Consider the following 54,322-nt stretch of genomic DNA (forward strand, 5'->3'; position numbering starts at 1 on the left):
CTGCAGTGAGGGCGGCATGCGGCCGGAGTCGGATATCGACAGCGCACTGGCCGATATTGCGCATATTCACCTGAAAGATGTTCGCCGCGTTCCCGGCGGATGGCGTTACACAGCCCTCGGCGAAGGCGAGATCGACAATCACGCTGTCATCCGGAAGCTGGCGGAAGCCGACGATGTGCCCTTGTGCATTGAATTGCCCTTGCGCCTGTACCGGCCGGCTTTCGCCGGTCCGGCTCGCGATGCGCAGGCGCCGCCGCTGCAAAGCCTTCGCTCGGCGATCCGGAAATCGCACGATTATGTGCTCGCCGGGCTGCGTTCAAGAACTGTCTGAAGAGGCTGCGGCCAGCTAAGCGCCGACCCGCTGGATCACGGTATCGCCCGGATAGGCCTGCCTGATTTATTTGAGATTGGTGATGCCGGGGGAGCGGCCGTGCGCCTGCTAGAAGCGGAAGTTAACTCCGCCTCTGACGAGCGAAAAATCGGCGCTGCCGCTGAAATCCCGAGGCTCGCCCAGATCCGCTTCCTCCAGATCGATCCAAAGATACTCGACCTTGACGGAGACGGAGTCGTCGAGCGCCCATTCGACGCCGCCACCTATCGTCCACCCGAATACGGTGTCGCTGCCGTCAAACCGGCCATTTTGTGGGGGAATGGGGCCGAGATCGATCTTGCCTTCGATTTCGGCAAAAGCCATGCCCGCGGTGATGTAGGGCAGGATCGTATCTATCGGCAGTCCGGCGCGCAGGCGTACCGTTCCGAACCAGGGAACATCGGTCGAGCATTCGTCCGGTACGCCGCATCCCCATTGGGGAGTGCCGTCAAACTCGCCAGCGATATCCGAGTAGGAGATGTCGGTCTCCAATCCGAGGAGAATGCTGTCGAGCTGCCAGTTGTAGCCAATCGCGGCGCCGCCGACGAAGCCGTCTATGGTCTCGTCATCCGACTGCCCCGGATCCGGGTCGGCGGTCGTCTGGCGCGTATCGCCCCAGCCGTAGCCTGCCGTGGCGCCGATATAAAAGCCGGTCCAGTCATGGACGGTGGGCGCTTCAATGTCGGCGGCGAAGGCATTTCCGACCATGAATACGGAAACGGTACCCGCGCTTAGCGCTTTCTTCAACATTGATCCCCCGCTCAAGCTCAACTCATAGGTGCGGCGGCCCCCGGATCCTGCATCCACCCACCGCGGCACCACTATATGCGGGATGCTGTTGCATGGCTTGGGCTGAAGCGAACTGAGGCTTTGGGCAGGGCGAAGCAAGCGCAGTCAGTCCCGCCTGCGGCGGGCGCGACTTTTCACATCGGTCGGTGTTTCGCCATAGGCGCGGCGGAAGGACTGGTTGAAGTAGGACAGGTCGCCAAATCCGCAATCGATGGCGATCGTGCCGATCGGCAGGCGTGCCGAGGCGGGGTCGCTCAGCCTTCGGTGGGCAAGGGCCAGGCGCGACCGAAGCAGGAAGGAGGAAAAGGTCAGGCCATCCCTGTCGAACAGCATCTGGACATAGCGTGGCGAGACCCCTTGGGCACGCGCCACATCCCTGACGGAGAAGGATGGCTCACCCAGATGCGCGAGCATGTGCTTCTTCATGGCGTCGAGCCGGGCAGCGGGGAGTCCGCGCCTGCCGGCCAATTCCATGGTGTCGCCGGTGGCCCCGAAAGCGAGAGCGATAAGATCGCAGACATGCAGGACCATGGCGTGCCGCAACGCGCTGCCGGCATTCTCGCAGATGCGCACCGACTCGGCATAGCTTTTCAGCAACCGCAAGACGTCGACCTCAGCGCAGACCGGGCGCATGAATGCGTCCTCCAGTCCCATGATCAGAGGCTTCAGCGTAGCGCGGGGCACCTTCACCGTAACATGGCGGATGGGCCGTGCGTGCTCGATCGTAGCTTTGTCCACACATGACATGAGCGTCGCCGCCCCCGTCTCGACGGTGATTTCCTTGCCCAGATGCTGGAAGTGAGTGGGGCTCATCGCCCAGGTGACGAGGCAATCATCATCGGTCTTGCCAAGATCGGGGCCTGCGCGGAAACGCTGAGCGATGGTGCCGCCCCACATGTAGCGATGGGGGGAATTGCCGCCCCACATCACGCTCGCACCCGGCAGCACATGCCACTCGACGTCCGCCCGGCATTCACGGGACAGCGGTGTGATGTCCAGAGTGGCGCAACGGCCGAACACTTCCCGATACACTGCGATCCGCTCCCGCTCGGGAAATTCCGCCGTTGAGAATCGGAACACCGATGATTTCGGCATCAGATGGCCCCCAACTTGGCAGATCCGGATGACTGTAAACATTCGCGGGGCGATTTGAAAAGCGCTCGTTTGCCGTGTGGTTCCGCGGGTGAAGGCCTCGGGGAGGGGCAGCCGATTGCAGCCGATGATATTGTTGCTCCTTCCGGGCGGTCGGCGCATCGAGCCGTAAGGGCGAGCGGCTTTGGACAAGTCCAATGCGCAAGGGCCATGGGTCTGGTTTACCCAAGGTTGACTGCCGGCCGGCAACCCGTCATCCTCCATCGGGTCTCGCGGGTGGGAAGCGGGGAGGACAAGGTGGGGAAATGCACGGGCGTTATCGCAGGTCTCGCGGCCATAATGGTTTCAGCCGCATCGGCTTTTGCGGCGGACGTGGAGCCCATGCCTGCGAGCTATGACTGGAGTGGCGCTTATATCGGCCTTCATGCGGGCTATCTGTGGGGGAAGGTCGATTATGATGAACCTGATTTCCCCGACTTCTCGCTGAACCGCAAGGATGACGCCTTCATTGGCGGCGTCTATCTGGGTTTCAACCATCAGATGGACAGCCTGGTTATCGGTGCCGAGGGCGACTTCGGCCTGGGCGGCGTCGATATCGACAACGAAGAAGATGATCCCGACAATACCTATTCCGCATTCGACAGCGACTGGAACGCGCATATCCGCGGCCGGCTGGGCCTCGCGATGGATCGACTATTGCTCTTTGTGGCGGGCGGTCTCGCCATTGCCGATCTCGAGATTGACGATACCGATGACGGCTTTGGTGATGTGAGGAACACGCATCTGGGCTGGACGATCGGCGGTGGAGCAGAATTTGCGATCAGCGAAAACCTGCTCGTGCGCGCCGAGTATCTTTATGATGATTACGGCCGCGAGGGCGGCGAGATCCAAGGGCCCAATGCCGCCTCGGATTACGATGTCGATGCGGATCTGAGCGCTTCGACCGTCCGCGTCGGCATCTCCTACATTTTCTCCGCTGAATGAGATATAGGTACCCGGCCCCTGCCGCAGGGCCGGGTTTCACCCACCCTTCCGCTGCACCATCACCTTGCCGTCGAAGGCGAAGACCAGCTCGCCATTCTGGTTGAAGCCTTGGCTGTGCTTGGTGGCGAGGCCCCAGCGCGGGCGGGAGGCCATCTCGCGCTTGGCGGTGATCTCCATCCAATAGGTGACGGTGTCGCCCGGATAAACCGGCTTGATCCATTTGAGATTGGTGATGCCGGGGGAGGGGCCGTGCTCGGGCAAGGTGTCGCCCCTGGCGATGCGCGCCTTGCGGGCATTGTCGTCGGCCTCGACATAGCAGCGCATCCAGGCGGAGGCCGTGTGCCAGCCCGAAGCGGCAAGCCGGCCGAAATGGCTCTCCGCCGCCGCCTCATCGCTCACGTGGAAGGATTGCGGGTCATAGGCGCGCGCGAAGCGCAACACCGCCTCGCGGGTGAAATGATAGGAGCCGAGCTTCCACTTCTGCCCGACATGCGCCTCATCGTAGAACAGTCCCATCATGGCCGGCGCACCTTGATGAGATTGATGCCGGTCATGTCGATCTTGGTCTCGCCCTCGCTCGACTGCGCTTCCCAGCGCATCGTCACCAGTCCCATTTCCGGGCGGCTCTTCGACTGGCGCTTGGCGAGGACGGTCATGCGGCCGCGCAACGTCTCGCCAGCATAGACGGGCTTGAGCCACTTGACCTCATCGAGGCCGGGCGAGCCCATGCCGGCGGTCCTGCCCAGATAGCCATCGACCATCAGGCGCATCAGGATGCCGCAACTATGCCAGCCCGAGGCGGAAAGCCCGCCAAGGACGGATGACTTCGCCCTGTCCTCGTCGAGATGGAAGAACTGCGGATCGAATTCGCGAGCGAAGGATTTGATCTCCTCCGCCGACACGCTATAGGCGCCAAGGTCCCAGCTCTCCCCGACGGTGAAGTCCTCATAATGGAGAAGATCGGACATTTCTCTGGCGTCTCCTTCTCTCATGCGCATCGGATTATCCGAAAAGTCTGCAACTTTTCGGTCCGATGCTAGTTCGCGAAGCGGAAATGCAGCACATCGCCGTCCTGCACGATATATTCCTTGCCCTCGAGCCTGAGCTTGCCGGCATCGCGCGCACCCGTCTCGCCATTGAGGCCGACATAATCATCATAGGCGATGGTCTCGGAACGGATGAAGCCTTTCTCGAAATCGGTATGGATGACGCCCGCCGCCTGCGGCGCCCTGGTGCCCTTGGTGATGGTCCAGGCGCGCGCCTCCTTGGGGCCGACGGTGAAATAAGTCACCAGATGAAGGAGCTCATAGCCCGCCCGGATCACCCGGTTGAGGCCGGGCTCGGCGAGGCCGATCGTGTCGAGATAGTCCTTCTGCTCGCTCAAGGGGAGGACCGCGATCTCGCTTTCGATCTTGGCCGACACGACCACGGCTTCGGCGCCCTCTTCCTTGGCGCGCTGCATGACCTTGGCAGAATACCCATTGCCCTTGTCGGCGGACGCCTCTTCGACGTTGCAGACATAGAGCACCGGCTTCGAGCTCAGGAGCCCCAGCATCTGGAAGCTCTTCTCCTCCTCGGGCGTCCTCTCGACGAGGCGGGCCGGCTTGCCCTCCTGCAGGAGCACAAGTGCGCGCTTGACGAGGTCATATTGCTCCCTGGCTTCCTTGTCGCCGCCGCGCAGCTTCTTCTCCAGATTGACGGACCGCTTCTCAAGGCTGTCGAGATCGGCCAGCATCAGTTCGGTCTCGATCGTCTCGATATCGCGGATCGGGTCGACGCCACCCTCGACATGGGTGACATCGCCATCCTCGAAGCAGCGCACCACATGGGCGATGGCGTCGACCTCGCGGATATTGGCGAGAAACTGGTTGCCGAGGCCTTCGCCCTTGGAGGCGCCGCGCACCAGCCCGGCGATGTCGACGAAGGTCAGGCGCGTCGGGATGGTTTGCGCGCTTCCGGCGATCGCCGCCAGCTTGTCGAGGCGCTCATCGGGAACGCCGACATCGCCGACATTGGGCTCGATGGTGCAGAAGGGATAGTTCGCCGCCTGCGCCGCCGCCGTCTGGGTGAGGGCGTTGAACAGGGTCGATTTGCCGACATTGGGCAGGCCGACAATGCCGCATTTGAAACCCATCAGTCCGTCTCCTTCTTTGCCGGCTTGGTTTTTTCGGGCTCGGGGTTGAGGGCCAGATGCACCCGGTTCTGGAATGTCAGAAAGTCGCGCGCCGTGAGGAGGGCGGCATTTTCGGCAACCGTCTCGATCAGCGGGTCGAGCCACTGACGATCGGCCTTGCTGAAATCACCCAGCACATGGACGCGCGCCGTGCCTTTCTCGTCGAGCTTGCCGACGCCCAGGCGAACCCGGTGATAGTCGTTGCCGATATGGGCGTCGATCGAGCGGATGCCGTTGTTGCCGGCACTGCCGCCGCCGGTCTTCACTCTGACCTTGGCGGGCGGCAGGTCGATCTCGTCATGCAGCACGATGATGTCGTCGGGAGTGAGGTTGTAGAATCGCATGGCCTCGCCGACGGCGCGGCCCGACTCGTTCATATAGGTCTGCGGCTTGAGGGCGAGCACGCGCTCGCCGCCAAGATTGCCTTCCGACGTCTCGCCCTGGAAGCGCTTGCGCCACGCGCCAAAGCCATGGCGGCGGACGATCTCGTCCACCGCCATGAAGCCGATATTGTGCCGGTTGCTGGCATATTTGGACCCGGGATTGCCGAGCCCGACCAGAAGAAGCATCGAGCCCTCCTAATTCCTCCCGCTTCGCTGGAAACGGGAAGACCAGGCTTACTTCTTCTTGTCGCCGCCCTTGGCGGCGGGCGCCGGCGCAGCCGCGGCCTTGGCATCCTTGCCCGCCGCGGGTGCAGCACCCGGAGCAGCAGCAGGAGCCTTCTGGGCGGTTGCCGGAACTTCCGCAGACGGTGTTTCGGCAGCGGCGGCAGCAGCTTCCTCTTCTTCCTTGATGCCGGCAGCGGAGGCGATGGTCGCGATGGTGAAATCCCTTTCGCGAATGGCGTGCGTCACATTCTCCGGCAGCTTCACGGCCGATGCGTGAATCGACTGGCCGATCTCGAGGCCGGTGAGGTCGATGAGAATTTCGTCCGGAATGAAGTCGGCCGGGCAATAAAGGTCGATCTCGTGGCGCACGATGTTCAGCACGCCGCCCTTCTTGAGGCCGGGCGAGTCGGCGTGGTTCCTGAAGTGAACCGGAACCTCGACATGGATGCGGGCATTCTTGCCGAGGCGCAGGAAGTCCACATGGCTGATGAAGTCGCGCACCGGCTCGAACTGGATGTCGCGCGGGATGGCGCGCACCACCGTGCCATCGACCTCAAGGTCGACGAGGGTCGACATGAAGCGGCCGGTGTTCACATGCGGCTGCAATTCATTATAGGCGAAGGAGATGTTCTGGGGCTCCTTCTTGTCGCCATAGACGACGCCGGGGATGAGACCTTGGCGGCGCACTGCCCGGGCGGCCCCCTTGCCAGCCCCGCCACGCGCCGTGGCCTTAAGCTTGATGATCTTGGACATTATCAACTCCGATTGGGATATGGATTGCGCGAACCTTCCTCCAGGGGTGACCGGCGTCCGCGCGCGGGCGGATATACAGATTTAGGCCCCTGGACGCAACCCGGGACGGCGTCGCGCTGCTGCGAAGCGGGCAAATTCCGGCTCTCGCCTGTTGCTTCGCGGGTTCAGGGCTGGCTTTCCCTGGTCTGCCAACTCTCTAAGCTATTGTAATTGCTTGTAGATAGCAAAGAGCGTGGGTCGCCCATCGTCAAAATAGGCGAATTCTCCCTGTATTTCACTTTTGGGCCAAATCGGCCATGCGGGCGAGTGTGATCCGTCGTCAGTCGAACAGGCTCGACACCGACTCTTCGCGCGATGTGCGTCCGATCGCCTCGCCGATCAGAGGCGCGATCGAAATCACTCTGATATTGCGGGCGACCTTCACGGCTTCCGTCGGCTGGATCGAGTCGGTGATCACCAGCGACTTGAGCTTGGAGGAGGTAATACGTGCGACCGCGCCACCCGAGAGCACGCCATGGGTGATATAGGCGGTAACGTCCTTCGCCCCCTGGGCGAGGAGCGCATCGGCGGCGTTGCACAAAGTGCCGCCTGAATCGACGATGTCGTCGATGAGGATGCAGGAATGGCCTTTGACATCGCCGATGATGTTCATGACTTCCGATTCACCCGGGCGGTCGCGGCGCTTGTCGACGATGGCAAGCGGCGTGCCGAGGCGCTTGGCGAGCGCCCTGGCGCGCACCACGCCGCCGACATCGGGGGAGACGACGACGGTGTTGCGAATGTCGTAATGATCCTTGATGTCGCGCACCAGGACGGGGCCGGCGAAGAGGTTGTCGGTCGGGATGTCGAAGAAGCCCTGGATCTGGCCGGCATGAAGATCGAGGGTCAGCACGCGATCGGCGCCGGCGTGGGTGATCAGATTGGCGACGAGCTTGGCCGAGATCGGGGTGCGCGGACTGGATTTGCGGTCCTGGCGGGCATAGCCGAAATAGGGGATGACGGCGGTGATGCGGTGGGCGGAAGAGCGGCGCAGCGCATCGATGATGATGAGCAGCTCCATGAGATGGTCATTGGCCGGGAAGGATGTCGACTGGACGACGAACACGTCCTGGCCGCGTACATTCTCCTGGATCTCGACGAAGATCTCCATGTCGGCGAAGCGCTTCACCACCGCCTTCGCCTGCGGCAGGTTGAGATAAGAGGAAATGGCCTCGGCAAGCGGCCGATTGCTGTTTCCGCTGATGATTTTCATGAAGGGCCGGCCCTCTCCGTCTGACCTGTCGCGGGCTCTATATCAACAGCGCGCGCGGTGCGCAAAGGGCAGGGCGTGTATTTTCCTTAACATCCACAGATGGATGATTTTGCCCCGGAGGGCGGGAAGATCCGGAAAATCAACGGTATTTCTTCACCAGGTCGTAAATGCCGGTAACGGCTGCCTGTGCGGCAAAGAGCGCATTCTCGCCCCAGCCGCCCTCGAGCGAGCCCGGCGGCACCTTGTTCGCCTGCTTCACCGTGCCGAGGGTCCGCCCGTCGGGCGTCTTTATCGTCCAGTCAAGCGCCACATTCTGGCTCTTGCCCTGCTTGGGGCCGAGCTTAACCCGGCCGGAAATGGTCAGCGCATCGTCGCGCGGCTTCATCAGAACCGGCCAGCCGGCGTCCTTGAGGGTCTGGCGCATGGCCTTCGTCAGATCGTCATTGCCGCTGCCCGGCGCGCCGCTGACGGGCAGCACCACCACGGCGCTGATCCGCTTGCGTCCGGAAGGATCGGGCCTGGCAGTCTTCGCCGCGGCGATCGCCTGGTCGTCGGCCGGTGCGGCGTCGACGGGCTCGGCCTCGGCGGCGGCAAGCGCCGTCTTCTGGCCGGCCGGGACTTGCGGCGATGCCTTGCCCACGGTCGGCATGCCCTGCGGGCCGTACATGGTCTCAAAGTCGATGTCCTTGTCGGCATCGGGGCCGGCGCGGGCATAGGTCTCGAGCGGCGGCGGCATGCCGCCGACCTCGGTCGCATAGCCGAGCTGCGACAGGCGGCTCGACAGGCTTTCGGCCGTATAGGCGGCCACCCGCTGCAGCACAGCGGGTGTTACCTGGAGCCAGGGATCGCCGGTCGCGGTTCCGGGCGCCACTTCCTCGGCCGAGATCGTGTGCAGGACCGTGCCCTTCGGATCGGTCAGCGTCCAGCTGTAGCCGAGCCTGACCGCCGCCGGATCGGGGATGATGGTGAAATTGCCCCTGAGCGACATGGTCGTGCTGTCGAGCCTGGTATCGATGATCGCCATGTCGCGCTTGCCGGCGGCGACGGCGAGCGCATCCTTGAGGGCGGGCAGCTTGGCGGAAGGCAGGCCCGCGACCTCGACCAGTTCGATGGGCGGAACAGTCTTGCCGCTGGGGCCCGGGGTTCCATCGGTGGATTTGGCGAAAGGCAGCGATCCGCCGCTGCTGCAGGCGGCAAGCACGACGAGGCAAAGCGCCAGGAGGGCCAAGCTTGCCGCTTGCCGCAGTGCTGAAAGGCTTGTGGTGCGAGCATCGCCCATGATGTCAACGCAGGATCATACCCAGCGGGTATTTTGACAAGGGCTCAGCTTTAGCATGTCCAACGATATAAGTCCTGCCCAGGCTGAATGCCCGGCCATTGTCGCTGTCCATCAAGATCATGTGCAGGAAGAAAACCTGGTTCCGCGCCAGGGGCGCCGGATTGCCGGTGAAGAACATCGGATAGTCCATCCAGCTGGGCGTGAACTTGGCGCCCAGCGAATAGCCGCAGGCATTGTAGCGATGCGCCTTCATGCCATGCTCGTCCATGATGCGGGCATGGGCGTCGAACACATCGCCCGCCACATTGCCGGGACGCAGGACGGCCTCGCAGGCCTTGAGCGCCGCGCGGCAGGCCTCGTCCATCTTCTCATGTGCCTTGCCGGGCTTGCCGATGACGATCGTGCGCATCAGCGCCGCATGATAGTGGCGAAAGGCGCCGGCGAATTCGAGGGTCAGCTGATCATTCTTCGCCAGCTTGCGGCGGCCGGATTTATAGCGGCTGAGCAGCGCGTCGCGGCCCGAGCCGATGATGAACTCGTTGGCCGGGTAGTCGCCGCCCGCGGCGAAGATTGCCGCCTGCTGGGCTGCCAGGATGCGGCCCTCATCGGCGCCGGCGCGCGTCTCCTCGATCCCGGCCGCGAGAGCGAGATCGGCGAGCCGGCCCGCCTTGCGGACATATTTCAGCTCGGCTTCGGATTTCACCACGCGGATGCGATCGACGAGACCCGTGGCTTCGCTCAGCGTGCAGAAGCCCGAAAGCGCATCGTCCACAGCCCTGCCGTTGAAATGGGTAAGGCCGTAGGAATTGGTCTCGATGCCGAGTCGCTTTCCTTTGGCGCCCAGGCTCGCCAGCATGTCGCGCAACTGCCTGGCGGGTTCGGCACCCGCCGCGTCGGTCCAGATGCGGATGTCCTCGATGATCGATGTGTGCTGCGCCTGGCGCAGATCGGGCGCGCGGGTGAGAAGGCTGAGCTTGCCGTCGGCGCCGAGATAAAGGCACTGGAAGAAGCAGAAGCCGAAAGTGTCATAGCCGGTGAGGTAATACATGCTCTCCTGCTGGAACATCAGCAGACCGTCGAGCCCATCGGCGATGAGCGCGCGGCGCACCCTGGCGATGCGCGCTTTGTATTCGCTTCTGTCGAAATGCAAGGCCATGACGAGCTATACCGGCCGCAGGACGATGGCGGAAATCTGGCGGCCATAGTCCTTTTCGTTGCGGTGGGTGGCGCGGCGGTAGCTGTAGAACCGGGCCTCGTCCGAATAGGTGCACAGGCCAAGATCGACCACGCGGCCCACGCCTTCAGCCGTCATGCGCCGCCGCAAATAGCCCGGCAGATCGAACATGTGATGGCCCGAGCGCGAAGAGGGCGTGAAGAAATCGGCATTGCCGGCATTTTCCTTGATGAAGGGGGCGGCGAATTCCGGGCCGACCTCATAGGCTGCTTGCGAGATGGTCGGTCCGATGACGGCGGTGATCGCCTTGCGGCGCGCGCCCTTCTGCTCCATCGCGGCAATGGTGGCATCGCTCACCCCGGCAAGGGCACCTTTCCAGCCGGCATGGGCGGCGCCGATCACGCCGGCGTCCTCATCGGCAAAGAGAAGGGGGGCGCAGTCGGCGGTGAGCACCGCAATGGCAAGGCCGGGCGTCGTCGTGACGATGGCATCGCCCTTGGGCGGTGCCAGCGGATCCCAGGGCGCCTCGGCAAAGATGACATCGGGACTGTGCCATTGCCACACGGTGAGCAGGCGCTCGCCCGGGACGCCAAGATGATGACCGGCCGTTGCGCGGTTACGGGCAACGGTCGGCTTGTCGTCGCCCGATCCATAGCCGCAATTGAGCGAAGCGAAGAGACCGCCTGAATGACCGCCCTGGCGGGTGAAGAAGGCGTGGCGCAGCGCTGGAGCGGATTTGAGTTCAGGAGCTTCGATCATGGCGAACCAAAAGGATAGGGCGTGGGCAGTCCCGGCGATAGGGCCGCCATGACCTTGAACAGGTTACCCATTTGATTTTCTCCGGCAAGCCGTTCGGTGGCGCGGGCAATGATCTTGCGTTCCGGCAGCCTGGCCTTCCTGGCAAGACTGTCGGCGCGGGCCTCGAGCCCCATGGCATGGAGATAGTGCCGTTGGGTGACGGGACCGAACGTCACGGCGCCGCCGTCGCGGAAAGCCTGGCCAAGCCTTTCAAAGTCGACATGCGAGGTGAGATCCGCTTCGCCCGGACGATCGAGGATGCTGCAGAATTTGTGGCGGCGCACGGCCTGAAGGGTATCGCCTTGAGCCGAAGCCGGGTGGCCGTAATCGACGATGAGGGCGATGCCCGGCGAATGAGCGAGGCGTTCGCCGAGCGCCCTTGCGACAGCGGCGCGGATCGGCGCCAGTTCCAGAATGGTGCCTTCGACCGCCGGCGGCTCGGCCAGCGGAAAGGCGCTGCGGCCGATCACCAGGCGGTCACCGGCATTGAGCCCGATGCGCCGTTCCATCCAGCGGCCGTCATGGAACTCATACTGGCTGATGGGCAACGCGTCGAAGAACTCGTTGGCGATGATGATCGCGGGGCCTTCGGGAAGGCTCTCTATGCTCTCATGCCAGGTGACGGCGGGGCCGAGCTTCCCGGCCTGGAGCTTGCGCAAAGCGGGGCTCGTCTCGACGAGATGGATCTCGGCGGCCTCGCGAAAGCCCGGCATGACCTTGGTGGCGCGCAGGATATCGCTCATCAAGGTGCCGCGGCCGGGACCGAGCTCGACCAGCAGAAAGTGCCGCGGCGCGCCGAGCGCCTGGAAGGCGGCGGCGCACCAGACGCCGATGAGCTCACCGAAAATCTGCGAGATTTCGGGCGCGGTGATGAAGTCGCCGTCGGGCCCGAAGGGATCGCGCGACATGTAATAGCCATGGACCGGATGTCCGAGGCACAGCGCCATATAGCGGTCGATCGGCATCGGCCCGTCCTCGCGGATCATCGCGACGATGAGATCCTCGAGCGGTGTCGATTTTCTCATGTATGGCGCGACCTGAGCAGCAGCCAGATGCCGATCGCGACAAGGGGCAGGGACAGGATCATGCCCATGGTGATGAAGCCGAGGAAATAGCCGAGCTGGACATCAGGCTCGCGGAAGAACTCGACGATGATGCGCGACACGCCGTAGCCCAAAGCGAAGAGGCCGGAGGCGCGCCCCGGGTGAGCGAGCGCCTTGAAGCGATGGGTGGCGATGCGCACGATGAGGAAGAGCACGAAGCCCTCGAGGAAGGCCTCATAGAGCTGGCTCGGATGGCGCGGAACCTGTGCCGGGTCATTGGGAAAGATCATGGCCCAGGGAACATCGCCCGCCCGTCCATAGAGCTCGCCATTGATGAAATTGGCGAGCCGCCCGAGGCCGAGGCCCACCGGTGTCGCAGCGGCGCCGAGATCAAGCAGGCGATCGAGGGTCGCGCCATATCGCCTGCCATAGATGAGAAGCGCCACCACCACGCCGAGGAAGCCGCCATGGAAGGACATGCCGCCTTCCCACATGCGGAAGATGTCGAGCGGGTTCGTGAGGAAATGCAGGGGATTGTAGAAGAGCACATAGCCGATGCGGCCGCCGAGGATGACGCCGAGCGTGATCCAGATGAAGAGGTCGTCGACCTGCCTCGGCGTGAGCGTCGGCTGGCGGTCAGCCCACAAAGGAGGGGTGCCGACCAGTCGCTTGGCATACCAGATGGCGAAGACAAGACCGGCAATATAGGCCAGCGCATACCAGCGTACCGCGAAGGGGCCGATGGAAAAGGCCACAGGGTCAATATCGGGGAAGTCGATCATGGCGGCTGAACCTGACCGCCTAACCGCCGCCGGTCAAGCAAATGTCCTTGAATTGCATCGCTCCCATACCTAATTGTCAGGCCAGAAGGAGCGTGATCCATGACCACGACATCGTCCCGGTTCTTTGATGAACTCGCCAAGCTTGCCACCAATGCCGCGGGTGCCGCGCAAGGGGTGAGGCGCGAGATCGACACGCTGGTGAAGGCGCAGGTCGAGCGCGTGCTCAATGATGTGGGCGTCGTCAAGCGCGAGGACTTCGATGTCGTGCGCGAGATGGCCCAGAAGGCGCGCGAGGAAAACGACCGTCTGCTGGAGCGCATCGCGGTATTGGAAGCCAGGCTCGGCATCACGCCGCCCGCTGCGGAGCCGCGCAGCGAATCGCCCGGCGAAACCGCGACTCACTGACGCCTCCCCGATCTGTCCTGAAATTCCATGTGGAGGAATCACCTCCATGGTTAACGCGCAGCTTGAAGCGACTCAAAGGCTTGGGCACGGTTCGCGGAACTGACGAATTGATTCGTCCCGGGAACTGATAATGGCGGGTTTGCAATCGCTCTATAAGGATACGTCCAACCCGCTCGATCGCGTCGAGCAGATCGCGCATGGCCATGAGTGGTTCATCGACCGCTCGGCGGAAGACGAAGTCAACATGATCGTCGCCGCGGCCTGGGGCGATATGAGCATCTCCATCCACTGGCGCGAGGATTTCGAAAGCCTGCATATCGCGTCGAGCTATGATCTCAAGGTGCCGGCCAACCGGCGCGAGGAGATCGGCCGCCTCCTGACACTCATCAACGAGCAGCTCTATTTCGGCCATTTCGACATCTGGCGGCAGGACGGGTCGGTGCTCCTGCGCGACAGCCTCATCCTGTCGGGCGGGGCGCGGGCCACCGATGCGCAGTGCGAGACGCTCATCCGCATCGCGATCGAAACCTGCGAGCGCTATTTCCCGTCCTTGCAATTCGTCATCTGGGCCGGCAAGAGTGCCGAGGAAGCTCTGCAATCGAGCCTTCTCGACACCGTGGGCGAGGCATGACGATTTCTCTGAAAGGAACGCTGGTGCTGGTCGGCGCCGGCAAAATGGGCGGCGCCATGCTGGAAGGCTGGCTCAAGAGCGGCGTGAAAGCCAGCCAGGTGGTGGCGCTCGACCCTTCGCCGCCACCCGAAATCCTGGCGCTCCTGCAGAAGCACGCCATCCGGCACAATCCCGCCGTGGCGACGATCAAGGACGCCGAAGTCGTCCTCATCGCGGTCAAGCCGCAAGTGATGGAAGATGTCCTGCCCGGCATCGCCGGCCTCAAGGCCTCGCGGCCCCTGGTGCTCTCGGTCGCGGCCGGCAAGACGATCGCCTCCTTCGCCCGTCATTTCGGCGCGGATGCGGCGATCATCCGCACCATCCCCAATACGCCGGCGGCGATCGGCCGCGGCATCACCGCCATGGCGGCAAATGCCCATGCCTCGCCGGCCCAGATCGCGCTGGCGACCGCGCTCCTGTCGGCCATCGGCGAAGTGGTCACGGTTTCCGATGAGGCGCTGATCGATGCGGTCACCGCCGTTTCAGGCTCGGGGCCGGCCTATGTCTTCTACCTCACCGAATGCCTGGCAGAGGCCGGCGTCGCCCAGGGCCTGCCGCCCGACATCGCGATGCAGCTGGCGCGGGCGACGGTGGCCGGGGCGGGCGAGCTCATGCGGGTGACCGGCCAGCCGGCAGCGACCTTGCGCCAGAATGTGACCTCGCCCAAGGGCACCACTTATGCCGCGCTGCAGGTGCTGATGGCCGATGACGGGCTCGATCCCCTGATGAAGAAAGCCATCGATGCGGCAACCCGCCGCTCGCGCGAATTGGCAAGCTGACGAGCCTCCGCTAAGCTCATTGGATGACGACCGAGACGCGCGAGCGCTTCATCGAAGCCGCCTTTCGTCTGGCGGCCGAAAAACCATGGCCGGAGATCACCCTCGCCGCAATCGCCGAGTCCTCAGGGCTCAGTCTCGCCGAACTGGCGGAGCAGATCTCCGGCAAGCCGGATATTCTCGACGCCTTTGCGCGCAGCATGGATGCCAAGCTGCTTGCGTCCCTCAAGGACGATCCGGTGGAGGGCGATGCGCATGACCGGTTGTTCGACATCATGCTGCGGCGTTTCGAATTGCTGGCTCCCTACAAGCCGGCAATCGCCAATATCGCCAAGGCGCCGGCGGATGGGCCGGCTGAATGGCTGGCGCTGCTCAACTCGGCGTTGGTGACGCAGAACTGGCTGCTGGCCGCCGCCGATGTCCAGCTCGGCGGCGTCAAGGGCGATGTCGCCAGACTGGGCCTCGCCAAGATCCAGGCCGATATGCTGCGCATCTGGCTCAAGGACGACGATGCGGGCCTCGCCCGCACCATGGCGGCGCTCGATCGCAAGCTCAGGGACGGCGAAGCGCTGATGAAACGGCTTGAAACGCCGATCGCCCTGTGCTCTGGCTTTGCCCGCGTCTTCCGCAGCTTCCGGGAAGAGCGGACATCCAGCAAAGCACAGGCCCATGACACAGCCGACTGACAAGCCAGCCACCATCACCTTCGACGATTTCCTCAAAGTCGATGTCAGGGCCGGGACCATCATCGAGGCCGAGCCCTTTCCGGAAGCGCGCAAGCCCGCCTTCAAACTCAAGATCGATTTCGGGCCCGAGATCGGCATCAAGAAGTCTTCGGCCCAGATCACCAAGCATTATACGCTCGACGGCCTGGTGGGGCGGCAAGTGGCGGCGGTCGTCAATTTCCCGCCGCGCCAGATCGGCAAGTTCATGTCGGAAGTCCTGACGCTGGGATTTCCGGATGAGGAGGGCGAAGTGGTGCTGACCGCCATCGAGCGCAAAGTGCCCAATGGCGGCCGGCTTTTTTAGTTTTTGTTGCGCATGATCTTTCCGGAAAACCGGCGCCCACTTTTCCGGATCATGCTTTACGCGTTGACCAGCTTCAGGCCTTCATCGGTGTAGCGCTTGCCGGCAACGGCGTCCTTCGGAACAGCAGCGGCAATGTCGGCAAGCTCCTTCGCGGTGAGCGTCACGTCGACGGCGCCGGCATTGTCTTCGAGATGCCTGACCTTGCGCACGCCCGGGATCGGCACGATGAAATCGCCCTGGTGGAGGACCCAGGCGAGCACCAGCTGTGCTGTCGTCACGCCTTTCGTCCGCGCGATTTTCTCAAGCGTCTCGACCAGCGACAGATTGGCCTTGATCGTGTCGGCCTGGAAGCGCGGCTGGGTGCGGCGCCAGTCATTGTCGCCGAGCGCTTCGGCGTTGCGGATCGCACCCGTCAGGAAGCCGCGGCCCAGGGGGCTGTAGGGCACGAAGCCGATGCCGAGCTCGCGGCAGGTGGCCAGCACTTCGGCTTCCGGATCACGCGTCCATAGCGAATATTCGCTCTGGACCGCGGCAATCGGGTGAATCCGATGCGCCCGCCGGATCGTCGCGGCGCTCGCCTCCGACAAGCCCAGCGCCTTCACTTTCCCGGCCCGGACCAGCTCGGCCATGGCGCCCACCGTGTCCTCGATCGGTACCTTGGGATCGACGCGATGCTGGTAGTAGAGGTCGATCACATCGATCCCCAGCCGCTTCAGCGAGGCGTCGGCGACGTCCTTCACATGCGCGGGGCGGCTATCGACGCCCGTGATCAATGATGGTCCGCCGCGCCCGTTGTCAAAGGTGAAGCCGAATTTGGTCGCGATCACCACCTTGTCGCGCAACCCCTTCAACGCCTTGCCGACCAAAATCTCGTTGTCGAAGGGACCATAGACTTCCGCCGTGTCGAAGAAGGTGACGCCGAGATCTACGGCGCGGCGCAAGGTCTCGATCGATTTTGCCTCTTCCTGGCCGCCATAGGCAAAGGTCATGCCCATGCAGCCGAGTCCGATGGCGGAGACGGTGAGATCGGCGCCGAGTTTGCGTTGTTTCATGGTCTTCTCCTCTGTCTGGAAATTCGCGATTTATCTAGGAAGGCCGCCTTTGTTCGTTAAGTCGTGCAATATCGAACAAGCTGTTCTATCTAGTTCATCAATGAAGCGCAGTGATCTGGCCGGTCTCACCCTCTTTGCCGAAGTCGTCGCGCGCGGCGGCTTTCGCGGCGCGGCAAAGGCCATCGGCATATCCCCATCGGCGGTCAGCCACGGCATCGACAGCCTGGAGAAGCGCCTGGGCGTGCGGTTGCTCAACCGGACCACGCGCAGCATTGCGCCGACCGAAGCTGGCCTCAAGCTGCTGGCCCGGCTCGGGCCGGCCCTCAACGACATCGATGCGGCGCTCGCCGGCCTCGCTGAAAGCGGCGGCGAGCCGGCCGGCGTCCTGCGCCTGACGGCGGCACAATCCGTCACCCAGTTCCTGCTGATCCCGCATCTCGGTCAATTCAAGGAGCGCTATCCGGACGTCATCGTCGATCTTCACATCGATGACAGCCTCACCGATATCGTCGCGCGAAACTTCGACGCCGGCATCCGCCTGGGTGAAAGTCTCGAGCAGGATATGATCGCGGTGCGGATAGGGGGCGATCTCAGGGGCATTATTGTCGCGGCGCCGGACTATCTCGCTTCTGCCGGCGTTCCCCGTAGGCCGGAAGATCTACAGCGGCATAATTGTATCGGGCTGAGGTTTCCGGGCGGCAACATCTATCGATGGGAATTGGAGAAGGATGGCAACGTCGTCGAAGTGAGCGTCCGCGGCTCGCTGGTGCTGAACGACAGTGGCCTCACTGTCGAGGCGGCCAGGGCCGGGATCGGTCTCGCTTATGCATTCGAAGATCGGGTGAGGAAGGATCTCGCGGCCGGCAGTCTCGTCTGCGTACTCGATGAATGGTGCCCGTCCTATCCCGGCTTCTTTCTCTACTATCCCCGCCAGCGCCATATGCGTCCGGCACTGCGCGCCTTCATCGATTTCATCCGCCGCATCAATCCAGAAAGGTGATGCGCGGCCGATACTCGATCTCGCGCAGGAGCTTGCGGCGCATGGCCTCGGCGAAATCCTCATAGTCCTTGGCCGCCATCACGAAGCTTTCAGGCCCCGACTGGACATTGCGGCGATAGTAGTCGGCGAGATCGGCGACCTCGTTCTGGATGGCGAGACCGTTGACAATGACGCCGCGGGCGAGCGCCATGGCACGGGCCTGATCGACGAGCACGGTGAATTCGCGCGCCACCGATTCGCGCCCATCGCCCGAGACGTCAACCACTTCGCGTTCGCCCTTGATGCTGTTGGTATCGATCGATCGCAGGGCCGCGGCGATGCCTTCGCCGATCGCCGTCGATCCGGTCTGCCGGCGGGGATATGCCTCGACGCTCCTGGCGAAGCTTTCCGCATCAGCATCGCTTGTGATGACGAACCAGCCGGTCGTGTCCTTTGGCGCCTGCGGCTCGGCCCAGATCAGGAGATTGACGGCGATGCTCTTCTGCGGGCCGGAACGGATCGCCTTGCGGACCGCCGCATCACGGAATCCGCTGGCGATGCCGGCGAGCTGCAGCTGGTATTCCTGGTCGTTGACGCTGCCCGAGGCGTCGACCGCCAGTACAAGCTCGAGATCGACGGCAGTCTCGGCGGCTTGGCCGGCTGGCGCAAAGCCCATGGCAAGAATGAAGAAAGCCAGCAGGTGTCGCATCGAACCGAAGCCTATATCCAGCGCCGTGTCGGCGGCAGAGTTGAAAACTTCTCACCGGCCTGACGCTGCCGCGCCGTTGCAGGCATTCCGTGCATTCGCTAGAAACTTCTCGAATACGCCCGTCTTTTCAAGGAAATCCCATGCGCAGTCAGGCTCGTGTAGTCGTCATCGGCGGCGGTGTCGTCGGTGCGTCCGTACTCTATCACCTCACCAAGCGCGGCTGGAAGGATGTCGTCCTGGTGGAGCGGGACGAGCTCACTTCCGGGTCGACCTGGCATGCGGCGGGCGGCTTCCATACGCTCAACGGCGATCCCAATGTCGCGAAGCTGCAGGAATATACGATCAATCTCTACAAGGAGATCGAGCAGATCTCGGGTCAGGCGACCGGCATTCATCTGACCGGCGGCGTCATGCTCGTCTCCAATCGCGACCGCTGGGACTGGCTCAAGATGGCGCATGCGCGCAACCGCTATCTCGGCGTCCCGACCGAGCTCATTCCGGTCAAGGAGGCGAAGAAGCATTGGCCGCTGCTCGATGAGAAGCAGTTCATCGGCGCCATGTATCATCCGCTCGAGGGCCATCTCGATCCTTCCGGCACGACGCATGCCTATGCCAAGGCGGCGCGCGTGCAGGGTGCGGAAGTTATCCGCAAGAACCGCGTCACCGATACGGTGCAGCGCCAGGATGGAACGTGGGATGTCGTCACCGAGCAAGGCACGATCCATGCCGAGCATGTGGTCAATGCCGGCGGCCTGTGGGCGCGCGAGGTGGGGCGCTTTGTCGGCCTCGAATTGCCGATCCTCGCCATGGCGCATCAGTATCTCATCACCGAGGAAATTCCCGAGGTCGTCGCCTTCAACAAGGAGACCGGCCGCGAGATGCTGCATTGCATCGATTTCGATGGCGAGCTCTATATGCGCCAGGAGCGCACCGGCGCGCTGGTTGGCACCTATGAGCCCAATGGCAGGCCGTGGTCGCCGAAAGCAGCACCGTGGGATTTCTCGACCGAGCTGCTGCCGCCCGATCTCGACCACATCTCCGACAATCTCGAACGCGCCTTCCAGCACCATCCGGCGCTTGCCAAGGCCGGCATCAAGAATGTCATCCACGGGCCCTTCACTTTCGCGCCCGACGGCAATCCGCTGGTCGGGCCGATCCGCGGCCTTCACAATTACTGGGTCGCCTGCGGCGTGATGGCGGGCTTCAGCCAGGGCGGCGGTGTCGGCCTCGCTCTGTCCAACTGGATCGTCGACGGCGATCCAGGCTTCGACATCTGGGCCATGGATGTGGCGCGCTACGGCTCGTGGGCGAACATGTCCTATACGTCGAAGAAGGTCATCGAGAATTACGGGCGCCGTTTCCGCATCACCTTCCCGAATGAGGAGCTGCCGGCGGCGCGGCCGCTGCGCACGAGCGCCCTCTATGACCGGTTCAAGGCGATGGGCGCTTTCTTCGGCGTGGCCTATGGCCTCGAGCAGGCCTTGTGGTTCGCGCCCAAGGGCAAGAAGCCGCAGGAGAAGATCACCTTCCGGCGCTCAAATGCCTTTCCGATCATCGGCGATGAATGCCGCGCGGTGCGCAACGGCGTGGGGGTGATCGAGATCACCGGCTATGCCAAATACGAGATCACGGGAACGGGGGCCGAGAGCTGGCTGTCGCATCTCCTCACCAATCGCATGCCGGCCAAAGGACATCTGGCATTGACGCCGATGCTCAATGAAGCGGGCAAGCTCATCGGCGACTTCACCGTCGCCAAGGCGGACGACGAGCGCTTCTACATCTTCGGATCAGGCCCGGCCGAGAACTATCACATGCGCTGGTTCGAGGCGCATCTGCCGAAGGACGGTAGTGTCGCGGTGCGCCCGCTCGCTTTCGAGCTGGCCGGGCTTTCGATCGCCGGACCCAAATCGCGCGAGCTTCTGGCCAGGCTGACCGATGAAGATGTCTCCAATGCCGCCATGCCCTTCATGGCCTTCCGCGAAATGGATCTGGGAATCGTGCCGGCCAAGGTCGGCCGCGTCTCCTTCACCGGCGATCTGGGCTTCGAGATCTGGGTACGATCGGACTATCTCGCCGCCGCGCATGACATGATCGTCGAGGCGGGGCGCGATCTTGGCCTCGTCCATTTCGGCGGCCGGGCGTTGATGTCGCTCCGCCTTGAAAAATCCTGGGGCACCTGGGCGCGCGAATACCGTCCGATCTATGGGCCGCTGGAAGCGGGACTTGGCCGCTTCGTGTCTTTCAAGAAGAATGATTTCATCGGCCGTGACGGTGCCCTCAAGGAGAAGGAGGCGGGCGGCAAGCTCAGGCTCGTGACGTTCACGGTCGAGACCAGAGATGTCGATGTCATCGGCGATGAGCCGGTTTGGTACAAAAACAATGTCGTCGGCTGGGTCACCTCGGGTGGCTATGCCCATTTTGTCGGCCAGTCGGTGGCGCTCGGCTATGTGCCGAAGGAGATCGCCGAGGACGACCAGGGCTTCGAGATCGAGATCATCGGCAAGCGCTACAATGCGAAGCCGCAACGCCAGCCCTTGTTCGATCCCAAAGGCGAGCGCATGAGGGGCTGAGGATAGTTGCCAATGGCCGGCCTGATCACGCCTCTGATCATGTGCGGTGGGGCGGGCACGCGCCTGCAGCCCATTTCGCGCGAGAGCCTGCCGAAACAGTTCCTGCCGTTGTTCGCGGATCATTCGACATTCCAGGAGACCGCGCTGCGCTTGCGCGATCCTGACCTCTTCGCGACGCCGGTCATCATTACCCACCATAGCTGTCAGGGTCATGTGGAAAGGCAGCTGAAGGCCCTTCGGGCACCGGCAGAAATCATCCTTGAGCCGGAACGAAAGGGCTCGGGCCCTGCCATTCTGGCGGGCACCCTGCATATCGCCGCCACGCGTGGCGGCGATGCCATGGTGCTTGCGCTTGCCGCCGATCACGTCGTGCGCGATGGCGATGGCTTCCGAGGGACTTGCAGGGCGGCGCTCGATGCGGCGAGATCAGGGGCGATCGTCACATTCGGAATCGTGCCAGATCATGCGGCCACCGGCTATGGCTATATCGAGCCGGGCGAGGTGATGGCCGGCAATGCCCGGAGCGTGCGCCGGTTCATCGAGAAGCCGGATGCCGACAGCGCCGCGCGCCATATGCGTGACGGCCTGTTGTGGAACTCGGGCAATTTCCTGTTTCAGGCACCGAGCCTGATCGATGAGTATCGACGGTTCGATGGTGAAACCGTCGAGGCGGTGCACGCCGCCATGCAGGGAGCGGCCGTCCATTCCCATGTCGTGCGGCCTCAGGACAGTGCTTTCGCGCGGGCTGCCGGCCGGTCGATCGATTATGCCGTCATGGAGAAGACGGCACGTGCCGCGGTTGTGCCAGCTCTGCATGACTGGACGGATATCGGTTCCTGGCAAACGATCTATGCGTTGCTGCGCAGCGGACAAGGCGGCGGGCCGCATGCGCTGAGATGTATTTCGGTTCAGCCGGGCGAGGTGCTGGCCTTGCCGCGGCTTCGGCAGGCCGAATATTGGATCGTCGCATCCGGCGATGGTGTTGCGATGGTTGGCACCACATCGCATCCCGTGAAGGCCAATGAATTCGTCTATATCTCTCCCGGCAGCGACGGCCATATCGCGAACCGAGGCGAAGGCGAACTTGGGATCGTGGCGGTCTCAGCCGATATTCTGCTGCCCGAACCGGACTGATCAGCTGGGGGTTATCGTGCGGGTGGGTCGGCCCAGTTCCGCCCATTCGGCTGCCAGTAGCGCCGCAATGCCGAGGCCGGCGAATCCGGCGACCAGCGGAATCACCGTGCCGTCATAGAGCTGGCCGACCGGCGTGCCGGTGCCCACCGCGACCAGATTGGAGAGGGATCCCACCACCGCTGCCGCCACGCCGGCAATGTGGCCCATGGGCTCCATGGCAAGCGCGCTGTAATTGCTGAACTGCAGGCCGTTGCAGAAGAACAGCACGGTCATATAGGCCATGAAGGCCCAGAGCGGGGGATGGCCCCCGAGCAGGAAGGCGATGACCAGGAAGACGATCGACAGCAGGCATGAGGTGCGCAGGGCCCATTTTGACAGGTTGCGCATGCCGAAGCGGTTCACCAGCCGGGCATTGACAATGGCGGCAAGGCCGATGCCGGCAGCCAGTATGCCGAAATAGAGACCGAACAGCCTGCCGGTGCCATATTGCTCCTGGAAGATCTGCTGTGAGGTGCCGAGATAGCTGATGACGGCGCCGAAGATGAAGCCTGTCGCCAGGGTGTAGCCGAGGGTGGTGCGATGGGTGACCGCCTCCCGGGCCGAGAGCAGGATGCGGCGCAGCGACAAGGGTACCCGGTCGGGCGGCGCCAGTGTCTCGCTCTGGCGCATCGCCAGCCACAGGAAATCGACCATGCCCATGATCGCGAGACCGAAGAAAATGGCGCGCCAGTCGGCGACGAACAGGATGAGCTGGCCGATCGAGGGCGCCATGACCGGAACCAGGATCAGCACCGCCATCACGAAGGACATGATCCGCGCCATGGCGCGGCCACCATGAAGGTCGCGCACCATGGCCATGCCGACGATGCGCGGGCCCGCGGCGCCGAAGCCCTGCAAAGCGCGCGCCAGGATCATGGTGGTGAAGTCGGTGGTGACGGCGCAGATCAGCCCGCCGGCAATGAAGCAGCCGATGCCGGCATACATTGCCGGCTTCCGTCCGGTGCTGTCGGAAATGGGGCCATAGATGAACTGGCCGACGGTGAGCCCGGCGAAGAAGGCGGTAAGGACGAGCTGGCGGTCATTCGGGTCGCCGGCGCCGAGGTCGCGCGCGATGTCACCCAGCGCCGCCAGCATGCCGTCGATCGACATGGCGATGAGCGAGAAAGTGAGGGCCATCAGCGTGATGAATTCCACGCTGGAGCGTTGCGGTGCCGGTGTCGTCATCGGTGGCGATCAGCTCGGCGTGATGGCGAGAGCACGGCGGCCTCTTTCCGCCCATTCGGTGGCGAGGAGGGCGGCAAGGCCCATGCAGGCGAAGCCCGCGATCAACGGGATGACCGTGCCGTCATAGAGGCGCCCGATCGGGGTGCCGGCACTGACCGCAACAAGGCTCGACAGCGAACCGGTCACCGCCGCGGCAACGCCCGCAATATGGCCCATCGGCTCCATCGCCAGCGCATTGTAGTTGCCGAAGAGGAGGCCGTTGAAGAAGAACAGCACCGTCATGAAGGAGACGAAAGCCCAGAGCGGCGGATGCCCGTCCAGGAGATAGGCAACACCCAGGAAGCCCACGGACAGGAGGCAGGCCGACCACAGCGCCCATTTCGACAGATTGCGCATGCCGAAACGCATCACCAGCTTGGCATTGACGATAGAGGCGAGGCCGATGCCGGCCGCGAGAATGCCGAAGAACAGGGCGAAGAGCTTGCCGGTGCCGTACTGCTCCTGGAAAATCTGCTGCGATGTGCCGAGATAGCTGATGAAGGCGCCGAAGACGAAGCCGGTCGCCAGCGTATAGCCGAGCGTCACGCGGTTGCTCAGCGCCTCGCGGGTGGCGCGCAGGATATGGCCGAGCGAAAGGGGAACGCGGTCGGCAGGCTTCAGCGTCTCCTCCTGGCGTGTCGCCAGCCAGAGAAAGTCGATGATGCCGACGATCACCAGGCCGTAGAAGATGCCGCGCCAGCTGGCGAAGAGCAGCATGAGCTGGCCGATCGAGGGGGCGAGGATCGGCACCAGAATGAACACCGCCATGACGAAGGACATGATGCGCGCCATGGCGCGCCCGGCATAGAGATCGCGCACCATCGCCATGGCGACGATGCGCGGCCCGGCGGCGCCGAACCCTTGAAGCACGCGGCCCAGAATCAGGGTGGTGAAATCATGGGTGAGGGCGCAAATGAGGCCGCCGGCGATGAAGCAGATGATGCCGGCATACATTGCGGGCTTGCGGCCGGTGCTGTCGGAAATGGGCCCATAGATGAACTGGCCCAGCGTCAGCCCGCCGAAGAAAGCCGTCAGGACGAGCTGGCGGTCATTCGGGTCGCGGGCGCCGAGATCGTTGGCGATATCGCCCAGGGCCGGCAGCATCGAATCGATCGACATCGCTATCAGCGAGAAAGTGAGGGCGATGAGCGCGATGAACTCCGCGCTGGAGCGTTGCGGTCCAGTTGTTGTCATGACGGAACTTTCACGAAGGGGCGCACAATAGCGGCGGCGGGCCGTGCTGTCATCCCTGCCAGCCCTGCGCCGGAAGCTGGCTACGTAGCGAAATTCAGCATGAGCAGCCTGCGATTTCCCCCTGCGATGGCGGTCACCCCTTCGATATCGACACTGATATGGGCTTTCATGTTATGCCTTCAGCGGTTTGCGGCTAGGCCAGACGGACATGAAGATCGATACCAGCCACCGGAGCGTCAGCCTCGACCCGCGCGAGACCGGGTTCTTCAATAATCCTTATCCCGCTTATGAGCGCCTGCGCGAGGCGGTCCCCGTCTTCAAATGGGAAGACTATGGCTATTGGTGCTTCGCGCGCCATGACGATGTGGCGGCACTGCTGCGCGACCGCCGCTTCGGCCGCCAGATCCTGCATGTGATGTCGCGCGCCGAGCTGGGCTGGCCTGAAACACCTGAGCATCTGAGGCCGTTCTACGCGTTCGAGCAGCATTCGCTGCTCGAGACCGAGCCGCCGGTGCATACGAGGCTGCGCGGCCTCGTCAACCGGGCCTTCCTGTCGCGCACGGTCGAGCGGTTGCGGCCGCGCATCGCACAGTTGACGCATGAGCTGATCGATGGCTTCGCAACCAGGCGCGAGGTCGAGCTGCTCGAGCATCTCGCAACGCCCATTCCCATCACGGTCATCGCCGAGCTTCTGGGCGTGCCGGTTGAAACGGGACCGCAGCTTCTCGCCTGGTCGCATGACATGGTGGCGATGTACCAGGCGCGGCGCGATCCGGAGATCGAACGCAAGGCGGTCGAAGCGACCATTGCCTTCAGCGCCTTCATGCGGGGGTTCGTGCGGGAAAGGCGCAAGAGTCCGGGCGATGACCTGCTCTCCCAGCTGATCGCCGCCGAGGCGGAGGGAAAGTCGCTCTCCGAGGAGGAGCTCATCACCACGGCAGTCCTGCTCCTCAATGCCGGGCATGAAGCGAGCGTGCATGCCATCGGCAATGGGGTAAAGGCGCTCCTGGAAGAGCGGCAGGCGGGACCGGATCTCGGTGAAGGCCATATCGAGGAACTGCTGCGCTTCGATGCGCCGCTTCATCTCTTCACCCGCTATGCACTGGAAGATGTCGATTTTAACGGCCTCAGATTGAAGAAAGGCGAGACGGTCGGCCTGCTGCTCGGCGCCGCCAATCGTGACCCGGCGCGCTTTTCCGAGCCCGACCGGTTCGATCCGTTGCGGACGCCCAATCCGCATGTAAGCTTCGGCGCCGGCATCCATTTCTGCGTCGGTGCGCCGCTCGCCCGGCTGGAGCTCAATGTGGCGTTGCCGATCCTGTTCCAGCGCCTGCCGGGGCTGAAGCTGGCCCGACGGCCAGCCTACCGGGATGCCTATCATTTCCACGGACTGGAACGCCTCGACCTGATTTGGTAGCGCATCGGCCGTAAAAGTGCAGTGCGGTTTCAGGATAAGCCGATGCGCCATCGACAAGGTCGTTTCCGCGCCATGCCAAGGCGGAAATGCGCCGTCTCCGGGGCCCTGTTGAGCGTATCACCCGAGGAGGTGAGATGAATTCAACGGTGTGATGATGTCCGAAGCCCAGACCCTTCCTTCCTCAGGCGGCCGCCGCGCCCGCGGCGGCGCCGAGGCGCGCCGCGCCGCGCGCACTTCCGGCACGGCCAAGCAGCAGGGCTTCATCCGCCGCCAGGTTCCGCTCTATGAACCCTTCAGCGCCGAGCAGCTCGAGCTCATCGAGGCCAATGCCGAGACGGTGCTGCAGGAGATCGGCATCGATTTCCGCGACGACGCCGAGGCGCTGTCGATGTGGAAGGCGGCGGGGGCGGATGTGAGGGGCGATCGGGTGCGCTTCCCCAAGGGCCTGGTGCGCTCGCTCATCAAGACGGCGCCACGCGAGTTCGTGCAATATGCGCGGAACCCTGAGCGCTCCGTCACGGTCGGTGGCAACAACACGATCTTCGTGCCGGTCTATGGCCCGCCCTTCATCCGCAATCTCGATGAGGGCCGGCGCTATGCGACGATCGAGGATTTCCGCAATTTCGTGAAGCTCGCTTACATGTCGCCGTCGCTGCATCATTCCGGCGGCACCGTGTGCGAGCCGGTCGACATCCCGGTGGCCAAGCGCCATCTCGACATGGTCTACAGCCATATCCGCTATTCCGACAAACCTTTCATGGGCTCGGTCACGGCGCCCGAGCGTGCCGAAGATTCCGTGACGATGGCAAAGATGGTGTTCGGCGATGAATTCGTCGACCAGAATTGCGTGCTGATCAATCTCATCAACGCCAATTCGCCACTCGTCTTCGACGGCACGATGGTGGGGGCGCTCAAGGTCTATGCACGCGCCAACCAGGCCACTGTCGTGTCGCCCTTCATTCTGTCGGGCGCCATGTCGGCGGTGACGGTGGTCGGCACGCTCACCCAGATCCTCGCCGAAGCCTCGGTCGGCATGGCCTTCGCGCAGCTCTGCCGTCCTGGAGCACCCGTCGTGTTCGGCACTTTCGCGAGCTCGATCTCGATGCAGTCGGGCGCACCCACTTTCGGCACGCCGGAACCGGCGCATGTGCTGTTCGGCGCGGCCCAGCTGGCGCGCCGGTTGGGCGTGCCCTTCCGCTCAGGCGGCGGCCTGTGCGCTTCCAAGGTCACCGACGCGCAGGCCGCGCATGAGACCGCCAACACGCTGTGGCCGGCGCTGATGGGCGGGGTCAATTTCATGCTGCATGCGGCGGGCTGGCTCGAAGGCGGGCTCGTCAGCTCCTATGAGAAATTCATCATCGACGCCGACCAGCTCACCATGTTCCAGCGCTTCGCCGAAGGCGTCGACTTCTCCGAGAACGGGCAGGGGCTGTCGGCCATCCGCGAAGTGGGGCCGGGGTCGCATTTCCTCGGCTGCGCCCATACCCAGGCCAATTTCGAGACGGCCTTCTGGCGCTCGCTCGTCGCCGACAACAATTCCTTCGAGCAGTGGCGCGATGATGGCGAGAAGGATGCGACGAAGCGCGCAAACGAGACGTGGAAGCGAATGCTCCGCGACTATGAGGCGCCGGTTCTCGATCCGGGCCTTGATGAAGCACTTCAGGCCTTCATGACGAAACGCAAGGAAGTGCTGCCCGACAGCGTGGCGTGAGGCTTCACGTCCGGCTCAATCGTCTATCACACCAAATCTTCTGGGGCCCGGCAGGCCTTCCCTGTTCGCGCGGGCGACCCAAGTGCATTCAGAATGCATTGCGTTTTCGATGAACTGTAATTCTTCCGGCGTGAATTGTTTCCGCCATTTGACGCCATGGGCTTTCGTCGCAGCCCGCATCTTCTGATACCAGTTGCTGCTGTTGATGGCATCCTGATTATCCGAGGCCTTTGATGAGCTCATGGTGCAAATCCCAAGGGTATCTGGTACAGTGGATCATATCACCTGTCATCTTGGGCCGCCATAGGACGGGGGAGGCTCCTAAATCAGCCTTCTGTAGTCGCCTTCGGCGCCCTGGCATCCGACCAGGCGTAGAAACCGACACCCAAAACGATCAGCGTCGTGCCGATGGCGTCCACGAAAGTGAAGGCCTCGCCGAGGAAGATCACCGCCAGGATGATGGTAACCAGCGGCGAGAGGGTCGAGATCATCGAGGAGGCCTGGGGCGTGATGCGGCCAAGGCCGGCATTGATGAAGAAGGCGGGAAGCACGGTGGCGAAGAAGGCACAGCCCGCCACCAGCATCAGATAGTGCGAGGAGACCGCTGGACCGACGCCGTGCGAGGTAATGGCATAGTGGACGAGGCTCGCGACGCCCGCCGAGGACATGGCGATGGCGGTGAAGAGCGTGCTGCCCATGGCCGAGATCAGGTTTTTGGCGAGCAACTGATAGAGCGCGAAAGCGAGCGCGGCGCCCAGCACCAGGATCGTGCCGATGACGGCGTTCCAGCCATCGACCGACACGCCGCTTGAGAAGATGAGCGCGAGACCGGAATAGGTGATGCCGGCGCCGATCAGCCCGCGCAGAGTGATGCGGCCCTTGAAGAACAGCCAGCCCAGCAGCATCACGAAGACCGGATAGGTGAAGAGCACCAGTCGCTCGAGCTGGGCGGTGATGAAGACGAGACCGGCGAAATCGAGATAGGCGGCGACATAATAGCCGATGAAGCCGTTGAGGCAGGCAAGCGCCACCACACGCCGGCTCGGATAAGGCCGGCCGGCCCGACGGTGCAGATAGAGCGCATAGAGGCCGACGGCGAGGAAGAAGGGCAGCGACATCATCATGCGCAGAGCGAGCATGAGGGCGGCATCCGACTTCTCGAGATAAGCGAGCTTGATGAAGATGGCCTTGGAAGAGAAGAGGGCGGCGCCCATGGCCGTGAAAGCATAGCCGAGCCACGGCAGCGGGGCTGCCGTGACCGGCGCGCTCTCGGTGGTGGTCTCGCTCATGGTGACCGCTTACACGGAAATGCGAGGCCGGGCTGTAGAAGGATGGGCATGACAGCCGCGCCATTCCTGCAAGGCTTTGCGGCTGGCTCACCCCATTCAGCACTTCGCACCACCTTCCCCGCAAGGGGAAGGAGATTTTTAGTGCCCCTCGAAAGATACCAGTGTGTGGATCTTGACACCCTTGTCGCGCAGAAGCTTGCTGCCGCCGATATCGGGAAGGTCGATGACGAAGGCCGCCGCCACCACTTCGCCGCCCGATTTGCGGATGAGATCGATGGCGGCATTGGCGGTGCCGCCGGTGGCGACGAGATCGTCGATCAGGAGAATGCGGTCGCCCCTGCTTACCGCATCGGCATGGATCTCGATCGTGTCGACGCCATATTCGAGCGCGTAGTCCTGGCCGATCACCTTGTAGGGCAGCTTGCCCTTCTTGCGAATGGGCACGAAGCCGCGGCCCAGCACATGGGCGACCGCGCCGCCTAAAATGAAGCCACGGGCTTCGATGCCGGCAACATAGTCGATCTCAGCCTTGAGGAACGGCCAGGCCAGCTCATCGACGGCGGCGCGGAAGGCATGCAGATTGGCGAGGAGGGTGGTGATGTCGCGGAACAGGATGCCCTTCTTCGGATAGTCGGGGATCGTCCTGATATAGCGCTTGATGTCGAAGCCGTTGCGCAGATCCATATTCTCCCTCCTCAGGGCCATTTTACTTCGGGCGGCAGCGACGACAGGATGGACTCGACATTGCCGCCGGTCTTGAGGCCGAAGATCGTGCCGCGGTCATGCAGCAGGTTGAACTCCACATAGCGGCCACGGCGAATGAGCTGCTCCTCGCGGTCGGCTTCGGTCCAGGCTTCGTTCATATTGGCGCGCACGATCGGAGGATAGGCGGCGCGAAAAGCCTTGCCTACCTCCTGCACGAAAGCGAAATCCGCCGCCCAGTCGCCGGAATCGAGATAATCGAAGAAGATGCCGCCAATGCCGCGCGGCTCCTGGCGGTGCGGCAGGAAGAAATAGTCATCGCACCATTTCTTGTATTTCGCGTAGTCGGCGACCGCATGCGCATCGCAAGCCCGCTTCATGGCCGCGTGGAAGGCGATGCTGTCGGCATGATCCTGGCTGCGCCGGCGGTCGAGCACCGGGGTCAGGTCGGCGCCGCCACCGAACCAGGACTTCGACGTTACCACCATGCGCGTGTTCATGTGCACGGTGGGCACGAAGGGACTACGCGGATGGGCGATGAGCGAGATGCCCGAAGCCCAGAAGCGCGGATCCTCCTCCGCACCCGGTATCTGCTTGCGGAACTCAGGCGAAAACTCGCCATGTACCGTGGAGCAATGGATGCCGGCCTTCTCGAACAGGCGGCCATGGATCATCGACATGACGCCTCCGCCGCCGGCAGCCCCCGTGTGATCCTGGCGTGTCCAGTCCTTGCGGATGAAGCGGCCAGCCGGATCGGTTCCGCCGATCTCGTCTTCCAGTTGCTCGAATTGGGCGCAGAGCTGATCGCGCAGCTCTTCGAACCAGGCGCGCGCCACTGTCCGGCGCTGCTCGGGGGATAGGGTCATGGGCCGATTCTGGCGAAGCCTGGCCCGAATGACAAAGCGTTTTCTCGACACACCCCAGCTTTGGGCCAACTTCAGGGGAAAGCCTTGAGCTGGCGCAAGGCTTCACCGGTGATCATGGCGCAAGCGAGCGCCACATTGAGGGAGCGCAGGCCCTCCCGCATGGGGATCAGGAGGCGGGCGTCGGCGGCGTCATGAACCTCATCCGGCACGCCCGAGCTCTCGCGGCCCATGAGGAGGATGTCGCCCGCCCGGAAGCTGAAATCGGTATAGGGCGTCGCGGCTTTGGTCGAGGCAAGGATCAGACGTTGCCCCCGGCTGGCGGTGCGGAAGGCGGTCCAGGAGGCGTCGCGCAGCACCAGGGCATGGTCGAGATAGTCCATGCCGGCGCGCTTCAGCGAAGAATCGGACCAGGTGAAGCCCGCGGGCTCGATGATCCGTACCTTCAGGCCGAAGCAGGCGGCCATGCGCATGATGGTCGCCGCATTGGGCGGAATATCGGGCTGGAAGAGGGCGATTTCGATCATGGTTTTCAGCTCTTTAGCCCCGGATGGGGACAAGCGCCAACTATCCCGTCACTGCGACACTTGATGGCTAGACATTCCGGAAACCCGATGCCAAAAACACACCAATTCGTGTGCCGACCCGTTTGCGCGGGCCTGCCGGTGTGCCCTTTGCGAGAGGAAACTGCCACGTGTCCACAGCCGAACATGCCGATCCGAACCGGCGCGACTTTCTCTACATAGCCACCGGTGCGGCCGGTGCGGTGGGCGCGGCCCTGGTGGCCTGGCCGTTTATCGACCAGATGAATCCCGACGCCTCGGTGCGCGCCCTGGCCTCGATCGAGCTCGACATCGCGCCGATCGCGGAAGGCCAAAGCATTACCATCAAGTGGCGCGGCAACCCGGTCTTCGTGCGTCATCGCACCCAGAAGGAGATCGACGACGCCAAGGCGGTGCCGGTTTCCGACCTGCCCGATCCCGATGCGCGCAACGCCAATGTGAAAGAGGGCGATCCCGCCACCGACGTCAATCGCGTGGTCGACGGCAAGGAGAAGCTCCTGGTGATGATGGGCGTGTGCACGCATCTGGGCTGCGTGCCGCTCGGCCAGCAGGGCGATTACGGCGGGTGGTTCTGCCCGTGCCACGGCTCGCACTACGACACCGCCGGGCGCATCCGCAAAGGTCCGGCGCCGCAGAACCTGCCGGTGCCGATATACGCATATATTTCCGATACCAAGATCCGTATCGGCTAACAGAGGGCACGCGATGGGCGGACATTCGAATTACCAACCCAAGAGCGCCGCAGAGAAGTGGCTGCATGAGCGCCTCCCGATCGTCGAGCTGGTCAAGAGCTCGGCTCTCGATTTCCCGACGCCGAAGAACCTGAACTACTGGTGGACCTTCGGCGGCATCCTCGCCCTCATGCTGGTGGTGCAGATCATCACCGGCATCGTGCTGGTGATGCACTACACGCCACAGGCCGAACTCGCCTTCAATTCGGTCGAGCACATCATGCGCGACGTGAATTACGGCTGGCTGCTGCGCTACATGCACGCCAATGGCGCGTCGATGTTCTTCATCGCCGTCTATATCCATATCTTCCGCGGCATGTATTACGGCTCCTACAAGGCGCCGCGCGAAGTGCTGTGGATCATCGGCGTCCTCATCTACCTAGTGATGATGGCTACCGCCTTCATGGGCTATGTGCTGCCCTGGGGCCAGATGAGCTTCTGGGGCGCCAAGGTGATCACCAACCTGTTCTCGGCGATTCCGTTTGTCGGCGAAGCGGTCACCACCTGGCTGTGGGGCGGCTATGCGGTCGACAACCCGACGCTGAACCGCTTCTTCTCGCTGCACTATCTGCTGCCCTTCGTGCTCGCCGGCCTGGTCGGCCTGCATATCTGGGCGCTGCACGTGCCGGGCAACAACAACCCGACCGGGGTGAGCGTGAAGTCGGGACAGGACACGGTGCCGTTCCACCCCTACTACACGATGAAGGACTCCTTCGCGATCGTCGTGTTCCTCATCTTCTTCGGCCTGTTCCTGTTCTTCTCGCCGAACTATCTCGGCCACGCGATCAACTACCAGCCGGCCGATCCGCTCGTGACGCCCGCGCATATCGTGCCGGAATGGTACTATCTGCCGTTCTACGCGATCCTGCGCGCCATTCCCGATAAGCTCGGCGGCGTCGTCGCGATGTTCGGCTCGATCCTGATCCTCTTCGCGCTGCCCTGGCTCGACACGTCCAAGGTCCGCTCGGGCACGTACCGGCCGCTCTACAAGGTGTTCTTCTGGTTCTTCGTCTTAACCTGCATCGCGCTTGGCTATCTGGGCTCGAAGCCGCCGGAGGGCGCCTATGTGTGGTGGTCGCGTTTCTTCACCATCTACTATTTTGTGCATTTCCTGGTGATCCTGCCGCTGCTCGGCCTGCTCGAGACGCCGAAGCCGCTGCCCTCATCGATCTCCGATGACGTGCTCGCCAAGAAGAAACCCGCCTTGCCGCAAGGCCAGGCCCAGCCTGCCGAGTGATCTGGAGAAAGACCCATGAAACTGCTCAAGACACTCGCCGCCGCCTCGCTGGTTCTTCTCGCGGTGCCGGCCTTTGCCGCCGAAGGCCAGAAGGATGCGAAGGACATCTCCTATTCCTTCGAAGGCCCCTTCGGCACATTCGACAAGGGCCAGCTGCAGCGTGGCTACAAGGTCTACAAGGAAGTCTGCTCGGCCTGCCATGCGATGCATCTCCTGTCGTTCCGCAACCTCTCCGATCACGGTGGCCCAGGCTTCACCGAGGAGCAGGTCAAGGCGCTGGCTGCGACCTTCACTGTCAAGGATGGACCGGGCGAAGACGGCGAGATGTTCGATCGTCCGGGTCTGCCGTCCGACCGATTCCCCTCGCCATTCCCCAATGATCAGGCGGCGAAGAACGCCAATGGCGGGGCGCTGCCGCCCGATCTGTCGCTGATCACCAAGTCGCGGGCCGGCTGGTACGGCACCTTCAACCAGCTCGTCAACGGCATCGGCGGACCTGAATATGTCTATTCGGTGCTGACCGGCTTCGAGCAGCCGCCACCGGAAATCGCCAAGGAGGCGGTGGAAGGCAAGCACTACAATCCCTATTTCGCCAGTGGCCATTGGATGGGGATGGCGCCGCCGCTCACCGACGGCCAGGTGACTTTCGATGACGGCGCGCCGGACAAGGTTGACGATATGGCGCGCGATGTCTCGGCGTTTCTCGCCTGGGCCGCCGAGCCCAAGATGGAAGAGCGCAAATCGATGGGCTTTGCCACCATCATCTATCTCGCGATCTTCGCGGTGCTGCTCTATCTCGTAAAGCAGCGCGTCTGGGCCAAGGTCGAGCACTGAATTCCATTGCAGGACGAATGAGAATGGCCGGATCTTCTCCGGCCATTTTCTTCTGATGTCCCCGTAACGGCACCGACAAGTCGCAACGGACGGGTCTGGGCATTGCTGGCTTTGGCGGACCGAACATGCTTTGGTGCCGGCATGACCGAACCCACCCAGGTACAAGTCGAGCAGCTCACCCGCGCCTTCGAGCGGTTCACGCGCCGATTCAAGGTGGCGGAGGCCGCTGCCGCCACGGATAACGCGCTCAATGCCCTGGATGCCGAAACCTTGGTGTTCATCGGCAACAATCCCGGTTGCGGCATGGGGGACGTCGCCCGATATCTCAATGTCGCCTTGACGACGATGTCCTCCGCCATCGACCGGCTGGTGCGGAGGAGCTTGATCGAGCGCCGCCGGACCGAGGACGATCGCCGATCGCTGGCGCTGACCGTGACCCACAAAGGACGGCAGGCCATCGATGATCACGTCGCCGCCTATCGCGAATTGTGCCGTATCATGCTTCGGTCGCTCGATCCGCGGGAACAGGACGAGTTGATCCGGCTAACGGAAAAAATCGCCGGCACACAGGCTTGAATACTACGAGTTTCGTACTATCTTGATGGCTTCCCTGGCTCTCAGTTTTGAGGCCAACCGTAAATGGAGGCACCGATGGCAATCGTCATCAATGGAACGGAGTATCCGTTGCCGGATGACCCGCGAATCTCGCTGCTTGACCTGCTGAGGGAGCGGCTTGGCCTGACCGGCACAAAGCTGGGCTGCAATCAGGGGGGCTGCGGAGCCTGCACCGTCATCATCGATGGCACGCGGGTGCTGTCGTGCCTGACGCTGGCGGTCCAGGCGGACGGGCGCGAGGTGTGGACGATCGAAGGACTGGCGGCGAAGGATGGTCAGCTTCATCCGCTGCAGCAGGCCTTCATCGAGCATGACGGCCTCCAATGCGGCTACTGCACACCAGGTCAGATTTGCTCCGCCATCGCTATGGTCGAGGAGTTGCGCAGGGGAGACCCCAGCTATGTGACGGCCGATCTCACCGAAGGCCCGATGGGCGCGACGCGCCATGAGATACGCGAACGGATGAGCGGCAACCTCTGCCGGTGCGGCGCGCATAACGGGATCGTCGAAGCGATCGAGGAGATAATGGCCGGAGGCGCGGCATGAGAGCGTTCGATTATCGGCGTGCCGGCGACCGGGCCGAAGCCCTGTCCATCGCAAGAACGGAAACTGCCCGCTATCTCGGCGGCGGCACCAATCTGGTGGACCTGATGCGGCAGAACATCGAAGCGCCGGCCGCGCTGGTGGACGTGTCCCGTCTGCCGGGCCTTATCGAGGATACGCCAACTGGCGGCCTGATGATCGGCGCCGCCGTCCGCAACAGCGTCGTTGCCGCGCATCCTGCCGTGCGGGCGCGTTATCCGATGCTATCGCGTGCCATCCTGGCCGGCGCGTCGGCACAGATCCGCAACATGGCGACCGTCGGGGGCAATATCCTCCAGAGGACGCGCTGTGCCTACTTCTATGATGCCGCCGGATCGCACTGCAACAAGCGCGAACCTGGTGCCGGTTGTGACGCCATCGAAGGTTTCAACCGCTATCACGCGATCTTCGGCGCGTCAGAGCACTGCATCGCGACGCATCCGTCCGACATGTGCGTGGCGCTCGCAGCACTTGGCGCGACCGTGCATCTCGCCGGCGCCGGAGGCGAAAGAAACGTGCCGTTGCTCGATCTCCATCGGTTGCCCGGTGATCATCCGGAGATCGAGACGATATTGAGACCGGGCGAATTGATCACCGCGATCGAGCTCGCGCCGAGCGAAGCCGCGGCAAATTCCGGCTATCGCAAGGTTCGCGACCGTTCGAGCTATGCCTTCGCGCTGGTCTCGGTGGCCGCAGGACTGGGCCTCGCCGCGGGCAAAATCGAAGACGTGCGGATCGCCATGGGCGGTGTCGCGGCGAAGCCGTGGCGCGCCGCGCGCGCCGAGCAAGTTCTACGCGGCCAGGTTCCTACGAGAGAGCGTTTCCGCGAGGCCGCCGATACCGAGCTCGCTGCCGCCAAGGCTTTCGATGGCAATGAATTCAAGGTCGAGCTGGCGAAAAGGACCATTGTCGCCATGCTCAGCGAACTCGCAGGAACAGAAGCATGAGCAAGCTGCAGAACGCCATCGTCGGCGGTGTCCGCACCGCGATGAGCTATGTCCCCAGCAGCTGGCTGCCGGGCGGCAAGCCCGATCCATTGATAGAGCGACGCGTCACCCTCGGCACACAACAGTCGCGCCTCGATGGTCCTGACAAGGTGCGGGGTTCCTCGCGCTTCGCCGCCGAGGTGCCGATGGAGCGTTTGCTCTATGCCGCTTGCGTCCATTCGACTATCGCCCGCGGCAGGATCTCGGAGATTGACGTCTCCTCCGCCGAGGCGGCGCCGGGCGTCGTTCTTGTCATGACGCATCGCAACGCGCCCAAGATGGCGTTGCCGCCGCCGATTGGACTGGCCAATCTCAAGGCCGCCGGCAACAACATTCTGCCGGTGATGCAGGACCCGGAGATTCGCTGGAACGGGCAGGCGGTCGCAGTGGTACTGGCCGAAACGCAGGAGCAAGCCGATCACGCCGCATCGCTGGTCAAAGCAAGCTACGAGAGCGTCGCCGCACGCACGCGGTTCGAGGATGCCAAGGCCGATGCGCGGACGCCCGACTCGCTCATGATCGAGAGGAATCGGCTGAAGAAAGGCGATGTGCAGGCGGCGTTCCGGAGAGCTGTGCGCAGTGTTGATGCGACCTATCGAACGCCGTGGCACAATCACAATCCGATCGAGCCCAATTCCGCGACGATCGCCTGGAATGGCGACCGGCTGATCGTTCATGACGCAACGCAGATGCTGAACGGCACAGCCGGCTCACTCGCCAAGGTTTTCGGCATCAAGGAGACACAGGTGCATGTGAGCTCGCCCTTCGTTGGCGGGGGCTTCGGCGGGAAGGCGCTGTGGGATTACCAGATCCTGGGCGCCGCAGCGGCCAAGCTTGCCGGCCGGCCGGTGCGTATCGTTCTGTCCCGCGCCGGCATGCATCGTCTGATCGGCGGCCGGTCACCGACGGAACAGCGCGTCGCTCTTGCCGCTGACGCCGACGGAAAGCTCATGGGACTGATCCACCACGGCTTCTCGGTAAAGCCGCCGCACAGCGTCTGCGACGAGGCGTTCACCCTGACCAGCCGATCGCTCTATGCATCGGCCAGCTTCGACGTCGTCCAGCACACTCTCGACCTCGATGTGCTGGCGAACACCTTCATGCGCGCGCCCGGAGAAGCCGTCGGCACTTTCGCGATCGAATGCGCAATGGACGAACTGGCGCATGGATTGGGGATGGATCCCATCGAGCTCAGGCGCCGCAACGTCGCCGATTGCGATCCGGTCACCGGCACGCCGCATTCCCAAAGCGACCTGATGCTGGCTTATGACCTGGGCGCGAAGCGGTTCGGCTGGAATCGTCGCGCGGCAACGCCGCGTTCGCGCAAGGATAATGAGTGGCTTCTCGGCATGGGCTGTGCGACGGGCTCCTTCCCATATGCCCGGATGCCCGGCATGTCCGCCCGGATCACCATCGACGGCGACGGTCAAGCCACGGTTTCAAGTGCCGCGCATGAGATGGGCGTCGGCACCGCGACGGTGCAGCGACAGCACGCGGCGGACCGTCTTGGCTTGCCACTGGAACGAGTCACGGTCAGGATCGGTGATACCAGCCTGCCCTTTGGCAGCTTTGCCGGTGGTTCGTCGCAGACCGCTTCGCTGGGGGCGGCCATCAATGCGGCCAGCGGAAAGCTGGCCAGCGAGCTGCTGCGCCTGGCTGGCAACGACACGCCTCTCGCTGGTCTGAAGGTGGGGGAGATCGAATTTGCCAATGGCGGCCTGCGGAAGATCGACGATCAATCTCGCCACGAGAGCTTCGTGTCGATCCTCAAGCGTGCGGCACGCCGCGAGGTCAGCGTGTCAGGAGAGAGCGGTGCGCCCCTCGAAATGCTCAAATTCTCGATGCACAGCAGGTCGGCGATCTTTTGCGAGCTGCGCGTGAGCGAAGTGACAGGAGAGGTCCGCGTGGACCGACTTGTCGGTTGCTTCGATTGTGGCCGCATTCTCAACCCGAAGACCGCCGCGAGCCAGTTTCGAGGCGGCATGATCATGGGAATCGGCATGGCGCTGACCGAGGAGACCTTGTTCGATGAGCGAACCGGAAGGATCATGAGCGCCTCGATCGCGGATTACCACGTGCCGGTGCATCTCGACGTGCCGGACATCGATGTGCTGTGGACCGATATTCCCGATCCCCGTACCCCCATGGGAGCGCGCGGCATCGGTGAAATTGGCATCACCGGGGTCGCGGCCGCCATCGCCAACGCTGCGTTCAATGCCACGGGAAAACGCGTTCGCGAGCTGCCGCTGACGCCGGACAAGTTTCTGTTTGCCTGACCGATATATAGCGCAGGCATGTTCCAATGCCGATGATGGCTTCCTGGATCATCGACATTCCTTGCCGAATTATAAGCATCCGCCACGCGCCACATTGCCGAGATGTAAGCAAAACGCCACCTCGCCGCCGAAATCGTAAGCCACCTGACAAACAGGAGGCTTATGGCGATGAGCATGAAGCGTTCGCTGCGGCGTGAATTCGTGGGCGCACTGGTCGATACGGCGCGCCATTTCAGCCATTTCGTCGATCGCCGGGCACAGCGGCTCGGTTTGACCGGCGCGCAGATCCGCGTGCTCCGGTCGCGGCGGGAGGCCATGCCTGACAGGCTGCCGGCCGAATGACGATCAGTTCCGGATGGCGGCGAGGACGAATTTGTCGAGAATGTCGAAGGAGACCCAGTCCTGGCTCTCCTCGCCGTAGAGCCCCGCCGCTATTGCCACCACGAGGTCAAAGGCGGGAACCACATAGAGCCGCTGTCCGCCATGGCCCTGCGCACTGACCCACGATATGTCGCGGTCACCGACTTTTCCGTGATCGGTCCACCATTGATAGCCATAGCCGAGAGAAGGAATATCCTCATTGAAGCCCGTGACATGGGTTCTGGTCGCTTCATCGATCCATTCCCGCGAAACGATCCGCCGGCCATTCCACATGCCCTTGTCGAGCACGAGCTGGCCGATCTTGGCCATGTCGCGCGGGCGCAGGCGCAATCCCGAATCGGCAGCGAACTCGCCATTGGCCGGCATCTTCATCCATTGAAAGTCGGTAATGCCAAGCGGGTCGAACAAGGCTTCTTTGGCGAAATCGGCAAGGAACTTGCGTGTTGTCCGCTGCACGATCCCGCCGAGAAGCTGGGTATCGCCGCCGCTATAGTTCCATCTGGCGCCGGGCTCATGTTGCAGGGGCTTGGCGAGTACGAAGCGATAGGGATTGACCGATCGGATCATCGCAAACTGATCGTTGCGGTCATCGTCATAGGGGGCCACCTCATCCCAGGCGAGTCCCGATGTCATGGTCAAGAGATGGCGCAGTCTGATCGTAACCTTCCGCGGCTCTTGCAGAGCCGCGGAGTCGGTGTAGAAGGCAAACAAGGGTTCCTCGACGCTCGCGATGTGCCTGCGATCGATGGCGATGCCGGCGAGCAGGGAGACGACGCTCTTACTGACCGAGTACATGTCGTGCTTCACCTGCGCGGAATAGGCCATGGTCCGGGGCTGCGATCTCCATTCATTGTCGTCGCCCGGCCGGTAAGTCTCATACACAAGCTTGCCGCGGCGGATGACGACGACCGCGTGGATCTTCATCTGCGGCGATCTGTCGAGCGTCGCGTCGATCGAGCAAAGAAGGGCCGTATCGAATCCGGCTTGCTCGGGTGTGGCGGTCGGCCATTCCATTTGGGCGGCGACAGATGCGCCGCAGGTTTCGGCCGCCACGCTCCAGGTCGGGACGGTGATCGCATAACCAAGAAACAGGGCGGCCAACACGGATCGCATGATACATCCTCATCGCGGCAGCCACTTTCAATGCGCCGATCAAGGCTGTACATCATTCGCGGGCGCAGGAAAACTCCACGGGGTGGGCAATGACGAAATCGGTTCTCGGCATCATCGGCGGATCGGGCGTCTATGACATCGACATCGACGACGCCCGCTGGGAAACGATCGCCTCGCCCTGGGGCGAGCCTTCCGACCAGCTGCGGCGTGGCGAAATCGACGGCCTGCCGGTGGTCTTCCTGCCCCGCCATGGCCGCGGCCACCGCTTCTCGCCCACCACGATCAACTACCGCGCCAATATCGACATACTGAAGCGGGCCGGCGTCACCGATATCATCTCGCTGTCGGCCTGCGGCTCGTTTCGCGAGGAGCTCGCGCCCGGGCACTTCGTGCTGGTCGACCAGTTCATCGACCGCACCTTCGCGCGCGAGAAGAGCTTCTTCGGTACCGGTTGCGTGGCGCATGTGTCACTCGCCTATCCGGTGTCGCCGACATTGCAGGACCTGGCGGAGGCGGCGCTCAAGGCGGAGAACGTGCCTTACGCGCGCGGCGGGACCTATCTGGTGATGGAAGGCCCGCAATTCTCCACCCTCGCCGAATCGCAACTTTACCGGTCGTGGGGATGCAGCGTGATCGGCATGACCAACATGCCGGAAGCGAAGCTCGCGCGCGAGGCGGAGCTGCCTTACTGCACCGTCGCGATGGTGACCGACTATGATTCCTGGCATCCGCATCATGGCGAGGTTGACATCATGTCGATCCTGCGCGTGCTGAAAGGCAACAGCGAGAATGCCCGGCGCTTCGTGACGCGGCTCGCCAAGGATTTTCCGCGCCAGCATCCGGCCTGCCAGGTCGGTTCCGACCAGGCGCTCGAATATGCGATCATGACGGCACCCGAGAAGCGCGATCCAGAACTGCTCGGGAAGCTCGACGCGGTGGCGGGACGGGTTCTCAGCGCGTCAAAATAAAGCCATCAGACAGCCCCATTCAGCCCGCTCTCCGAGTCTATTGAACCAAGATGCGTTCCTGCGCGTTAGAAGCAGAACAGCGGTCGTGGACGGAGGGGTCGTTTGGCAAAATTCATCACAAGACGTTCATTTCTCGGCAGGTCGATGGTGGCCGGCGCCGGGCTTGTCCTTGCGTCACGCAACGGCTTCGGCCAGGAAGAGAACATGTCGACCACCGACGGCACGGTCGATCCCTTTCCCATTCCGCAAGTCGACCTGAAGAAGATCCCGGCGGAGTTCCGCCGCCAGACGGTCGAGTATCTCGGTCATGAGTGGCCGGGAACCATCGTCGTCGACACCAAGACGAAGCATCTGTTCAAGATCCTGCCCGGTCAGCAGGCGATCCGCTATGGCGTCGGCGTCGGGCGGGAAGGCTTCTCCTGGTCAGGCGAGGCGCAAGTCGGCGCCAAGCAGATGTGGCCGACCTGGAACCCGCCCGCCGAAATGGTGGCGCGCGATCCCAATGCCGCCAAATGGGCGAACGGACAGCCGGGCGGACCCGACAATCCGTTGGGTGCCAGAGCCCTCTATCTCTACCAGAACAGCAAGGACACGCTGTTCCGCATCCATGGCACCAATGCGCCGAAATCGATCGGCAAGGCGATGTCGTCCGGCTGCATCCGCATGCTGAACCAGGATGTGGTCGAGCTCTACCGCATGACGCCGATCGGCACGCGCGTCACCGTGCTGCCTTCCGATCCGCAGCAGATCTTCGAGGAAGACGAGATCGCCGGTACCGCCGGTGGCGCCGATGTCATCCAATAATCGCGGGCAGTGAGATCGCCGGCGCCTGATCAGTTCAGCAAGGCCGCGCTCGACTTCTTGCGCTTCTTTGCCGCGAGCGCCGTGGTCTTGGGCTTGAGCGGCTTGTAGGCGGGCGAAAGAACCATCCGCACGAAAGGATGCTTGGCCAGCCGCTTCTGCTCGGAGGCATCGAAGGCGACATGCTTACGGGTACAGGCTTTCTGGATCTGGTCGCGGATGGCCTGCGCCTTGCGCTCGACCATGTCGCAGTTTCGCTCACGCAATACGCTCACCTTGGCCTCGATCTCCCGGGCGCAGTCCATCCAGATCGCGCGATGTGTCTCCTCATGCTTCCTGAGAAAGCCCGAGAATTGCTGCCAGCGGTCGCGAACCCCGGGTGAAAGGGCTTTTTCATTGGCGAGCTTCGGCAGGCGAATGGTGAAATCCGCCTTGATCTGGTAATTCGTCATGCGGCAACTGTTGGCCTGCTGCAGCCTGCCTTCCTGGGTCGATTCCATCACGGTCGCGGCATAGGCCTTCTCGCCGCAAGCGCCAAGACGAGACTTGGTTGCCGGCTGTCGCGGCTTGCCGAGGAAAGCCGACGCTACGCCACCGATCGCCCTGCGGCCAAGATCAGTTCGGCAAGGAGACGGACCGCTTGCGCTTCTTCGCCACGAGCTTGGTTGGCCTGGTCTTTATCGGCCTGTAGATCGGCGCTTCAGCCGCCCTGATGAAGGGGTGGCTGTCAAAGTGTCGTCTCTCTGCGGCGTCAAAAGCGGCATCCTTCTTCAGGCAAGTGCCGCGGGTCTGCTCGAAGACGCGTTTCGCATTCTTCACCGCCGCATCGCAGCTGCGGGCATGAAAGCCCGCGACCCTGGCATAGAGGCTGCGCGCGCAGCCCATCCAGATGGCCCGATGCGTCTCCTCGTGTTTCCTGACGAAACTGGAAAACTGCTGCCACAAGCGGCGGTCATTCGCCGGCAGGGAGGCTTCGTTACTGTGCTTTGGCAGACGGATGAGGAATTTGACCGGCAGATGGTCGACACGGCAACCTTTCGCCGAGCTGGCGGTTCCTGGCTTGCCGATGCTGATGGACGTGGATGCAAAGTGCCTGCTGCGATTTATCTGCCACCGGAGCAGCGACGCATAGATGCCGGTCGCGGTCGTGCCCGATACGCTGTAGTAGGAATAAGCCGTCGAGAAGGAAGGTGCCGCCCGCGCTGCCTCCGGCCCGAGCGCAATAACCATACTCGCCGCCCCCAACACCAGCCGTATCGTTGACCGCATTGAAACCTCGAATAGATGAGAAAGAATTAGGGCCGGGTGGGCATAAGAGCAAGCCTTAAGACGCGGCTTGGTTGCCGCCAAATCAGCCTTGCCGAGAAACCGGCCTTGGGTCATAGTCCCGCGCCGGATCACAGAGATGTGACTCCGGTCGGGCAAAGCGTTTCGAACCCGGTGAAGACTGAATACGGGGCATGGGGGCATGCATCCGCTGACTGCCTTTCCCGCTGTTTTGACGAGCTGTGCCTTCCCGTATTCGGAAGCTCACATTCCGTGACGGGGCAGTTGAGGAAACGGGACAAGGAGCAATCCCCGCATGCGCCAGAATGGCACCATCAAGTTTTTCAACCAGGCCAAGGGCTACGGATTCGTGTCACCGGAAGGTGGCGGCAAGGACGTATTCGTGCATGTCACCGCGGTTCAGCGTTCGGGCATCCCCGAATTGAACGAAGGCATGAGAATCAGCTTCGAGGTCCAGCCGGACAAGCGTGGCCGCGGCCCCCAGGCGGTGGAATTGCAGCTCCTCTGAGCCCGCGATTATGCACCGCCCATATCTGTGCTAGACTGCAGACATGGGGTAGGTCGGACTTATCTCTTCATGGCCACTCTGGCGCTCGCCGGGGTGGCCGGCCAGCAGGCGGCGGCGCATAGTTGCACGTGCCGAGCCAATGGCCAGGCTTTCACCCAGGGGCAGATCGTCTGCATCCGCGGCAAGCTTTCGCAATGCCAGATGAACCAGAATGTGCCGACATGGCAAATAATCTCCGACACATGCCCAGAGGCCGAACTGCCCGGATCGGTGCCGGTGTTCGCCGCCATCTCCTTGCCGGCCTCGCCGCCCTTGCCGCCGTCGCATTAGCCTCGCTTGCCCATGCCCGGGGCCCGCAGCCCGGCCAGTTCGACTACTACGCGCTATCGCTTTCGTGGTCGCCGACCTATTGCGCATCCGATGCCGGCCAGTATGACCGCCAGCAATGCGGCACCGGGCGCGCTTATGCCTTCGTCGTCCACGGACTATGGCCACAATATGCGCAAGGCTGGCCGGAAGACTGCGTCTTGCGCGAGAAATGGGTGCCGGACGACCTCATCGACGCGATGCTCGACATCATGCCGTCGAAGAAGCTTATCATCCATGAGTGGAAGAAGCATGGCGGCTGCTCCGGCTTGCGGATGCGCCGGTATTTCGACCTGACCCGCGCGCTGTTCGGCAAGCTCAAGATACCGGCGCGCTATCTTTCGCCGACGGCGCCGATCGTCACCACCCCGCAGGACCTCGTCACCGACTTCCTCAAGACCAACCGCGATCTCACCGCCGGCATGCTTTCCGTCCAATGCGGCAATTCACGCGGCGCCGCCCGGCTGTCCGAGCTGCGCGTCTGCTTCAACAAGGATGGGACCTTGCGGCCCTGCGGCAGCAACGAGCGGCGGCAATGCCGTGCCGAGAGGCTCGTATTGCCTCCGGTGCGGGGAGGCCGGCCATGAAGAAGGCGCTGGTGCTCCAGCATATGAATCACGACACGCCCGGCCGCTTCCTCGATTATTTCGTCGAGGACGGCATCGAGCCCCGCTCGGTACGGCTGTGGGAAGGCCAGGCGATCCCGCCGCTTCAGGACTATGACCTGATGTTCGTCCTGGGCGGTGCCATGGATGTGTGGGAGACCGGCGAGCATTCCTGGCTCGAAGGCGAGAAGCAGGCGATCCGCGAATGGGTAAGCGAGCGCGCCAAGCCCTATATCGGCCTCTGTCTCGGCCATCAGCTGCTGGCGGATGCGCTGGGCGGCGAGGTGGGCCTTGCCCGGGAGGGCGAGGTCGGCGTGCATGAGGTTACGGTCAATGGCCAGGCGGAAAGTCATGCGCTGTTCGCCGGGCTCAGCGGCACCCATAAGGTGATGCAGTGGCATCATGCGGAAGTGAAGGCCGCTCCGCCGGGCGCCAGCGTGCTGGCATCCTCGCCCAGAGCCGCGATCCAGGCGATCGCGGTCGACGACCACGCGCTCGGCCTCCAGTTCCATGCCGAATTCTCGGCGCAGACCGTCGCGAGCTGGGAGTCGCTCCCGAGCTATATCGCCTCCCTCGATCGCGAGCTCGGGCCCGGAGCCTATGCGCGGGTGACGGCCGAAGCCTATCCGCTGATGCCGCGGATGAGCGCCATGACGCGGCGCATCTATGACAATCTCAAGCGCGCGTCGGGACTCGCGCGCTGAAGATGGAGCGGATCGCGATGGCCGCAATGAATCCCAGGAAGACGGCGGCGATCGCATAGGGCAGGCCGTCCGGCCCGAAGCGGTCGATGGCCCAGCCGCCGAGCAGGGCGCCGACCAGCGCGGCGCCTCCCCACATGGTGGAGAAAGCGGTGGTGCCGGCCACCAGCTCATGTCCGGAGAAGCGCTCGCCCAGCTCGGCCAGGGCCAGCGTGTAGATGCCGGCGGAGGCCGCGCCCGTCGCCGCCAATAAGGGCCAGATCAACCACGTACCGAAAGCCCAGGGTATGAGCGCGCTGCCGATTGCGGTGGCGATGGCACAGGCGCCCATCATGCCGCGCTTGCTCCACTTGTCGGCCATCCAGCCAATGGGGAACTGCAGGACGACATTGCCGACGATGAAGGCGGTCACCATGAGCGCCGCGGTTTCCTGGCTGAGGCCTTTCTTGACGCCATAGACCGGCAGGAAACCGAGATTGGCGGCATCGATGATGCCGAACATGCCGACGGCGACGATGAGAATCGGCGCCAGGCGGGCGAAACCGAGGATCGAAAGTCCGCTCGATTCCGCGCCGGCGGCGAAAGCCTCAGTCTGGCGATAGGAGAACATCGGCACGGTGCCGGCGAGGAGGACGGCGGCACCGATGAAGAACGGCAAGGAACTGTCGATGCCGGTCAGGCTGATGAGCGTCGGGCCCAGGCCGAAGCTGAGCGACAGAACGCCCGTATAGATCGCCATGATGCGCGAACGTGCCGGGCCGGTCGCGGCCTCGACCACCCAGGCTTCGCTCACCGAGAACAGGATGGCGACGGCGAAGCCCTGGATGAAGCGCATCGCGAACCAGCCCCAGAAGATCGGCGTGAAAGGGTAGGTGAGGATCAGCGCGGCGGTGAGGATGGCGGCGGCGATCGCCACCGGCCTGGTGCCCCAGCGCCGCGTCAGCGAGGGCACGATGAAGCCGGCGATCAGGATGCCGAGCGGCTGCATCGCGGTGTTGTAGCCGATCACTTTCGGCGGCACGCCGTTCTTCTCCATGACGAGGGAAAGGAGCGGGAACATGAGGCCGAGCGCGAAGCCGAATACGGTGATCGCGGCGATGGCGGCGAAGAGGTTGATCCAGCGCCGCCTATCCATGGGCAAGGCTCCGCACGAACTTGCCGCCCGACAGAGAGAGCCCGAGGAGCAGGACGACATAGACCAGCGAAATGGTCACCGGAATCGCGTTGATGCCGAAGGCGTCGATGGCGGCGCCGGCGATCGGAGGCCCCAGCAGCCCGCCAATGCCCCACATGGCGGCGAAGGCGGCTGCTCCGGCAATGAGGTCGGGGCCTTCGAAATGATCGCCCAGTATGGCGAGCGCCACCGTATAGATGGCGAAGGCCGTGGTGCCGAGGATCAGCATGACCGGCCAGATCAGCCAGTTGCCGATGGTCCAGATCAGCGTCATGGCGAGCACGGCGGTGATGACGGCGGAAAGAATGATCACGCCCATCCGCGACCATCTGTCGGCGAGGAGACCGATCGGCACCTGCAGCAGTGCGTTGCCGATGATGGCGACGCCTAGGATCAGGGTCACCTGCTCGACCGAGAGGCCCGATCTCAGCCCGAAGATGGGGAAGAAGGACAGGATCACCGCGTCGAAGAAAGTCAGCGTTCCGACCGCGAACAGGAGCAGGGGCGCGCGCCTGACGAAAGCGACGAAGCCCGAGCCTTCCTTATGCTGGAAAGCGTCTTCGGAAATCCGCAGGAAGGCGAGGGGAATGGCGCTCGCCCCGACGCAGGCGATGCCGATGAGCCAGGGCAGCCAGCCATCGATGCCGGTGAATGGAATGATCAGCGGTCCGACCGAGAAGGTGATGGCGAGGATGCTGGTATAGAAGCCCATGACGCGGCCGCGACTGCCGGTCTCGGCGCCGCTCAGGATCCAGGCTTCGCTGACGGTAAACAAGGTGCCGGCCGCCATGCCGAAGAGGAAGCGGATGACGAACCAGGCCCAGATGCCGGGAAACAGCTTGAAGCAGGCCAGCGTCAGCATGATCGCGACGATCGAGACATGGACGACGCGCTTCGAGCCGAGACGGGAGACGAGGCGCGGCAGGAAGGGGCCGCCCAGCATGATCCCCAAGGGCGCCATGGCGGCGTTGAGCCCCATGATCCAGGCCGGCACCTTGTTCTGCTCCATGAGCAGCGGCAGGAGCTGAAGCGTCAGGCCCATGGCAATGTCGCAACAGGCGATCGTCGCGATGGCCGCGACAATCGTCCGGTAGCGCTGCGCAAAAGGCAGGGGCGCCGACATTGCTGGTCCTCGAGATGAGTATGAGCATGGTTGCTTCGGCCCTTCCTCTAGCGGTTCCGCCTCCATCTTCGCAAGTGCAGCCCTGTGCCTTGCGCATGACGCGCGCCGCCGCTATGCACCCAAGCCATGACACGCCCCAAAATCATGATCATTCCCGTCACGCCGTTCCAGCAGAACTGCTCGCTGCTATGGAACGACGACACGCATATCGGTGCCGTCGTCGATCCCGGCGGCGATGTCGATGTCATCATGCAGGCCATCGAGAAGTCCAAGGTCACGGTGGAGAAGATCCTGCTCACCCATGGCCATATCGATCATGCGGGCGGCGCCGCGGAGCTGCGCGACCGGCTCAAGGTCAGGATCGAAGGTCCGCATACGGAAGATGCCTTTCTGCTTGCGGGATTGCCGAAGTCAGGTGCCCAGTATGGCTATGAGGCCCGCGCCTTCACCCCCGACCGCTGGCTCAAGGAAGGCGACAAGGTCACTGTGGGCGCGCTCGAGTTCGATATACTCGAATGTCCGGGCCATACGCCCGGGTCAGTGGTGCTCTTCAACGGCGCGCATCGCTTCTGCTTCATGGGCGATGTGCTGTTCCAGGGGTCGGTGGGGCGCACCGATTTTCCCTATGGCAGCCACGAGACGCTGATCGCCTCGATCCGCGACAAGCTGCTGCCGCTCGGCGATGACGTGGCTTTCCTGCCGGGTCACGGGCCGGCGAGCTCGATCGGCGAGGAACGCCGCAGCAATCCGTTTCTCAGTGAGTTGAGTTAGGCAATCTCCCTCCGCCGCGCGAAGCGCGGGGAGGGTGGACGCCCGCAGGGCGGACGGGTGGGGTTTCTCCGCCGTCGCGTTTTGCCAGATTAGCCCAAATAGCATGCCCGAACTTTGCGTGAGAAACTTCCCTTGCGGAGAGACCCCACCCGTCGCGCGTTCCGCGCGCCACCCTCCCCGCCTTCGGCGGTGGAGGGAGAATGGTGCGTATTGTTCTGATCAGCGCTTGCTAATTCTGCCTTGTCTCGGTGATCTCGCTCTGGCCGATGTCGGCGGAGACTTCCTCGATCGTGACCTTCTGCATGGCGGAGAAGAAGCCGGCATTGCCGACCTTGGTCACGCGCTGGTCGACGCGGACATAGCTGACGCTGCCCGGGGCGACAGCGACGGTGACCGTGTCCCAGATGGTCGGGACGAAGAGCAGGGACTGGCGCACGGTGACATCGTGCTCGCCGGGCGGCAGTGTCGCCGACAGATAGCCGCCGGATTTGAGCATGCCCAGGTTCTTGCCGGCAATCTCGATATAGGGTGTCTCGCCGCGCCCGAGTGTCTTGCCCTCGGGGCGGTAGACATAGACGATGCCTTTGCCGGCGGGGCGCTGGGACAGCGGCTGGAAGCCTGGTCCGTCGGCCGTGCAGGCGGCGGCCAGCAAGGCAAGCATCGCGATCGGTGCGATGCGTGCCGCCATCTACAGCCCCTGCGCCAGGACGACGACGCGCGAGCCGATCGGCGCGCGGTTGTAGAGCTCGATGACGTCTTCATTGATCATGCGGATGCAGCCGGACGACATGGCCTTGCCGATGCTTTGCGGGGCGTTGGTGCCGTGCAGACGATAGAGCGTATCGCGGCCGTTCTGGAAGAGGTAAAGTGCGCGGGCGCCGAGCGGGTTGTCGGGACCACCGGGCATGCCGTCCTTCCATTTCGCCGCATTGGGATCGCGCTCGACCATTTCGGGCGGCGGCGTCCAGCGCGGCCACATGACCTTGCGCTCGACATCGGCGAGGCCGGCCCAGCGGAAGCCGTCGCGCCCGACACCCACGCCATAGCGAATGGCCTGGCGGTTCTCGAGAATGAGATAGAGATGGCGTTCGGCAGTATCGACGATGATGGTTCCCGGCCAGTGGCGGCCTTCATAGGGGACGATCTGGCGACGGAATTTCTTCGGCACCTTGCTCAGGTCGGTGGGCGGGAAGATGATGAGGTCATCATAGGCACGCTCGCGCCGGATCTGCTCCATCTGGCTCTGGGCGCCGGCACCCGTTGCCACCATGCCCAGAATAGTTGCGCCGCCGGACGCCAGAAGGCGCCGCCTGCTCAAGCCGGTCGTCATCATTACTCCTGTGAAGATCGCATCACACGCCGACGAGGCGCATCTTGCCCGAATGATAGGCATCGCCGGTGCTCTTGAACTCGCTGCATTCGGTGGGCTGGCCGCCGATGCTCTGGCACAGCTCACCCTGGACGGCCGACCAGGTACCGCGCCCTTCGCCCTTCACGTCGTCCTGATAGGAGAGCGAGCCATCCACATTATAGGTGACGAAGCCGCTCGACTCGGCGCGGGTATATTGCCAGGTCTTGCCGATCAGGGTGGCGCGGATCTCCTCGGCGGAAAGGATGCGGATCGGCTGTGCCTGCGGGGTGGCATTGGCGGACGCCGCTGCGGGCCCGCCGCCGCTCAGGATCTTGATGCCGCTGGTGTCGGACGAACTGCAGCCCGCCACCGACAGCATGGCGGCGACAATCACGGCCCATCCCGAATAATTCGTCATTTCCCAGTCCTTTACCCTCTGCCGGGCCGCCATGTGTCACAGTTACGCCCGGAGGGCAAGATTGGCTCAGGGTGACGTGCCGATAGGGCAAAAACAGGGCAGGACCAGAGGGCCGCAAGGGACATCGAGCCGCGGCAGCGTCGTGCCCGAAAGCGCCCTCGAATCATGAGTTTGATGGGGCCGGCCGGTCAGCCGATCCGGCGCACGATATCCGGCAGCTCGCCCAGATGGGTAATATGCCGGTAGCGCGGGTCCTCGGCCGGCACCTCGTCCTGTTCCAGCGCCCAGGTCAGGCCATGCGGCACATAGACCCCCCAGCAGCCGGCCCGGATGGCGGGGACGATATCGGATTTCAGCGAATTGCCGACCATCATGCTCTGCTGCGGGCCGTCGCCATGGCGGGAGAAGATCCGCTCATAGGTGGCGACAGTCTTGTCGCTGACGATCTCGATGGCGCTGAACAGCTCGCCCAGACCCGATTGCGCCAGCTTGCGCTCCTGGTCGAACAGGTCGCCCTTGGTGATCAGAACCAGCCTGTAGTCGCCGCTCAATTGCTCAAGCGTGGCGCGCGCATGCGGCAATGGCTCGATCGGGTGGTTCAGAAGATCGCGCCCGGCATCGACGATCTGGTGGATGACGCTCGACGGCACGCGCCCCTCGGTCACCTCGATGGCGGTCTCGATCATCGAGAGGGTGAAGCCCTTGATGCCGAAGCCATAGGCCTTGAGGTTGCGTTTCTCGGCCTCGATCAGGCGGCTCGAGAGATCGTTGGCCTCGGCATAGTCGGCCAGGAGTGCGGTGAAGCGCTTTTCCGTCAGCTTGTAGAATTGCTCGTTCTGCCACAGCGTGTCGTCGGCATCGAAGCCAATGGCCGATAGATTGGCGGCGCGAGCTTGCATCGGAACTCACTGTGTTTATTCCGCGACGCGAAGAATAAGCCTAGCCACCGGCGTACACAATATATCACATATCTGTCGTCTTGTCTGCGCGCAGAAATATGGTTTATAGGTTTCGGCAACCTAAGGGGGCGGAGAATGAAGCGTCGGGATCTGTTGGCGGGCTTGTGTGTGGTGCTGGTCGCGGGGTGCGCGGCAAAGCTCGTGCCGGACGACTATGCCGGCGCGACGGCGGTGGTGAAGGACAGCAACGCCAATTTCGTCAGCGGAGGGTTTTTCAAGTCCGACAAGGCAGAGATCTTCTCCATGGTGAAGGTCGATGGAAAGCCGATCGACAATGCGTTGAGCCGCACCGCGTCGGCGAGCGAGGGGCTGGGCATGGGCATGCGGGTCAGGGAGCACGAGCGGCGCGTGCCCATCAAGCCGATGACCGTGGAGTTGCTGGGGCTTGTCTACTATCCGGCACCCATCAGCACCTTGTTCAATCCGACTTACGAGACCCGCCGGACGGTGAAATTCAATCCTGAGGCCGGCGAGACTTATGTCGTTCGCGGCAGGCTCGGAAAGTCCGGCTCCTCGGTATGGATCGAGACGTCGGGCGGCCAGAGGGTCACGCAGTAGGCTCGCAGCCCGCTGGGAGGGGGCGTGAAAGCGGTTGACCGAACTATCTGCCGCTCTTCTTGAACGTCCTCGTCCCCGGCCTTCCGCCTTTCGAGCCGGCGCGGCGCATCGGTTTGGGCGAGGGCCATGAGGCCGTGGCGGGCTTGAGGTTGGAGCCGCCGCCGCGGCGCGGCTCGTCCATCGGGTCGCGCGCCAGGGGATCGTCCATCACTGCGAGCTCGACATCGCGCAGCCGCTTGACCTCGTCGCGCAAGCGCGCCGCTTCCTCGAATTCGAGATTGGCGGCGGCCTCGCGCATGCGCTTCTCCATGTCGGAGATGACGCGCTCGAGATTGTGGCCGACCAGCGGGGCGCCGTCCTCTGCGAGGCCCGAATCGACGGTGACGTGATCCTGCTCATAGACCGACGACATGATGTCGGCGATGCTTTTCTTGACGCTCGCCGGGGTGATGCCGTTCGCCTCGTTATAGGCCTGCTGCTTCTCGCGCCGGCGATTGGTCTCGGCCATGGCGCGCTCCATCGAGCCCGTCACATGGTCGGCATAGAGAACGACCTTGCCGTCGACATTGCGCGCGGCGCGGCCGATGGTCTGGATGAGCGAGGTCTCGGAGCGCAGGAAGCCTTCCTTGTCGGCATCGAGGATGGCGACCAGCGCGCATTCGGGAATGTCGAGACCCTCGCGCAGCAGGTTGATGCCGATCAGGATGTCGAAGACGCCGAGGCGCAGGTCGCGGATGATCTCGATGCGCTCCAGCGTGTCGATGTCGGAATGCATGTAGCGCACGCGGACACCTTGCTCATGCATGTATTCGGTCAGATCCTCGGCCATGCGCTTGGTGAGCACGGTGACGAGGGCGCGATAGCCCTTCTTCGCCACCTCGCGGCATTCGGCGATGAGGTCGTCGACCTGGTTCTTGACCGGGCGGATCTCGACGGGCGGATCGATGAGGCCGGTCGGGCGGATGACCTGCTCGGTGAAGACGCCGCCGGTGCGGTTCATCTCCCATGCGCCCGGCGTCGCCGAGACATAGACCGATTGCGGCCGCATCGCGTCCCATTCCTCGAAGCGCAGCGGCCGGTTGTCGATGCAGGAGGGGAGCCGGAAGCCGAATTCGGCCAGCGTCGCCTTGCGATTGTAGTCGCCGCGGAACATGCCGCCCAATTGCGGAATGGTCACATGGCTCTCATCGACGAAGACCAGCGCATTGTCGGGCAGATATTCGAACAAGGTCGGCGGCGGCTCGCCCGGCTTGCGGCCGGTCAGATAGCGCGAATAATTCTCGATGCCGGCGCAGGAGCCGGTCGCCATCATCATTTCGAGATCGAACATCACCCGCTGCTCGAGGCGCTGGGCTTCGAGAAGACGGCCGGCGGCATTGAACTCCTCGAGCCGGATGCGCAGATCGTTCTTGATGCGCGAGGCCGCCTGCTCGAGCGTCGGCTTTGGCGTCACATAATGCGAATTGGCATAGAGCTTGATCTGCTCGAGCTCGGCCGTCTTGTGGCCGGTCAGCGGATCGAACTCGACGATCGCCTCGACCTCGTCGCCGAAGAGCGAGACGCGCCAGGCGCGGTCCTCGAAATGCGACGGGAAAACCTCGACCGTGTCGCCGCGCACCCGGAAGGTGCCACGCACGAAATTGCCGTCATTGCGCTTGTAATGGAGGGCGACGAGATCGGCGAGAAGCCGGCGCTGGGCGATGCGCTCGTTCTTCTTCACCGTGAAGGTCATGGCCGAATAGGTCTCGACATCGCCGATGCCGTAGATGCAGGACACCGAGGCGACGACGACGACATCGTCGCGCTCGAGCAGGGCGCGCGTCGCCGAGTGGCGCATGCGGTCGATCTGCTCGTTGATCGAGGATTCCTTCTCGATATAGGTGTCGGTGCGCGGAACATAGGCTTCCGGCTGGTAGTAGTCGTAATAGGAGACGAAATATTCCACGGCGTTTTCGGGGAAGAAGCTCCTGAACTCGCCATAGAGCTGGGCGGCGAGGGTCTTGTTGGGCGCCAGCACCAGAGCCGGGCGCTGGGTGCGCTCGATGACCTTGGCCATGGTGAAGGTCTTGCCGGAGCCGGTGACGCCGAGCAGCACCTGATCGCGGTCGGCGCCGTCGACGCCGGTCACGAGGTCCTTGATTGCCTGCGGCTGGTCGCCGCGCGGCTCGAAATCGGAGACGATCGCCAGCGGCCTGCCGCCTTCCGACTTTTCGGGCCGCGGCGGGCGATAAGGGGTGAAGACCTCATTGGGGACGAAGTCCGGGCGCAGGCCCTCAAGCCCGGCGCGCGGGCCCGACATGTCGGCGCGCGGGTCCGGCCGCTGGCGCAGCGCGTCCGCCGTCGGTATTTCGGGGAAGCCTTCCAGCGGCTTCTGTGGGGCTTCCGAGAAACCGCCTTCCTGTCGTGAATGTCCCATGATGGGCCTAATATAGTGCGGCCCGGTGGGGCCCGGAAGGGTCAAGGCCCGGCATTGCTGACAGCATTGTGGCAGGAGAGAGCGACCCTGACGACAAGTCAGGTCCGGCAGGCTAAGCTGCGGCCGAATCGTCGGCGC

The 54,322-nt window shown here is 63.4% G+C and carries 60 protein-coding genes (1 of these 60 running past the window's edge); 28 read left to right on the top strand and 32 right to left on the bottom strand.

Features of this window, described 5'->3' with window-relative positions; genetic code table 11:
* Positions 1 to 331, top strand: the 3' portion of a protein-coding gene (locus DT068_RS09015; RefSeq protein WP_119389485.1) for a sugar phosphate isomerase/epimerase family protein. It extends 518 nt beyond the left edge of the window; the window shows 331 of its 849 coding nt (coding positions 519–849); its start codon lies beyond the left edge, outside the window; it ends in the stop codon at positions 329 to 331.
* Between the two features lie 108 nt (positions 332 to 439).
* Here the strand turns inward: DT068_RS09015 and DT068_RS09020 are convergent, their stop codons facing one another.
* Both DT068_RS09020 and DT068_RS09025 read right to left on the bottom strand, forming a co-directional pair.
* The gene (locus DT068_RS09020; protein ID WP_119389486.1) at positions 440 to 1,120 is read right to left on the bottom strand and encodes an outer membrane protein; all 681 of its coding nucleotides are present in this window, start codon (positions 1,118 to 1,120) and stop codon (positions 440 to 442) included.
* A gap of 144 nt (positions 1,121 to 1,264) precedes the next feature.
* Positions 1,265 to 2,254 (bottom strand): AraC family transcriptional regulator, encoded by a 990-nt coding sequence (locus DT068_RS09025; RefSeq protein WP_162914085.1) that lies wholly within the window; start codon positions 2,252 to 2,254, stop codon positions 1,265 to 1,267.
* Between the two features lie 3 nt (positions 2,255 to 2,257).
* On the opposite strand from DT068_RS09025, the gene DT068_RS09030 reads away from it, so the two are divergent.
* A complete protein-coding gene (locus tag DT068_RS09030; RefSeq protein ID WP_119389787.1) occupies positions 2,258 to 3,235 on the top strand; it encodes an outer membrane protein in 978 nt (325 codons plus the stop codon).
* A gap of 36 nt (positions 3,236 to 3,271) precedes the next feature.
* Here DT068_RS09030 and DT068_RS09035 read toward each other — a convergent pair whose 3' ends face one another.
* The 11 genes from DT068_RS09035 to lgt all read right to left on the bottom strand — a co-directional run bounded on the left by DT068_RS09035 (position 3,272) and on the right by lgt (position 13,097).
* Positions 3,272 to 3,754 (bottom strand): MaoC family dehydratase, encoded by a 483-nt coding sequence (locus tag DT068_RS09035; RefSeq protein ID WP_368904585.1) that lies wholly within the window; start codon positions 3,752 to 3,754, stop codon positions 3,272 to 3,274.
* The gene (locus tag DT068_RS09040) at positions 3,751 to 4,203 is read right to left on the bottom strand and encodes a MaoC family dehydratase (RefSeq protein WP_119389488.1); all 453 of its coding nucleotides are present in this window, start codon (positions 4,201 to 4,203) and stop codon (positions 3,751 to 3,753) included. Before DT068_RS09040 ends, DT068_RS09035 begins: the two co-directional genes overlap by 4 nt.
* 68 nt (positions 4,204 to 4,271) lie before the next feature.
* Positions 4,272 to 5,369 carry a redox-regulated ATPase YchF gene (gene ychF, locus DT068_RS09045; protein ID WP_119389489.1) on the bottom strand — a complete coding sequence of 366 codons (1,098 nt, stop codon included), beginning with the start codon at positions 5,367 to 5,369 and terminating at the stop codon, positions 4,272 to 4,274.
* Positions 5,369 to 5,977 carry an aminoacyl-tRNA hydrolase gene (pth, locus tag DT068_RS09050; protein ID WP_119389490.1) on the bottom strand — a complete coding sequence of 203 codons (609 nt, stop codon included), beginning with the start codon at positions 5,975 to 5,977 and terminating at the stop codon, positions 5,369 to 5,371. The genes ychF and pth overlap by 1 nt, the downstream gene beginning before the upstream one ends.
* Positions 5,978 to 6,025: 48 nt before the next feature.
* Positions 6,026 to 6,769 (bottom strand): 50S ribosomal protein L25/general stress protein Ctc, encoded by a 744-nt coding sequence (locus DT068_RS09055; protein ID WP_119389491.1) that lies wholly within the window; start codon positions 6,767 to 6,769, stop codon positions 6,026 to 6,028.
* 319 nt (positions 6,770 to 7,088) lie between these two features.
* Positions 7,089 to 8,021, bottom strand: a complete 933-nt coding sequence (locus DT068_RS09060) for a ribose-phosphate pyrophosphokinase (protein WP_119389492.1) — start codon at positions 8,019 to 8,021, stop codon at positions 7,089 to 7,091.
* Between the two features lie 139 nt (positions 8,022 to 8,160).
* Entirely contained in the window at positions 8,161 to 9,300 is a 1,140-nt protein-coding gene (locus DT068_RS09065) for a hypothetical protein (RefSeq protein ID WP_119389493.1), read from the bottom strand.
* Positions 9,301 to 9,304: 4 nt separating this feature from the next.
* A complete protein-coding gene (locus tag DT068_RS09070; RefSeq protein WP_119389494.1) occupies positions 9,305 to 10,456 on the bottom strand; it encodes a M24 family metallopeptidase in 1,152 nt (383 codons plus the stop codon).
* 6 nt (positions 10,457 to 10,462) lie between these two features.
* Entirely contained in the window at positions 10,463 to 11,233 is a 771-nt protein-coding gene (pgeF, locus tag DT068_RS09075; RefSeq protein ID WP_119389495.1) for a peptidoglycan editing factor PgeF, read from the bottom strand.
* Positions 11,230 to 12,297, bottom strand: coding sequence for a class I SAM-dependent methyltransferase (locus DT068_RS09080; protein ID WP_119389496.1), 1,068 nt, complete (start codon positions 12,295 to 12,297; stop codon positions 11,230 to 11,232). The genes pgeF and DT068_RS09080 overlap by 4 nt, the downstream gene beginning before the upstream one ends.
* A complete protein-coding gene (gene lgt, locus DT068_RS09085) occupies positions 12,294 to 13,097 on the bottom strand; it encodes a prolipoprotein diacylglyceryl transferase (RefSeq protein ID WP_119389497.1) in 804 nt (267 codons plus the stop codon). The genes DT068_RS09080 and lgt overlap by 4 nt, the downstream gene beginning before the upstream one ends.
* 99 nt (positions 13,098 to 13,196) lie before the next feature.
* Here lgt and DT068_RS09090 point away from each other — a divergent pair, with 99 nt between their 5' ends.
* The 5 genes from DT068_RS09090 to DT068_RS09110 all read left to right on the top strand — a co-directional run bounded on the left by DT068_RS09090 (position 13,197) and on the right by DT068_RS09110 (position 15,977).
* Positions 13,197 to 13,502: an accessory factor UbiK family protein gene (locus tag DT068_RS09090; protein WP_119389498.1), complete on the top strand. Its 306-nt coding sequence runs from the start codon at positions 13,197 to 13,199 to the stop codon at positions 13,500 to 13,502.
* A 130-nt stretch (positions 13,503 to 13,632) separates the two neighbouring features.
* Complete coding sequence (locus DT068_RS09095; protein WP_119389499.1) at positions 13,633 to 14,133, top strand: type III secretion system chaperone family protein; 501 nt, start codon at positions 13,633 to 13,635, stop codon at positions 14,131 to 14,133.
* Positions 14,130 to 14,951, top strand: a complete 822-nt coding sequence (proC, locus tag DT068_RS09100; RefSeq protein WP_119389500.1) for a pyrroline-5-carboxylate reductase — start codon at positions 14,130 to 14,132, stop codon at positions 14,949 to 14,951. Before DT068_RS09095 ends, proC begins: the two co-directional genes overlap by 4 nt.
* Before the next feature lie 23 nt (positions 14,952 to 14,974).
* Complete coding sequence (locus tag DT068_RS09105) at positions 14,975 to 15,634, top strand: TetR/AcrR family transcriptional regulator (protein WP_119389501.1); 660 nt, start codon at positions 14,975 to 14,977, stop codon at positions 15,632 to 15,634.
* Complete coding sequence (locus DT068_RS09110; RefSeq protein ID WP_119389502.1) at positions 15,618 to 15,977, top strand: tRNA-binding protein; 360 nt, start codon at positions 15,618 to 15,620, stop codon at positions 15,975 to 15,977. Before DT068_RS09105 ends, DT068_RS09110 begins: the two co-directional genes overlap by 17 nt.
* Positions 15,978 to 16,033: 56 nt before the next feature.
* On the opposite strand, the gene DT068_RS09115 is transcribed toward DT068_RS09110, so the two are convergent.
* Entirely contained in the window at positions 16,034 to 17,029 is a 996-nt protein-coding gene (locus DT068_RS09115; protein ID WP_119389503.1) for an aldo/keto reductase, read from the bottom strand.
* A 100-nt stretch (positions 17,030 to 17,129) separates the two neighbouring features.
* Between DT068_RS09115 and DT068_RS09120 the strand changes: the two genes are divergently transcribed.
* Complete coding sequence (locus tag DT068_RS09120) at positions 17,130 to 18,029, top strand: LysR family transcriptional regulator (RefSeq protein WP_119389504.1); 900 nt, start codon at positions 17,130 to 17,132, stop codon at positions 18,027 to 18,029.
* Here DT068_RS09120 and DT068_RS09125 read toward each other — a convergent pair.
* Positions 18,013 to 18,717, bottom strand: a complete 705-nt coding sequence (locus DT068_RS09125) for a DUF1194 domain-containing protein (RefSeq protein WP_119389505.1) — start codon at positions 18,715 to 18,717, stop codon at positions 18,013 to 18,015. The genes DT068_RS09120 and DT068_RS09125 overlap by 17 nt on opposite strands.
* Positions 18,718 to 18,857: 140 nt before the next feature.
* Between DT068_RS09125 and DT068_RS09130 the strand changes: the two genes are divergently transcribed.
* Both DT068_RS09130 and DT068_RS09135 read left to right on the top strand, forming a co-directional pair.
* Positions 18,858 to 21,287: a GcvT family protein gene (locus DT068_RS09130; protein ID WP_119389506.1), complete on the top strand. Its 2,430-nt coding sequence runs from the start codon at positions 18,858 to 18,860 to the stop codon at positions 21,285 to 21,287.
* 12 nt (positions 21,288 to 21,299) lie between these two features.
* Positions 21,300 to 22,421 carry a sugar phosphate nucleotidyltransferase gene (locus DT068_RS09135; RefSeq protein ID WP_119389507.1) on the top strand — a complete coding sequence of 374 codons (1,122 nt, stop codon included), beginning with the start codon at positions 21,300 to 21,302 and terminating at the stop codon, positions 22,419 to 22,421.
* On the opposite strand, the gene DT068_RS09140 is transcribed toward DT068_RS09135, so the two are convergent.
* Entirely contained in the window at positions 22,422 to 23,645 is a 1,224-nt protein-coding gene (locus DT068_RS09140) for a multidrug effflux MFS transporter (protein ID WP_119389508.1), read from the bottom strand.
* A gap of 9 nt (positions 23,646 to 23,654) precedes the next feature.
* The gene (locus DT068_RS09145; protein WP_119389509.1) at positions 23,655 to 24,878 is read right to left on the bottom strand and encodes a multidrug effflux MFS transporter; all 1,224 of its coding nucleotides are present in this window, start codon (positions 24,876 to 24,878) and stop codon (positions 23,655 to 23,657) included.
* Between the two features lie 208 nt (positions 24,879 to 25,086).
* Here DT068_RS09145 and DT068_RS09150 point away from each other — a divergent pair, with 208 nt between their 5' ends.
* Positions 25,087 to 26,295 (top strand): cytochrome P450, encoded by a 1,209-nt coding sequence (locus DT068_RS09150; protein WP_119389510.1) that lies wholly within the window; start codon positions 25,087 to 25,089, stop codon positions 26,293 to 26,295.
* Between the two features lie 154 nt (positions 26,296 to 26,449).
* Positions 26,450 to 28,006 carry a trimethylamine methyltransferase family protein gene (locus DT068_RS09155; RefSeq protein ID WP_119389789.1) on the top strand — a complete coding sequence of 519 codons (1,557 nt, stop codon included), beginning with the start codon at positions 26,450 to 26,452 and terminating at the stop codon, positions 28,004 to 28,006.
* A 15-nt stretch (positions 28,007 to 28,021) separates the two neighbouring features.
* Here the strand turns inward: DT068_RS09155 and DT068_RS27950 are convergent, their stop codons facing one another.
* From DT068_RS27950 to DT068_RS09175, 5 genes are all read right to left on the bottom strand, one after another.
* Positions 28,022 to 28,249 carry a hypothetical protein gene (locus tag DT068_RS27950; RefSeq protein WP_162914086.1) on the bottom strand — a complete coding sequence of 76 codons (228 nt, stop codon included), beginning with the start codon at positions 28,247 to 28,249 and terminating at the stop codon, positions 28,022 to 28,024.
* An 83-nt stretch (positions 28,250 to 28,332) separates the two neighbouring features.
* On the bottom strand, positions 28,333 to 29,295 hold the full coding sequence (locus DT068_RS09160) for a DMT family transporter (RefSeq protein ID WP_119389511.1): 963 nt from the start codon (positions 29,293 to 29,295) through the stop codon (positions 28,333 to 28,335).
* 138 nt (positions 29,296 to 29,433) lie between these two features.
* A complete protein-coding gene (locus DT068_RS09165) occupies positions 29,434 to 29,979 on the bottom strand; it encodes an adenine phosphoribosyltransferase (protein ID WP_119389512.1) in 546 nt (181 codons plus the stop codon).
* A gap of 11 nt (positions 29,980 to 29,990) precedes the next feature.
* The gene (gene hemF, locus DT068_RS09170) at positions 29,991 to 30,863 is read right to left on the bottom strand and encodes an oxygen-dependent coproporphyrinogen oxidase (protein WP_119389513.1); all 873 of its coding nucleotides are present in this window, start codon (positions 30,861 to 30,863) and stop codon (positions 29,991 to 29,993) included.
* Positions 30,864 to 30,934: 71 nt separating this feature from the next.
* Positions 30,935 to 31,387, bottom strand: coding sequence for a tRNA (cytidine(34)-2'-O)-methyltransferase (locus tag DT068_RS09175; protein ID WP_119389514.1), 453 nt, complete (start codon positions 31,385 to 31,387; stop codon positions 30,935 to 30,937).
* Between the two features lie 167 nt (positions 31,388 to 31,554).
* On the opposite strand from DT068_RS09175, the gene petA reads away from it, so the two are divergent.
* From petA to DT068_RS09215, 8 genes are all read left to right on the top strand, one after another.
* Positions 31,555 to 32,115, top strand: a complete 561-nt coding sequence (petA, locus tag DT068_RS09180) for a ubiquinol-cytochrome c reductase iron-sulfur subunit (RefSeq protein ID WP_119389515.1) — start codon at positions 31,555 to 31,557, stop codon at positions 32,113 to 32,115.
* A gap of 13 nt (positions 32,116 to 32,128) precedes the next feature.
* A complete protein-coding gene (locus tag DT068_RS09185) occupies positions 32,129 to 33,391 on the top strand; it encodes a cytochrome b (protein ID WP_119389516.1) in 1,263 nt (420 codons plus the stop codon).
* Between the two features lie 15 nt (positions 33,392 to 33,406).
* Positions 33,407 to 34,225, top strand: a complete 819-nt coding sequence (locus DT068_RS09190) for a cytochrome c1 (RefSeq protein WP_119389517.1) — start codon at positions 33,407 to 33,409, stop codon at positions 34,223 to 34,225.
* Between the two features lie 141 nt (positions 34,226 to 34,366).
* A complete protein-coding gene (locus tag DT068_RS09195; protein ID WP_119389518.1) occupies positions 34,367 to 34,801 on the top strand; it encodes a MarR family winged helix-turn-helix transcriptional regulator in 435 nt (144 codons plus the stop codon).
* A gap of 75 nt (positions 34,802 to 34,876) precedes the next feature.
* On the top strand, positions 34,877 to 35,386 hold the full coding sequence (locus DT068_RS09200; RefSeq protein ID WP_119389790.1) for a (2Fe-2S)-binding protein: 510 nt from the start codon (positions 34,877 to 34,879) through the stop codon (positions 35,384 to 35,386).
* Positions 35,383 to 36,369: an FAD binding domain-containing protein gene (locus DT068_RS09205; RefSeq protein WP_119389519.1), complete on the top strand. Its 987-nt coding sequence runs from the start codon at positions 35,383 to 35,385 to the stop codon at positions 36,367 to 36,369. Before DT068_RS09200 ends, DT068_RS09205 begins: the two co-directional genes overlap by 4 nt.
* 41 nt (positions 36,370 to 36,410) lie before the next feature.
* Positions 36,411 to 38,684, top strand: a complete 2,274-nt coding sequence (locus tag DT068_RS09210; protein ID WP_438816423.1) for a xanthine dehydrogenase family protein molybdopterin-binding subunit — start codon at positions 36,411 to 36,413, stop codon at positions 38,682 to 38,684.
* Positions 38,685 to 38,852: 168 nt separating this feature from the next.
* Complete coding sequence (locus DT068_RS09215; protein ID WP_162914087.1) at positions 38,853 to 39,026, top strand: hypothetical protein; 174 nt, start codon at positions 38,853 to 38,855, stop codon at positions 39,024 to 39,026.
* A 3-nt stretch (positions 39,027 to 39,029) separates the two neighbouring features.
* On the opposite strand, the gene DT068_RS09220 is transcribed toward DT068_RS09215, so the two are convergent.
* Positions 39,030 to 40,178: a serine hydrolase domain-containing protein gene (locus tag DT068_RS09220; RefSeq protein WP_119389522.1), complete on the bottom strand. Its 1,149-nt coding sequence runs from the start codon at positions 40,176 to 40,178 to the stop codon at positions 39,030 to 39,032.
* Positions 40,179 to 40,267: 89 nt separating this feature from the next.
* On the opposite strand from DT068_RS09220, the gene DT068_RS09225 reads away from it, so the two are divergent.
* Positions 40,268 to 41,146, top strand: coding sequence for an S-methyl-5'-thioadenosine phosphorylase (locus DT068_RS09225; protein WP_119389523.1), 879 nt, complete (start codon positions 40,268 to 40,270; stop codon positions 41,144 to 41,146).
* Positions 41,147 to 41,350: 204 nt separating this feature from the next.
* A complete protein-coding gene (locus DT068_RS09230) occupies positions 41,351 to 41,950 on the top strand; it encodes a L,D-transpeptidase (protein ID WP_438816424.1) in 600 nt (199 codons plus the stop codon).
* A gap of 29 nt (positions 41,951 to 41,979) precedes the next feature.
* Here DT068_RS09230 and DT068_RS09235 read toward each other — a convergent pair whose 3' ends face one another.
* A complete protein-coding gene (locus tag DT068_RS09235) occupies positions 41,980 to 42,546 on the bottom strand; it encodes a DUF922 domain-containing protein (RefSeq protein ID WP_368904629.1) in 567 nt (188 codons plus the stop codon).
* A gap of 16 nt (positions 42,547 to 42,562) precedes the next feature.
* Positions 42,563 to 43,330 carry a DUF922 domain-containing protein gene (locus tag DT068_RS09240; protein WP_162914089.1) on the bottom strand — a complete coding sequence of 256 codons (768 nt, stop codon included), beginning with the start codon at positions 43,328 to 43,330 and terminating at the stop codon, positions 42,563 to 42,565.
* Between the two features lie 199 nt (positions 43,331 to 43,529).
* Here DT068_RS09240 and DT068_RS09245 point away from each other — a divergent pair, with 199 nt between their 5' ends.
* From DT068_RS09245 to DT068_RS09255, 4 genes are all read left to right on the top strand, one after another.
* Positions 43,530 to 43,742, top strand: coding sequence for a cold-shock protein (locus DT068_RS09245; protein WP_119389527.1), 213 nt, complete (start codon positions 43,530 to 43,532; stop codon positions 43,740 to 43,742).
* Between the two features lie 69 nt (positions 43,743 to 43,811).
* The gene (locus tag DT068_RS27955) at positions 43,812 to 44,072 is read left to right on the top strand and encodes a hypothetical protein (RefSeq protein ID WP_162914090.1); all 261 of its coding nucleotides are present in this window, start codon (positions 43,812 to 43,814) and stop codon (positions 44,070 to 44,072) included.
* Entirely contained in the window at positions 43,985 to 44,695 is a 711-nt protein-coding gene (locus DT068_RS09250) for a ribonuclease T2 family protein (protein WP_162914091.1), read from the top strand. The genes DT068_RS27955 and DT068_RS09250 overlap by 88 nt, the downstream gene beginning before the upstream one ends.
* Positions 44,692 to 45,417: a type 1 glutamine amidotransferase gene (locus tag DT068_RS09255; RefSeq protein ID WP_162914092.1), complete on the top strand. Its 726-nt coding sequence runs from the start codon at positions 44,692 to 44,694 to the stop codon at positions 45,415 to 45,417. The genes DT068_RS09250 and DT068_RS09255 overlap by 4 nt, the downstream gene beginning before the upstream one ends.
* Here DT068_RS09255 and DT068_RS09260 read toward each other — a convergent pair.
* Both DT068_RS09260 and DT068_RS09265 read right to left on the bottom strand, forming a co-directional pair.
* Complete coding sequence (locus DT068_RS09260) at positions 45,389 to 46,549, bottom strand: MFS transporter (protein ID WP_162914093.1); 1,161 nt, start codon at positions 46,547 to 46,549, stop codon at positions 45,389 to 45,391. The genes DT068_RS09255 and DT068_RS09260 overlap by 29 nt on opposite strands.
* Positions 46,542 to 47,711 carry an MFS transporter gene (locus tag DT068_RS09265; RefSeq protein WP_162914094.1) on the bottom strand — a complete coding sequence of 390 codons (1,170 nt, stop codon included), beginning with the start codon at positions 47,709 to 47,711 and terminating at the stop codon, positions 46,542 to 46,544. The genes DT068_RS09260 and DT068_RS09265 overlap by 8 nt, the downstream gene beginning before the upstream one ends.
* Before the next feature lie 126 nt (positions 47,712 to 47,837).
* Here DT068_RS09265 and DT068_RS09270 point away from each other — a divergent pair, with 126 nt between their 5' ends.
* Entirely contained in the window at positions 47,838 to 48,482 is a 645-nt protein-coding gene (locus tag DT068_RS09270) for an MBL fold metallo-hydrolase (protein ID WP_119389532.1), read from the top strand.
* A 229-nt stretch (positions 48,483 to 48,711) separates the two neighbouring features.
* Here the strand turns inward: DT068_RS09270 and DT068_RS09275 are convergent, their stop codons facing one another.
* The 4 genes from DT068_RS09275 to DT068_RS09290 all read right to left on the bottom strand — a co-directional run bounded on the left by DT068_RS09275 (position 48,712) and on the right by DT068_RS09290 (position 51,150).
* On the bottom strand, positions 48,712 to 49,170 hold the full coding sequence (locus DT068_RS09275; protein ID WP_119389533.1) for a DUF2846 domain-containing protein: 459 nt from the start codon (positions 49,168 to 49,170) through the stop codon (positions 48,712 to 48,714).
* Complete coding sequence (locus DT068_RS09280; protein ID WP_438816422.1) at positions 49,171 to 49,812, bottom strand: L,D-transpeptidase; 642 nt, start codon at positions 49,810 to 49,812, stop codon at positions 49,171 to 49,173.
* Positions 49,813 to 49,834: 22 nt separating this feature from the next.
* Positions 49,835 to 50,251 carry a DUF995 domain-containing protein gene (locus tag DT068_RS09285; protein ID WP_119389534.1) on the bottom strand — a complete coding sequence of 139 codons (417 nt, stop codon included), beginning with the start codon at positions 50,249 to 50,251 and terminating at the stop codon, positions 49,835 to 49,837.
* 188 nt (positions 50,252 to 50,439) lie between these two features.
* A complete protein-coding gene (locus tag DT068_RS09290; protein ID WP_119389535.1) occupies positions 50,440 to 51,150 on the bottom strand; it encodes an HAD family hydrolase in 711 nt (236 codons plus the stop codon).
* A gap of 135 nt (positions 51,151 to 51,285) precedes the next feature.
* On the opposite strand from DT068_RS09290, the gene DT068_RS09295 reads away from it, so the two are divergent.
* Positions 51,286 to 51,768, top strand: a complete 483-nt coding sequence (locus tag DT068_RS09295) for a hypothetical protein (RefSeq protein ID WP_162914095.1) — start codon at positions 51,286 to 51,288, stop codon at positions 51,766 to 51,768.
* Positions 51,769 to 51,811: 43 nt separating this feature from the next.
* Here the strand turns inward: DT068_RS09295 and uvrB are convergent, their stop codons facing one another.
* On the bottom strand, positions 51,812 to 54,184 hold the full coding sequence (uvrB, locus tag DT068_RS09300; RefSeq protein ID WP_368904591.1) for an excinuclease ABC subunit UvrB: 2,373 nt from the start codon (positions 54,182 to 54,184) through the stop codon (positions 51,812 to 51,814).
* Positions 54,185 to 54,322 lie beyond the last annotated feature (138 nt).

The organism is Taklimakanibacter lacteus (assembly GCA_003576695.1).
GTDB classification, from domain to species: Bacteria; Pseudomonadota; Alphaproteobacteria; order Rhizobiales; family Aestuariivirgaceae; genus Taklimakanibacter; species Taklimakanibacter lacteus.

Excerpts from the sequence above, each read along its gene's own strand:
- DT068_RS09130 (WP_119389506.1), top strand. The coding sequence starts at position 18,858 with ATGCGCAGTCAGGCTCGTGTAGTCGTCATCGGCGGCGGTGTCGTCGGT.
- DT068_RS09040 (WP_119389488.1), bottom strand. The coding sequence starts at position 4,203 with ATGTCCGATCTTCTCCATTATGAGGACTTCACCGTCGGGGAGAGCTGG.
- DT068_RS09020 (WP_119389486.1), bottom strand. The coding sequence starts at position 1,120 with ATGTTGAAGAAAGCGCTAAGCGCGGGTACCGTTTCCGTATTCATGGTC.
- DT068_RS09295 (WP_162914095.1), top strand. The coding sequence starts at position 51,286 with ATGAAGCGTCGGGATCTGTTGGCGGGCTTGTGTGTGGTGCTGGTCGCG.
- pgeF (WP_119389495.1), bottom strand. The coding sequence starts at position 11,233 with ATGATCGAAGCTCCTGAACTCAAATCCGCTCCAGCGCTGCGCCACGCC.
- DT068_RS09250 (WP_162914091.1), top strand. The coding sequence starts at position 43,985 with ATGCCCAGAGGCCGAACTGCCCGGATCGGTGCCGGTGTTCGCCGCCAT.
- DT068_RS09200 (WP_119389790.1), top strand. The coding sequence starts at position 34,877 with ATGGCAATCGTCATCAATGGAACGGAGTATCCGTTGCCGGATGACCCG.
- ychF (WP_119389489.1), bottom strand. The coding sequence starts at position 5,369 with ATGGGTTTCAAATGCGGCATTGTCGGCCTGCCCAATGTCGGCAAATCG.
- DT068_RS09140 (WP_119389508.1), bottom strand. The coding sequence starts at position 23,645 with ATGACGACACCGGCACCGCAACGCTCCAGCGTGGAATTCATCACGCTG.
- DT068_RS09115 (WP_119389503.1), bottom strand. The coding sequence starts at position 17,029 with ATGAAACAACGCAAACTCGGCGCCGATCTCACCGTCTCCGCCATCGGA.
- DT068_RS09125 (WP_119389505.1), bottom strand. The coding sequence starts at position 18,717 with ATGCGACACCTGCTGGCTTTCTTCATTCTTGCCATGGGCTTTGCGCCA.
- DT068_RS09095 (WP_119389499.1), top strand. The coding sequence starts at position 13,633 with ATGGCGGGTTTGCAATCGCTCTATAAGGATACGTCCAACCCGCTCGAT.
- DT068_RS09110 (WP_119389502.1), top strand. The coding sequence starts at position 15,618 with ATGACACAGCCGACTGACAAGCCAGCCACCATCACCTTCGACGATTTC.
- DT068_RS09135 (WP_119389507.1), top strand. The coding sequence starts at position 21,300 with ATGGCCGGCCTGATCACGCCTCTGATCATGTGCGGTGGGGCGGGCACG.
- DT068_RS09255 (WP_162914092.1), top strand. The coding sequence starts at position 44,692 with ATGAAGAAGGCGCTGGTGCTCCAGCATATGAATCACGACACGCCCGGC.
- DT068_RS09195 (WP_119389518.1), top strand. The coding sequence starts at position 34,367 with ATGACCGAACCCACCCAGGTACAAGTCGAGCAGCTCACCCGCGCCTTC.
- DT068_RS09270 (WP_119389532.1), top strand. The coding sequence starts at position 47,838 with ATGACACGCCCCAAAATCATGATCATTCCCGTCACGCCGTTCCAGCAG.
- DT068_RS09185 (WP_119389516.1), top strand. The coding sequence starts at position 32,129 with ATGGGCGGACATTCGAATTACCAACCCAAGAGCGCCGCAGAGAAGTGG.
- pth (WP_119389490.1), bottom strand. The coding sequence starts at position 5,977 with ATGCTTCTTCTGGTCGGGCTCGGCAATCCCGGGTCCAAATATGCCAGC.
- DT068_RS09215 (WP_162914087.1), top strand. The coding sequence starts at position 38,853 with ATGAGCATGAAGCGTTCGCTGCGGCGTGAATTCGTGGGCGCACTGGTC.
- hemF (WP_119389513.1), bottom strand. The coding sequence starts at position 30,863 with ATGACCCTATCCCCCGAGCAGCGCCGGACAGTGGCGCGCGCCTGGTTC.
- DT068_RS09165 (WP_119389512.1), bottom strand. The coding sequence starts at position 29,979 with ATGGATCTGCGCAACGGCTTCGACATCAAGCGCTATATCAGGACGATC.
- DT068_RS09220 (WP_119389522.1), bottom strand. The coding sequence starts at position 40,178 with ATGCGATCCGTGTTGGCCGCCCTGTTTCTTGGTTATGCGATCACCGTC.
- DT068_RS09240 (WP_162914089.1), bottom strand. The coding sequence starts at position 43,330 with ATGACCCAAGGCCGGTTTCTCGGCAAGGCTGATTTGGCGGCAACCAAG.
- lgt (WP_119389497.1), bottom strand. The coding sequence starts at position 13,097 with ATGATCGACTTCCCCGATATTGACCCTGTGGCCTTTTCCATCGGCCCC.
- proC (WP_119389500.1), top strand. The coding sequence starts at position 14,130 with ATGACGATTTCTCTGAAAGGAACGCTGGTGCTGGTCGGCGCCGGCAAA.
- DT068_RS09145 (WP_119389509.1), bottom strand. The coding sequence starts at position 24,878 with ATGACAACAACTGGACCGCAACGCTCCAGCGCGGAGTTCATCGCGCTC.
- DT068_RS09090 (WP_119389498.1), top strand. The coding sequence starts at position 13,197 with ATGACCACGACATCGTCCCGGTTCTTTGATGAACTCGCCAAGCTTGCC.
- DT068_RS09060 (WP_119389492.1), bottom strand. The coding sequence starts at position 8,021 with ATGAAAATCATCAGCGGAAACAGCAATCGGCCGCTTGCCGAGGCCATT.
- DT068_RS09035 (WP_368904585.1), bottom strand. The coding sequence starts at position 3,754 with ATGATGGGACTGTTCTACGATGAGGCGCATGTCGGGCAGAAGTGGAAG.
- DT068_RS09080 (WP_119389496.1), bottom strand. The coding sequence starts at position 12,297 with ATGAGAAAATCGACACCGCTCGAGGATCTCATCGTCGCGATGATCCGC.
- DT068_RS09150 (WP_119389510.1), top strand. The coding sequence starts at position 25,087 with ATGAAGATCGATACCAGCCACCGGAGCGTCAGCCTCGACCCGCGCGAG.
- DT068_RS27955 (WP_162914090.1), top strand. The coding sequence starts at position 43,812 with ATGGCCACTCTGGCGCTCGCCGGGGTGGCCGGCCAGCAGGCGGCGGCG.
- DT068_RS09105 (WP_119389501.1), top strand. The coding sequence starts at position 14,975 with ATGACGACCGAGACGCGCGAGCGCTTCATCGAAGCCGCCTTTCGTCTG.
- DT068_RS09210 (WP_438816423.1), top strand. The coding sequence starts at position 36,411 with ATGAGCTATGTCCCCAGCAGCTGGCTGCCGGGCGGCAAGCCCGATCCA.
- DT068_RS27950 (WP_162914086.1), bottom strand. The coding sequence starts at position 28,249 with ATGAGCTCATCAAAGGCCTCGGATAATCAGGATGCCATCAACAGCAGC.
- DT068_RS09225 (WP_119389523.1), top strand. The coding sequence starts at position 40,268 with ATGACGAAATCGGTTCTCGGCATCATCGGCGGATCGGGCGTCTATGAC.
- DT068_RS09175 (WP_119389514.1), bottom strand. The coding sequence starts at position 31,387 with ATGATCGAAATCGCCCTCTTCCAGCCCGATATTCCGCCCAATGCGGCG.
- DT068_RS09280 (WP_438816422.1), bottom strand. The coding sequence starts at position 49,812 with ATGACGACCGGCTTGAGCAGGCGGCGCCTTCTGGCGTCCGGCGGCGCA.
- DT068_RS09030 (WP_119389787.1), top strand. The coding sequence starts at position 2,258 with ATGGCCCCCAACTTGGCAGATCCGGATGACTGTAAACATTCGCGGGGC.
- DT068_RS09120 (WP_119389504.1), top strand. The coding sequence starts at position 17,130 with ATGAAGCGCAGTGATCTGGCCGGTCTCACCCTCTTTGCCGAAGTCGTC.
- DT068_RS09160 (WP_119389511.1), bottom strand. The coding sequence starts at position 29,295 with ATGAGCGAGACCACCACCGAGAGCGCGCCGGTCACGGCAGCCCCGCTG.
- DT068_RS09055 (WP_119389491.1), bottom strand. The coding sequence starts at position 6,769 with ATGTCCAAGATCATCAAGCTTAAGGCCACGGCGCGTGGCGGGGCTGGC.
- uvrB (WP_368904591.1), bottom strand. The coding sequence starts at position 54,184 with ATGGGACATTCACGACAGGAAGGCGGTTTCTCGGAAGCCCCACAGAAG.
- DT068_RS09260 (WP_162914093.1), bottom strand. The coding sequence starts at position 46,549 with ATGGATAGGCGGCGCTGGATCAACCTCTTCGCCGCCATCGCCGCGATC.
- DT068_RS09155 (WP_119389789.1), top strand. The coding sequence starts at position 26,450 with ATGTCCGAAGCCCAGACCCTTCCTTCCTCAGGCGGCCGCCGCGCCCGC.
- DT068_RS09070 (WP_119389494.1), bottom strand. The coding sequence starts at position 10,456 with ATGGCCTTGCATTTCGACAGAAGCGAATACAAAGCGCGCATCGCCAGG.
- DT068_RS09265 (WP_162914094.1), bottom strand. The coding sequence starts at position 47,711 with ATGTCGGCGCCCCTGCCTTTTGCGCAGCGCTACCGGACGATTGTCGCG.
- DT068_RS09205 (WP_119389519.1), top strand. The coding sequence starts at position 35,383 with ATGAGAGCGTTCGATTATCGGCGTGCCGGCGACCGGGCCGAAGCCCTG.
- DT068_RS09285 (WP_119389534.1), bottom strand. The coding sequence starts at position 50,251 with ATGACGAATTATTCGGGATGGGCCGTGATTGTCGCCGCCATGCTGTCG.
- DT068_RS09065 (WP_119389493.1), bottom strand. The coding sequence starts at position 9,300 with ATGGGCGATGCTCGCACCACAAGCCTTTCAGCACTGCGGCAAGCGGCA.
- DT068_RS09290 (WP_119389535.1), bottom strand. The coding sequence starts at position 51,150 with ATGCAAGCTCGCGCCGCCAATCTATCGGCCATTGGCTTCGATGCCGAC.
- DT068_RS09025 (WP_162914085.1), bottom strand. The coding sequence starts at position 2,254 with ATGCCGAAATCATCGGTGTTCCGATTCTCAACGGCGGAATTTCCCGAG.
- DT068_RS09230 (WP_438816424.1), top strand. The coding sequence starts at position 41,351 with ATGTCGACCACCGACGGCACGGTCGATCCCTTTCCCATTCCGCAAGTC.
- DT068_RS09190 (WP_119389517.1), top strand. The coding sequence starts at position 33,407 with ATGAAACTGCTCAAGACACTCGCCGCCGCCTCGCTGGTTCTTCTCGCG.
- DT068_RS09245 (WP_119389527.1), top strand. The coding sequence starts at position 43,530 with ATGCGCCAGAATGGCACCATCAAGTTTTTCAACCAGGCCAAGGGCTAC.
- DT068_RS09275 (WP_119389533.1), bottom strand. The coding sequence starts at position 49,170 with ATGGCGGCACGCATCGCACCGATCGCGATGCTTGCCTTGCTGGCCGCC.